This window comes from Shewanella sp. 10N.286.51.B7, from assembly GCF_002873615.1.
Classification (GTDB): Bacteria; Pseudomonadota; Gammaproteobacteria; order Enterobacterales; family Shewanellaceae; genus Shewanella; species Shewanella electrodiphila.
Genome location: NZ_MCUF01000075.1, coordinates 1 through 52,079, shown reverse-complemented (window position 1 = coordinate 52,079; position 52,079 = coordinate 1). Strand labels below are relative to the sequence as shown.

Here is a 52,079-nt window from a genome sequence, read left to right as displayed (position 1 = left end):
CGAAGCGGACTCAAAATGAAGTTTAAAGCTGGATCATTCTCCGTTGGAAATTTTGCTGTTTAAATTTCGCCGGAGCTGCGGGGTGTTCTAAGAGGGAGTCGCAGTTCACTCCCTTTTAGTCTGGTGTGGGCGAAGCGCCACGACTTTGATTTAGACGTTGACCTAGACTTTGATTTAGATGTTTATTCGAATCTAGAAATCAGTAGCTAACGAAAGCTGCTAACAAGTATTGAGGCAAAAACGTGTTTCAAGTAGACCGAGTGAATGTCTAAAAAATTCACCGAATTACTACCTTTAGCAACTAAACCTCTACTACGTTCTCCCCTGATAGTGATAAAATCTCTGCATCAGAATTATCCAGAAACTAGGTATTTATAAACAATGTTTATCCATCATGTTAACGACATCGACTGGCTAGTGATTACAGCTTTTGAAGAACTGAAAACGATGTTTATCGAAGAGGCTGGTGCTATCCCATCTTGCTTCTCTAGTATCAGTGAATTGAGCCTGATTGATCAAGCCAAGCGCACTTATGGATATTTGCCTACACTCAGCGGCGTAATCACCGATACTGGTACATTTCAAAGTCAGGATAACGAAGAAGATTTAAGCCCACAGCTTGCCTGCCTAGTTGAGGGACGTGGTCGGGTGTTTATTTATCACGACGGCTTTGTGGCTTTTGTGGATGACGAACAAACCTTTATTACCCGAATGGACTGAAATTATTCAATAAGCTGAAACTCGCATCCCTAGCAAGAAAAAGAGTAAAAGCGAGTTACAACCTCTAACTTTATACTTCATTTATTTTAGCTCTATTACAGAAAGGCATGGCTCAATCTAATCCATTACCTGCCGCAGCGTTTTATGCAGATACATCCATATTTTCGAGGGTATTAACACATCTACGCTGGGATTAGTGTCTCTTCGATTTAACTGTATTCGCCACTAATAGACACAGAACAAAACCTTTCAGAATCAATTTGAATTGAGGTCATCGAGAAAAGGACGTGAGCTTGGCATGGATGCCAAGTTAGCTTTCGTTAGGCCACGGACGGCCTATCGGAAGCGTTAGGCCTTTTCGGCAACGGCCGAAGCAGGCACACATGAAGTTTGAAGCTGGATCGAACCCCATCGAAAATTATGCGTTTTTCAGCATTTTTCGTCTGGGGCGCTAAGGGTTTCCAAAGGGGCGCAAGCGCTTTGCCCCTTTGGTCTGGTGTGGGCGAAGCGCCACGACTTTGGTTTGTTCAAATAGCAATCAAGGAATAAGGCAAAGCTTATTCCATATGCCAACCGCTATTTAATCACATAGTTAATAACCAAGCCCATCAACAAAAAGCCGCTGAACATTGCTGTTTAGCGGCTTTTAAATGCTTAGCTACAAATTAGCAGCTAACAATCGTTTGCGCCATTTTACGGCGTAGGTAAGCAATTTGCTGCATATGCGGTAAATCTTTCGGGCACGCATCCTGACAACCTAGTAAGGTCATACAACCAAACACGCCATCTTGATTACCTATCACATGATAAAAATCTTCAGCACTACGGGTATCACGGCTGTCCATTTCAAAACGGGCGATTTTCATCATCCCAACCGCGCCAACAAAACTGTCTTTCATTTGCTTAGTTGCACAAGCAGATACACAGACACCGCATTCCACACAACGTTCTAGCTCATACAATTTCGCCGCTTCAGCAGGGTCCATTGGCGTTTCTAAACGATGGATATCAATATCATTCGCATCAGGTTGCAGCCACAATTGTAAACGCTCAGCAAGCTGACGCATAAATTTGCCTGTGTTTACCGATAAATCGCCAATCAATTCAAAACCTGGCAATGGCATCAGTTTAATTTTTCCATCAGGGAAATTAGCCGTTAGCGTGCGACAAGCCAAGGTGGGTTTGCCATTAATCACCATGGCGCAACTGCCACAAATACCCGCGCGGCACACAAAATCAAATTGCAACGATGGATCTTGTTGTTCACGTAACAAGTTCAATGCAATAAACACTGTCATACCTGGGGCTTCGGTGATCTCGTAAGTCACCATTTTTGGTTTGTCGTTAGGGTCTTGCGGATCATAACGAAAAATTTCAAAACTAATCGTACGTGGGCTCGTCATTACTTCTCTCCCGACACAGCAATCGTGTCACTTAATCTTTCATTACGAGGACGTAATGTTTCAGGTAAGTCAAATGGCATAATAGCCGCTTGCTTATCAAAACGATCTGCACCGTCACCCAGCTCTGCAAGAATGTCTGCGATTTGAGTTTCACGTTTTGCAGTATCAGGATGCGCTACGGCATTATCATTACCGTAACCACGATAACCTGGTGGTAATTCCATTTTCATTACATCAAGCTGCTCGTAACTTAACGTCGGCTCCAATGCATTTTCATTAGGCCAAGTTGATAAAGTTCGGTTAAGCCATTCTTTGTCGTTACGTTGTGGGTAATCTTCACGGGCATGGGCTCCGCGACTTTCTGTACGTGCGTTAGCACCGCAGGCAACGGTTAAAGCAACACGTAACATACGCGGTACGCGCAATGCTTCTACTAGCTCAGGGTTGGCATGGCGTTTCTTACACTTAAGACCAATATTCTTGCTGCGCTGCAGTAAGTCTTTTAACTCGGTAATGGCTTTTTCAAGCTCAGTGCCATTACGGAAAATGCCCACGTAATCCATCATAATGCGTTGCATGGCGAGCTTAATTTCAAACACATTTTCAGTGCCGTCGCCTACAAGTAAGTCATCAATTTCAGCTTGTAACTTGCTCATGCTGTTATCAATAACTTGAGTGTTGATTTCTAGGGTGTTTTTTTCACAATAATCGGCCACATATTTTCCGATAATCATCCCACCGACAACGGTCTCAGCCAGTGAATTACCACCTAAGCGGTTAAAACCGTGCATATCCCAACAGGCTGCCTCACCGACACTGAATAAGCCTGCAAGTTGCGGACTTTCACCAGTCGCATTAGTGCGGATACCACCCATAGAATAATGCTGTGTTGGCCTAACTGGGATCCAATCTTTTGCAGGATCAATCCCTAAGAAGTTTTCGCAAATTTCTTTCACTTCACGTAAGTTGGTTTCAACGTGTTTACGGCCAAGCAAGGTTATATCGAGCCATAAATGTGGCCCATAAGGGCTATCAACCCCTTTGCCTTTTCGCATATGTTCGGTCATCCGGCGTGAAACCACATCACGTGAGGCCAGCTCTTTCTTTTCAGGTTCATAATCTGGCATAAAGCGATGACCATCTTTGTCACGCAATAAGCCACCATCACCACGACAGCCCTCTGTGGTTAAAATCCCCACAGGCACAATCGCTGTTGGATGGAACTGCACCGCTTCCATGTTCCCTAACGTCGCAACGCCGGTATCCAATGCCAATGCTTGGCCGATACCTTCACAGATAATTGCGTTAGTAGACACTTCATAAATACGGCCATAGCCGCCAGTTGCAATCGTGGTTGATTTACCAATATAGGCACGTAGCTCACCCGTCACTAAACAGCGTGCAATCACACCATGACAGCGTTTGCCATCATGAATAAGCGATAGTGCTTCAATGCGCTCATGAACTGGAATATCCATCTCAATGGCTTTGTTATCAACGGCATATAACAGTGAATGTCCGGTGCCATCAGCGGTATAACAAGTACGCCACTTTTTAGTGCCACCAAAATCACGGGCGTTAATTAAACCATGAGCTTTTTCTGCTTCAGTAATGGTCACCTTTTCAGCATTCACCACCACTTGGCGATCGCCTGCGGTAATACGCGACCAGGGTACGCCCCAGTTAGCCAGTTCACGCACCGCTTTAGGTGCACAATGGGCAAACATTCTTGCTACGTCTTGATCGCAGCCCCAGTCAGACCCTTTTACGGTATCTTGGAAATGAACATCTTCATCATCGCCCATCCCTTTAACCGTATTACCAAGGCTGGCTTGCATGCCGCCTTGTGCTGCAGCTGAGTGAGAACGCTTAGCGGGAATTAGCGATAGCACGACTGTGTCTAAACCACGCTCTTTTGAAGCAATAGCCACACGTAAACCAGCAAGGCCTGCGCCGACGACTAATGAGTCTGTATATATAATTTTCACGGATACTCCTTAAATACGTTATGAGCCTTGAATGCAATGCACTCTGGTTCATCTACAACTCGTTAGTCTTTAGCTCGGCACAAATGGAGTCACGGGTAACTCCAATGATTGACCGATAAAAATATAAGTAAGCAAACTAGCGATACCAATAATCATCAAGTACACCACCATCACTTTCGCAAGCTTTAACGCAGCCATGCGTTTAGTGGTGATGCCCCATTTAATGGCAACGCGATACAAACCAAACATGGCATGAATGACCACTGCAGGGAGTAGCAATATATAGAGCATCCACACATCTTGGTGATAGACCCGCTCAGCGGATAAATGCGGTCCAATTTCAGGATTAGTGATCATGTCAAACAAGTGCACTGGCGCGAGGAAGAATAAAAGAAAGCCAGTGATCAACTGCCAAAACCAAATTTTAGTATCTTGGTGAGGCATAATCGTCATTTGGCTGCGCAGTGCTCGCCATTGTTGAATTTGGGCAGGGAATCGTCTTAATGCAAACAGAGCATGCACTAATACGACGATTAACATAAATGCCGAGACGAATTTAGTCGTTACAGGAAAACCTTGTCCATTGTCACTGAACATACTGCCTTCAAGAAAATGCGCCACATGATAAAAGGCATCTTTGCTGATCAAAATGCTCGATTCAAAATGCAAATGCATAATAATGAAAAAGCCTAACAACAACCCGGTAGCACTTTGTAATTTATCGGCTCTGGCTGCCCAAATCGGGTTCAAATACCCTTTTGACGAGACGTCATGAATCTTTTGTGTTTGAGTTTGCGATGAAGCAGTCATAGTTTCCATGCCTGTTAATGACACATTTCTGGTAAATTTAGCTTATCAGCTATCCCTATTTCTCCTTGGCCATAAAAATTAAATCGTGATCAAGCTCACTTACCATTGATCGTCTTTTAGAACTTGATCACAATCACAAATTGTTCAAATTTAAGAACTCAAAATTTTGCTTATCTTTCATTAATTTATAGTGACATTCAAACAAAAGTACGAGTTACACTGATTTCGTCATGAATATTAATAGGTTAATCATTAACCAGTCGTTAAAAGTGCTAAAACAAGCCTTTCGATGCAAATATGTAATATTTCACTATCAAATGCTGCTGTTTTAGCCTTCAAGCAGGTACAATACGCGATTAAATTATTCTCATAGGAAAAACTCCATGCCTTGGATTCAACTTCGCATTAGCACTAACAGCGACCACGCCGACGCACTCGGTGATCTTTTAATGGAGCAAGGTTCTGTATCAATTACCTATGAAGATGGTAAAGACACCCCTATTTTTGAGCCTAAGTTAGGTGAAACGCCACTTTGGCAAGACACCATAGTGATTGCATTATTTGATGCTGGCACTGACTTAAGTCCAACAGTGAGTTTTTTAGAAACTCTGCCTTATTTAGGTAAAGGGTTTAAACATAAAATTGAACAAATTGAAGACAAAGACTGGGTTCGCGAATGGATGGATAGCTTTCACCCAATTAAATTCGGCCAACGCTTATGGATATGTCCAAGCTGGCGCGACATTCCTGAGCCAGAGGCAGTCAACGTCATTCTTGATCCTGGTTTAGCTTTCGGTACAGGCACACATGCAACAACGGCCTTATGCCTTGAATGGTTAGACGGTTTAGATCTTTCAGATAAAGAAGTCATCGACTTTGGTTGTGGTTCGGGCATTTTAGCCATCGCCGCCCTTAAACTTGGCGCGAAAACCGTAACGGGTGTTGATATTGACTACCAAGCGATTGATGCATCGACTGCCAACGCTGAACGTAACGGCGTTGCAGATAAGCTAGCTTTATACTTACCAGAAAACCAACCAGAGAATCTGCAAGCCGATATCTTGGTGGCTAACATCCTTGCTGGCCCACTTCGTGAGTTAGCACCACTGATTGCAGAAAAAGTGAAAACTGGCGGAAAATTAGCTTTATCAGGCCTCTTAGAAGAACAAGCAGAAGAAATCTCACAGTTTTATAGCCAATGGTTCATCATGGATGAAGCGGCTCACAAAGAAGACTGGAGTCGCTTGACAGGTACCCGCAAATAACGGTAAAGGCAGCGCATCCCTTATGGCAGCTAGATCTACGCATAAGGGAGCGATGACTACTCTCCAACTAAAAGTCAAGTAAAAAAGTTACATTTAGTTCATTTATTGACCTTTTCAGGAAGGCAAAAAAGGGCTAATATAGCGCCCCTTTGACGAGCAAGGTGAATAACGCAATGCAAATTGGCCCGTATCAACTGAAGAATCAGCTGATTGTGGCACCAATGGCAGGTGTCACCGATCGCGCTTTTAGAAACCTCTGTTTACGCTATGGCGCAGGTCTAGCGGTTTCAGAAATGCTTTCATCGAATCCTGAAGTTTGGGATACCGATAAAAGCCGCCAGCGCATGATGCATTCTGGCGAAGAAGGTATACGTTCAGTACAAATCGCAGGTGCAGATCCTGAATTAATGGCAAACGCAGCTCAGTTCAATGTTGAACAAGGTGCGCATATCATTGATATCAATATGGGTTGCCCAGCGAAAAAGGTGAATAAAAAGCTCGCAGGCTCGGCATTAATGCAAGATCCCCAGCTAGTAAAAGAGATTTTACAAGCTGTAGTTAGTGCAGTTGATGTTCCTGTGACATTAAAAATTCGCACAGGTTGGCAACCTGAACATCGTAATGGTGTTGAAATTGCCCGCATTGCAGAAGATTGTGGTATCGCTTCGCTCGCCGTTCACGGTAGAACGAGACAATGCATGTATAAAGGCTTTGCCGAATACGACACTATTAAAGCAATAAAACAAAATGTCTCACTCCCTGTTGTTGCCAACGGAGATATCGACAGTCCAGAGAAAGCTAAGTTCGTCTTAGATTACACTGGCGCCGATGCTGTAATGGTAGGACGTGGAGCCCAAGGCAGACCGTGGATTTTTAGAGAAATCCACCACTACTTGGAAACAGGTAAAAAATTACCGCCAGTTGAGGCGAGCGAGCAACGAGAAATCATGCTCGAACACCTTAACAAATTGTACGAATTGTACGGCGAATACAAAGGTGTCCGATTTGCCCGAAAGCATATGGGATGGTACCTAAACCAAGAAGAACAGCGACAGTTCCGTGCTGACTTTAATAGGCTTGAAACCGCTGAACAGCAATATTCCCTAGTGGAATGTTACTTTGATGAATTAGTAAATTTTTAATATAAAGAGCAGAATAGAATGTTTGATCAGACAACTACTAACACAGAAGTTCACCAGCTAACCGTAGGTAAGATTGAAACCGCTAACGGTACTATCAAGCCACAACTATTACGTGACGCAGTTAAGCGTGCAGTAACAAACTTCTTCTCTCAGTTAGACGGTCAAGAAGCGTCTGAAGTTTATGAAATGGTTTTAAGTGAAGTTGAAGCACCACTACTAGACATCATCATGCAACACACTCGTGGTAACCAAACACGTGCTGCAAACATGTTAGGTATCAACCGTGGTACTTTACGTAAGAAATTAAAAAAATACGGCATGAACTAAGAATCGACTCTTAGGTTGTTGTATAAAAACGGGTTTTTCGGCGACGAAAAGCCCGTTTTTGCTCATATGTACCCCCATATGTACCCCCGTTGTTTTGTTGCCCCAGTCCTTACCCACCCTCTGCTTCACCAAAATCACCTATAAAAAATGTCATGCGAAAATATTCATAGCATTGGCAGCTTCCACACCTATTTACTAAAACCCTCTAAAATTTAGTTTTTACTTGCAAGCGATTTAAAGTCCTCAAACCAAGCGCAATTAAGCCCTTTGGAAATGAGGAAAGACAAATGAAACATGTAGATCTAGCGATAATGGATACCTGTGCATCAAACGAGTTAGTGTTCGACCGATTGGTCAAAGAAAAAGAAAGACTACTGATAACAACCATCAGTAAGGCGCAAGCATTTCAATTAGAACGTCAAGGGCGATTTCCACAGCGTAGACGAATATCGAACCGCTCAGTTGCTTGGCTACTATCTGAATTACTTGATTGGGTAAAATCGCGTGAAGTTGTCATCAGTCCGACACTGACAGAAGGAGAATAACCATGTCATTAGGATTACAAGCCAACAAGCGCCCTCTAATCAACATCAAACCATTAATCACTATCAATCAGATGTGTGAACGCCTGAGTATCAGCAGAAGCACGCTATATCGTCGAATTAAAGCCAGAAAGATTGCAAGTCCAATTAGAAGAAATCAACGCATCATTGGCTGGCGTACTGAGCAATTCAAGTAATATCACTCTAATATTAAGTCGCTAATTTGCTGGTGGTACTTGCCACCAGCATGATTATTCCAATCATGACACCCTCTTAAAATCCACTAAAACACTAAAACCCTCTAAAATTTCGTTTTCCAATTACCTTATTACAAAATCACTTCCTCAAGCGCAATCAAGCCAATTGAATATGAGGAAAGCCTTATGAGAACAAGCCTATTTCAACCATGTAGTGATGAGTTTAATGAACCTATTATCTTAGAAGAACAACGTCTATTTCTGACCTCTGTCAGTCGGTCACACGCATATCAATTAGAACGATTAGGGCAATTCCCAATGCACATTCAGTTAGGTGCAAATCATATTGGTTGGAAACTAGAAGAAATCCTTGAATGGATTCGCAGTCGCCCTGTTGTGACATTCGAATTACAAGGGGTTGGCAATGACCGTTCATAAAAAACTCAATGGTATTAGCTTGTGCCAGTTGGTCTCATCACAGCATTTACCAGAAGCCGTTTTAGACTGTAATCAAGTTGCAGCACGCCTAGGGAAAAGCCCAAAAACAATACGTAATTGGTTGAGACAGCAAGTTGAATGCCCTAAATCATTTAAAGATAAGAATCAGTGGTACGTCTATTTATCTGACCTCAATAAATGGGAAGAAGAACAGATATAAGCCCTGATCGATTAAAAATAATAAAGGCTAACGCTCATGGGCATCATTTGCCCATTTTTTATGATTTAAGTGACACAAATTGGGCTGTTATAGCCACTTAACGAAATGAATAAATCGAAATTATTTTGGTTAAGCCATTAAAAATAAAGCTTTTACCAAATCGATTAGGTTAATTATTGCTAGGTTATTAAATACTATTATGTCTCAATGCTTTTCCAACGATATGCCATTAGCAGCCAAATGCTATCAAAGTTCAGTAATGCCAAAAACCGTTGATGTTTCTTTAGGGGGTTATGGCTGGAAAGTAATGAGTTTTGCTGAGGGTATTGATAGAAATATTTTAAACAAGATTTATAACTGTTTAACGGCTTACTTAACGTGGCATTCTAAAGTATTTGTGATCCGCTTTGACATATCCTTATACGACTCACCTTCAAATAACAAAACCATCGAGAAGGTTATACGATGTATAACTAGCAAGCAAAAGAAACACTATAAGTCTAAAGTCGCTTATGGATGGGTACGAGAAATAAATAGTACTGATATAAAGTGTCACTATCATGGTTTCATTTTGCTTGATGGCCAGAAAGTAAGACATTCAAAAACGACATTTGATATTGCTATGCATGCTAGAAGCCTTGTCATAGATACTAATATCCATTTCCCTAAAAACTGTGGCTATATGATTCAGCCGAAAGATCTAACCAGCATCCAAGCTGCCCTGTATCGCCTCAGTTACCTAGCAAAAAATGCAACCAAGCATAGCAAACCATTAGGCACTAAAGGTTTTCAATTTAGCCGAATAAAAACTAAGCCAATCAGTGAACTTACAGAATGAACAACGCCAAATAAAATAAGTGTATGTTTCCAACAAAAACAGTTAAAAAATTGTTAACCGTTTCATGTTTTTAGTGATCACTTGAACATTTAGACATTCTTATTGCGGTAACCCCAGTGTTAACTAGCTAACTTTCAAAGACTTAGATTTATTCATCAACGCAAGCTATGATCACTAAGAAGCACAATCCATTAAGTGATCACTTTTTATGATCACTCTTCTATGCAGTTGTAGGTTATAACGCCAATAAAACTAATGAAATTCAATTACACAGGGTTACAATTTTGGTGTTATGACGACTGTAATTACAGTAATATCAAGGTGCTTAATGAACTATCAGTAATAGGGATGTTAATGCTAATTCGATTTAATAAAGGGGCTCTGTTCTAGGTATTACCTAGGAGAGAGACATGAAAAAAGAAGTTCGACTTGTACGTTTTTACGGTATCAATGAAGCTGGATTAGCCGCGATGCCACATAAAGTGTCAGGCAGACAAGTTGCCCGTATTTGCGTTGGTGAGGATATGGGCTGCACTCATTGCTTCCCACATGGGATCGACACAACGAATAGCTACCTGACTAAAGAGCAGCGTAATTGGAAGAAGTATCGTAAAAACCAGTATCGTTAACTCAAGCCTTAAACTAAAACAGCACTCATTTGAGTGCTGTTTTAGTTTATTAGTTAATAGCTCTACGGATTAATACATTCCATGCATTCTTCTTCATTTACAAAGCTATGACGATAACCAATAGCTTTACATTGCTTACAAGCTATCGATATAGGCTTTTTGAATAGAATGTCAGCCCAATCTTCAATCGGGACGCCTTCTTCAATCGCATGTGAGAAAGTCGCCTTCTCACCGTCAATATTACAATGAACCTGAATAGCTCTAGACTGACCTCTATCTGCTAGTTCAATCGTCAGTTCAGGGTCATTACCGTCTCGACGGTACTCTGCTAGCGCCTTTGAATCATCAGAAGTGGAAAGTGAATTCAATACTTCTAAATCACCTAAAAAACTTTTAAGATTTTTATACTCATTAAGCTCAAAATTAAGGTGCTCAAAAAAGTTATCTGTGTCATTTACTCCACCAGCCAATATATTACTGATTATATTTTGACGTTCAATATGTGCAACCCGATGACCTTTTATACTTCTAAATAATGGCAACCCTTGATCTTCAGCAATGATATTTAATACTAAATAGAGATGTGTTGAGCAGCCTAATAGCGTTCCCTGCCGCTGAAATACCGTCATATGATGTAACAAGCCTAGATCAAGCGATAAGACCTTATCAAGGACAACTTTGGGTACTAGAATCCGACTTAAAAACGCTTGCCTCTCATATAAAACGCCAAACTCTATACCCATATCGGTTATCGAAAATTGGATATCAATGACACCATCTTCTAACTTTACAATTTTTAACCTTAGTAGATCATTAATGATTGAAGTTCCTGTTGATTGTTCTCTATACCGCCATCTATCATGGTTGGGAGCAAGTTCATTTATTAACTTATCAACAGATTCAAATTCATATGTTAGGTTTTCAGTAACTTCTTGAAGCTCTGACAATTCATTTTCTAACTCTTTTATACGGCAAAATGGGAAAAGGTAACCAATAGACTTTGGCACCTTTCCTTCAAAATGCTCAGATAGTAGATCATCTAAATCATCACCGTTTTGATTTATATAATCTGTTTGTTGCGCAAACCATTTAACACCTAATTGTGTTTCAGGATCACTATCACGCCATTCATTCAAAGCTTTATCAAAAAGACCAATATCTTCTTCGTAAACATCCGGATTAATATCAGCCTTCAATGATGCTAGTCGGCTCATTGAGTCAAAATCACGCTTGTTATATAAGTGAACTATTAAAGGAGAGCCATTGTGGTCTGTGACAGGGTCATTCCAAAAAATATCTAGATACGGATATAAAAAGCTATATTGATCTTCTATTAGCCATAGACGTGGAGAGAAATAAACGAAGTCATTATAGTTAATGCAAAAATCATATTCCTCACGATTTTCCATTTTAGGCTCATAGCCATCATTTACGTTTATATCAGGATGCAGTAATAACAAATTGAAAATATCACGTAAATCATGTGCTGCAGCGATTGCTAAATAGTTGTCTTCAGAACATTGAGTAAGCCCTTCTAGCCCCATAATTTCGAGTACGAGTTCAGGAGAATCCAGCTCGATAGCCACCTTAATAGGGCGCGTTTCTTCTTCCTCATCCCAAGTACGGGTAAGTATTAATGCAGAACCAGCAAAGTTACCTTCACTATATAGCGCTTCATAATCTGTATTAAAACAGTGCTTTTCATCATCATAATATTGCTGGTAAAGCCGTTCAGCATTTGTTCGTATTGGTTTTAACTGTCGTTCCAGCCAATTTGTCTCGTATGCATACTTTAACCATTCGCTATCTAATAACCGACTACTCAAGCTCATAAATACTCCTTAATAAGCTACTACTGAGGCCTTACGACACATCATTAATCTCTGACCTAAACCAAGCTTATTGTTAGGTTGGTTTATGCCCCTACAAAAGCTTATGCACTTAGTGAAAGCCACTAATAAACGTTTCTGTAAACGCCTTCAATCTTTCAGTAATTCTTGGCAAGATGGTTCTGCGCGATTTAAAGGTCATTTTCTCTGTGGTTAATTGTGCAATATCATCTGACTTCAAGCCGTCCACGTTTAGACCATTTTCAATGCTGCTGATCATCTCGTTGAGCTTATCAGCATCTAGCTTTTCTTCATTAGTGATTTGACTAAGCTCTTTTTGCTTCAGCTCTTCAATATACTCATCAAACTCAGCCCCTTGTACTAAGCCCTGTAAGCTTTTTTCAATGAAGTCTTCAACCAACACACGCTTACTGTAAAGTGTTGGCTCAGAGGCGAGTAGATTAGCGATAACCTGACGCTTCTTCTCCTTCGCTTCACCACTTGGCTCTTCAAGCATGGTTTGTAGAAGATGGCGAATGTAGCCCACATTGACGTTATCACGCTGCAGTAACTCTAACTCGAAGTCGATATCTGCAAGTATCGACGCTTTATCAGCTGGATTGCCTTTAAGCTCACGCGCTAAGTCGCCATACTTAGAGGCGTAATCGACAAACTCTTGTTCAGACATACCAAGCGCTTCAATGTCAAAGTCGCTAAAAGTCTCCAGCTGGTTTTTCAAACGCATCAAAATACGGAACTGTTTGATAAACCCTGCTTGCATGTTTTCGTCTAGCAAGTCATCAACACTTTGTACATCTGGGGCTATCGCCCTTAACGCTTCAAGCGCTTTAGCAAAGTCCTCAGTTAACCCTTCAAGGTCGGGCACTTCAATGTGTTCAATAGGCTGCTTATTTGAGAACAGTGCAAATGCTTGATCGGCCTGTTCTTTCAAATTGCGGTAACACATCACATTACCGTGAGACTTCACTGTGCCGTTTAAACGGTTAGTACGTGAAAAAGCTTGCACCAAGCCGTGATACTTGAGGTTTTTATCTACATAGATGGTGTTGAGGTTAGGCGCATCAAATCCTGTAAGGAACATATTGACCACCAGCAGAATGTCCACCTCACCATTCTTGGTACGGTTGGAGATATCTTTGTAGTAGTTATAAAAGCTATCAGTATCTTGAGTTGAATAGCTGGTGCCAAACTGCTCATTGTAATCACCAATGTAGGTATCGAGCTTGTCGCGGCTGTGTACCTTAGCGTTAGCTTCAGCTAAGCCTTTAATATCAGCCTCACCTTCAAATTCTTCAGCTTCGTTGACGCCATAGCTAAAAATGGTGGCAATATTGAGCTTGTGCTTACCTTCAGCCTTGAGTGCCTTAAAGGTGTCATAGTAGGTGATTAAGTCGGGCACACTCGCCACACACAGCAACGCATTGAACTTATGCTTGGTCTTAAATTGATGAATACCAATGATGTGTTCGCAGACTTGCTTTATACGCTGAGCAGAGCTGAAGAACTCAGCAATATCAATGCTAGTCACATCGGCATCTAAACCTGTCTGTTTGTGTTTAAGCTTGCCGTAATACTCAATTGCAAAAGGCAGTACGTTGTCATCTCGAATTGCATCGACAATCACATAACTGTGCAGGCGTTCACCAAACAAATCTTTGGTGGTTCTCTTCCTGCTTTTTGTTACGCTTTTTGTGGCGTTAAGCTCTTTGCTTTCCACTTTCTTAGTCGTGGCGTTATCGGCAAAAATTGGCGTACCAGTAAAACCAAACAGCTGAGCTTTCTGGAAGAAATCAATAATATTCTGGTGGGTTTCACCAAACTGACTGCGGTGACACTCGTCGAAAATGAACACTACGCGCTCTTGACGCAAGTGTTCAACCTGCCCTTTGAAGCGAGGCTTGGTGATCAGGTTATTGAGCTTTTGAATCGTGGTGATAGTCAGCTTGTTGATGCGGTTTATTTTATTGCTGTAAATCGGTGAACATTCTGCAACTTGCGATAGCACTTCAGTATCATCGGTACTATTAGCGAAAGCTGTTGCCGCTTTCTTTGGTACGGGACGAGTACCAAGGAACTGATTTAATAAGCTCTTAGTATCGCCTGTACTGTCGACACTGCCTCTTAAAAAAGCATCAAACTCTTTAGCGGTTTGGTAGTCGAGGTCTTTACGGTCAACAACAAACACCACTCTATCGACGTTATCTAATCTGGATAATATTTGCGCTGCTTTAAAGCTTGTTAGGGTTTTACCGCTACCAGTGGTATGCCAGATATAGCCATGTTTATCACTGGTCTTAACTTGATTAACAATCGCCTCTACTGCGTAAAATTGATAAGGCCGCAGCACCATCAAGTACTTACCCGTTTCATTCTGCACGATATAACGGCTAAGCATCTTAGTTAGGTGTGCTTGATTTAAAAAGGCATCAGCAAACTGCGGTAGCGCATTAATCTTGTTGTTGTCTATGTCCGTCCAGTGGAAGGTCTGCTTGAATGACAGCTCGCGGTTGTTTGAGAAGTATTTGGTATTAACCCCATTAGATATAACAAACAGCTGTATGTAGTTAAACAGCTTCCCTTCTGCGCCAAAGGTGTGTTTGTCATAGCGCTTGATTTGATTAAACGCCTCAGCCATTTCAACGCCGCGACGTTTAAGCTCTATCTGCACTAACGGCAAGCCATTCACTAACAAGGTAACGTCGTAGCGGTTCTCATACTTACCATGCATGGTGACTTGGTTGGTCACTTGGAAAATATTCTTTGAAGCGTCGGTATTCAACAAAGTGAGATAACTAATGGTGCCATCTTCATGCACCACATCAACCTTACCCTTAAGACGTTTAGACTTGTCGAAGATATTTCCTTTTTCAAGGCTAATGAGCACACTTTCAAATTCACGCATCGTTAGCGTTAGGTTATTCGCCCGTTCAAGCTGCACCTTAAGGTTGGCTTTAAGTGCATCAGCATTGTCAATCGCCACTGATTCAAAGCCACCAGCAGTAAGCTGAGCGATTAAGTCATTTTCAAGTTTTGCTTCTGATTGTGTGCTCATAATTCTTCTTTTTCTAAATCCATTTAGTTAATGCAGCTTTATACAAGGCGACAAACAGACGCACCCTTGGTAGCCTTCGCTATGTGCTCTTTTCAATTTAGAGGTAAGCGAGTAAGTTAACGCAGTAGAACGCTTAATTAGCAATGCTAGACGAACATCTGTTGTAACAAGCCCTTCTTCCACTCTTTGGCTTTTTTAAGCTCCAAGCTGGTAAAGTCTATTTTTTGGTCAAGAGCTATGAGTAAGTCAGCAATTTTAGTTTGCTCATCTAAAGAAGGTATGAAAAGCCTAATATCTTTAATATCTTCTTGCCCTATTGTTGTCATTGTACTTTGCTTACCTCTTGATATTACAGCCTTTCGAAATGAATAGCCTCGTAAGTAGTTTGCAAAGTAGTATGGTGAAATCATGTTTAGCTTAGGACTGAACTTTATTAAATGTCCATCATATGTAACATCATCATCGTTGGATAAGTTCACATTACTATAGGCAATGCCGCTAGGAACGAGGGAAGAGCGAGTAAAGAAAATATCGCCATATTTCACTTGGCTCTTAGAAAATTCTTTTTCGCTTAAATCAAGTAAGGTTAACGTTGAGATATCAATGAAATTACCTGAATACATATCTTTCACATTTATCAATCGATAGCCTTTACCGATTCTCTTAGGGTCATTAAAAACACCATTTGAGAGACCCTGAGCAGCCAATTCAATCAAAGTCTTCTCTTCCCAATCAGGGAACTCGCTGCCATCGTCAGCTTTGAATCGTAGCGTGGGTGGCGTGAAGGTAGGCTGCCCGTCTTGCTCTTGCGTACTTTGCTGCCAGTGGCCATTGAACAACTGCTGCATCACCCCGCGTTTGTATTCGGTCAGTTTGGCTTTTTTCTCTGACAGCAGTCCAATTTTCTCATCGACCTTTGATAAGAAAGAAGCGATTTTTTGTTGTTCTGGAATAGTTGGTAAAGCCAGTTTCAAACGGTAAAAGTCACCATGATTTAAGTCAGGGATCGTAGATGTACCCGCATATTTCAAGATCGTTGATTCAGTTGATGGCAACCTCAAAAATTCAACCAAAAAGTGCTTATCTACATCATTTGAATAATCAATTTTAAAGAAGTTGTTATGGAATACCCCTGCAATATCCGTGACGACTTGACCAGTGTTGCCAGTTCTAGTCATTAGAATGTCACGTTCTTCGCAAACTACCCTATCTGAAGGGTTTTCTATGTAATATTTTGTAGTAGAGTTAGGGCGTAAAAACTCATTGGTGATATAAAAGTATCGCCCTTCTTTAGGCTCTGTATGTCTATCAGAAATAGGTATTTGTAGCCCTTGGTTGATCTTAGATATTTCTTTCATGGACGAGGGCGTCCAGCAATCACTAAACTCACCAAACCTCAACTTCGGAACATTCTTCTCAGTTGATACTTGAGAATTGGCAGTGGATAGCATTTCGTTTTCAACTTTCAACTTTCCACTCTCCACTACTCTTTACCCAGCTCTTCGCCCAAAACAAAAGGCGCTTTAATATTTAGCTGCTTACAGAACTCAGCAATACCCGCATCCACGGTACTCATCTTAGTTTCAAGATTGCTTAAATCACTTGCCACAGCATCTAGATCTACCGCTTCTTCCTCTTCAAAGGTATCTACATAGCGAGGGATGTTGAGGTTGTAGTCGTTCTCGGCAATTTCAGACAGCTCGGCCACATGCGAATATTTATCTGCTTTTTCTGGCTCAAGCTGTTCACGTTTGCTATATGCCTCAATGATACGGTCAACATCGCTATCACGTAGGTGGTTTTGCGCTTTGCCTTTCTCGAAGTGGTTAGAGGCATCGATAAACAACACACTCTTTGCTCTTTTTGGCTCAAGGCTGTCGCGATTTTTCTTGAACACTAATATACAAGTTGGAATGCCCGTACCGAAGAAGATGCCCGCAGGTAAGCCGATGACGGCATCGAGGTAGTTCTTTTTGTCGATAAGATGTGTACGAATATGACCTTCCGCCGCGCCACGGAAAAGAATGCCGTGGGGTACAACGACCGCTAACGTACCCGTGTCGTTTAACTGATGCACCATGTGCAGTACAAAGGCAAAATCAGCTTTGCCTTTAGGTGCAAGTTTGCCGTAATCGCTAAAACGGTCATCATTTAAGTACAGGTCACTCGCGCTCCAGTTGGCAGAGAACGGCGGGTTGGCAACAACTGCATCAAAACGTTTATCCAAGTGCATTGGATGCTCTAGGGTGTCGTCGTTTTTAATATCGAACTTATCGTAGCGCACACCGTGCATTAGCATGTTCATACGGGCAAGGTTAAAGGTACTTGGGTTTTGCTCTTGTCCGTAAAACTCAAGGTTGGTGCCAGACACTTCTTTAGCGACACGCAGTAGCAATGAGCCTGAACCACAGGTTGGATCATAAACTGATTTAACGTTTCCGTTAGCACCATCATCTAACGTGACTAGCTTAGCTAGGATTTTACTGACTTGCTGAGGGGTATAGAACTCACCCGCTTTTTTACCCGCACCAGAGGCAAATTGACCAATAAGGTATTCGTAGGCGTCACCCAGTAGGTCTATTTCGCTGTTATCAATCTGAAAGTCGATGTTCTCTAGGTGAACTAATACTTGGCAAATAAGCTTGTTACGGACGTCTGGGTTCTTACCTAGCTTGCTTGAGTTAAGGTCTAACTCTTCAAACAAGCCGTTGAAGTCATCAGCTGAATCGGCAGCTGTAGTAGATTGCTCAATATCGTTAAGCACACGACTTAGCTCATCAAGAATGAAGTCAGATTTCTCACCACGTTTAGCGAGGCTTGCGAATAGCTGCTTAGGGGCAATAAAGTAGCCAAGGTTCTCGATACACTCATCACGCAGCTCGTTTATCAGTTCATCATCTGCTTGCGTAAACATAATGCCATCTTCCACCAGCAACTTGTCACAATAGCGATTTAGTTTATCTGAAAGGTACTTGTAGAATATTAGCCCTAAGATGTAATCACGAAAATCGTCGGCAGACATATTGCCACGTAGAGTGTTAGCTATATTCCAAAGCTGTTTCTTTAACTCTTCTTGGTGTTGGCGAACCATGGTTTCTCTCTATGCACCCGAATCTAAATAGGGGTGTTATCAATCAATAATTGACTCGATTATACACAGAATATATATCGCTAATCATCGCCAGATCAAAAAGATACAAATATTTGGTATTCAACGGTTTTGAAAGAGGTAACATCAAATCAGCAATATTTTTTATTTTAATATTTATTGATTTAATTTAACTAGATACGTGCTTATAGCCACAATCAAGGATAGGTAAGATGAAGTCAGACTATAACCCGACAATAAGATCACTGATTCAGCAAAAGGCAATACGATTTACTGGCGATAACGAGCGACTTAAGCATTTTTTAAAAGAATACTTTGATGACGTTTCGAGGGGTAACTGTAAACCTTCATTTGAAGTATCTGACACTCCAATACCTATAGGCTGGGATTACGGCGAGACATATGACCTCACTGATTATATCAACCTGCCCATCACAAAAACGTTGCTTTATACCATCGAATTGCAAGCTGACTTGTTTAGCATTACTGCACATATTCATTCTACTGATGGTATCAATCATCAACCAATCTACGCTAAAAAGAATCCAAACTTAGACTATATACGCCCTACTTATCACGCAATGTATCGCCACCTTGATAACTCTAATGCTTTCTTCATTTGCCAGCATTGTAATAAGCTGGTGGCCACGTCTGAGCGTGCTGTTGATGGTCAGCCAATTTGTATTAATAACTGCTGCAAAACGACCTATAAGCAGGATTTTGATGCCACATGTGTCGATAGGATAACCAGCACTGGTAATATTGTTAATGTGTATAAAGACGAGGATAAGATTAAGTTTTATGTTGCATCAACCTATTGGGGCAGCCCATATCAATCGTGCCGTTTTGACCGTGTAATAAAGGTCTTACCGCTAGGTACCACGTTGGATGAAGTAAGGACATGGAGAAAGAAGCTTGAAAAAAGGCAGCCCTATCCAGCCCCCTGTTTTCATTGTGGCAAAGTAATTAATGAGGGTGAAGGTGAAAGCTTGAGTGATTTTGTTAAGCATAAAACCAAAAGTAAAGTGTGCCATGGCTGTATGTCTGAGCACTATGAGGTGGTTTTTTAAATAACTTTTTATGACTAGCTAAGGGGCTTTATAAGCTTCATTATTGCTAACATGTGTACAAAACACAGTTTTATAAATATGACGCTAAGAACATGTCTAGAAAGGCCTGTTTTATAAACATGACGCTATGGCTTTATGGCCACCAGCAGTTAAAACCTATGAGGGCTCTGGGCTAAATTGGACTAGTTTGGTGTATTAGTGCTTCAAGCTAGTCACACTACCTGAGTCATAATCAACTAGTCTTAGCCATTGCAATCTCTACAACATTATCAATTGGGTTAACTAAGCGCTCTAACCAATCACACCACATGTCTAGGGCTTTAGTTGATTTGTTAATATATCGGCTGTAATTATAATGGCCTTCTGAATCAGCAATAGCATGCCCCACTATCACCTCGACCACACGGTACTCAACATCTAAATCGTTTAATTGAGTAGAGAAGGTTCGCCTTAAGTCATGCAAAGTCCATTTTTCGTTATGATTTAATCGCTTATAGATTCTACTACCTGAACCACTTACGCTACAGTCAGTTCTCAGCTCACCTAATAGATAACCTGTTTTAGCATTGCGTTTTAATAATGATTTAATCAGTGGCATAACTTGTGAGGGAATTGGCCTCATTATCTTTGTACCATTTTTACTGTGCTCTTTAGGTACCGTCCAAAGCTGATGATCTAAGTCCCATTCATCAACTGTTGAACGCCTTACTTCCTGCGTGCGAGCGCCAAATATAATGAGTAGTAGAGAAAGGTGACGCATATAAAATGAACCTTTCTTTTGATTAATTGATAACAACAAATCACGTAACTCGGATTTTGATAATATCCTATCCTTCTTCTGTGCTTTTTTACCGACACAACTAACCTCTAAATCTTCAAGTGCATGGCTCACTGCATACTGTCTGACACGGCAAAACTTAAGTGCTTGCTTACAGATTTGTAGTACCGTTCCTGTAGCAACAACTGCTGGTTTCTGCCCTTCATCAGTGCCATGAGTTATACGGTCAAAACAGGCTAACCAATGTCTCATATCGGTTTTTTCTAATTCAAAGTCCCCAATATATTGATAAATATGTTTCTTCAATTGCGGCCTAATCTTTTCGAAATTTTTACGATTAAAACGAGCATATTTTTCAATCCAATATTCTAACGCTTCTTCAACGGTCACTGGTGTAAACGATTTATCAAAAGCCATAGCTCTAGCAACCTTTGGATCACGACCATTCGCTAACCATGCTCGGCATTCTTGTGTATGCTCTCTTGCTTGTTTAAGGCTCAAATCAGGATAAGAGCCTAAGTCGAAGCGTTTATTCTTACCTTTAATCTTATAGCGAAACTGAAACTTGATATGACCTGTTTTAGATATACGGACGCCAAGCCCTTTGCCATCCGTAAATTCTTGCATTACAGTTTGAGCCCTGCCGTTGCTGGCTCGCAATTTAGTCTCATGAAGCATAGCTGTCTTTTATTTTTAATGGGTATTACTGCGCCCAAAGGGTTAAAGTTACCCCTCAAGCTAATCATACAAATCAAGACAAACCAATACCCACCAGCACGCTAAAAACCTCTACATTGTGGATAAGTCATAAAATATAAATACAAACATAAACCTATGAAAACTAATGAGAACAGCTTTCTGTTAACTCTGTCTCATAATACAAAAGTTGCGAATTTGTGTAGGCTAAGGCTACGCTTAAGAAAACGATAGTTTTACGGCTTCAGATAGAGCCGTATGAGAATAAACCCGCTACATTAACGTAGTTTTAAATACTATCCATGCCTAGCGGTACCAATCAATACTACATTATCACTTGGGTTTAATAGCAACTCTAACCATTCACACCACATATCTAGTGCCACCAGCTTTTCAGGTAAATATTGGCTACGATTATAAACCGCCATCACCCCGCCTAATGAATGCCCTAACATTTGCTCTACCACATAGGGGGCAACCCCTAAGTCATTTAACTTGGTAGTGAAAGTTCTACGTAAGTCATGTAACGACCATGATTCTTTATGCTTTAAGCGCTTATAGATTAAACACCCTGATCCACTTACTGTTTCGCAGGATTTTAGCTCGCCAAGTAAATAACCTGTGTGACCATGGCGCTTATAAAGAAATTCAATAATTGGTTTAACCTTGGATGGTATGGGGCGAATAATGAGTTTATCTGTTTTGCTATGCGTTTTAGGTACCGTCCATAGACCACGCTCTAAATCCCATTCATCAAACGTTGATAGTCTTAACTCTTGTGTACGCGCACCGAATATAAGCAGTAGCTTACATAAATAGCGTAAATAAAATGTCCCCTTTTGATTCTGAATGGAGTTTAGTAAATCGTATACCTCTACGTCTGTAAGCACCCTATCTTTTGGTTTTTGTTTTTTGCCAACATCAGATGCAATTAAATCATCAAGTTCACGACTAATGGCATAACGCCTTACACGGCAAAAGCGTAAAGCTTGCTTAGTACTTTGTAAGATTTGGCCTGCTGCTACAGGTGCTGGTTTTCGCTTACCTTTGATGCCACGCCTAATACGATCGAAGCATTCAATCCAGTGTCTAGTTTCAGTTTGCTCTAAAGGGAAGTGACCTATAAACGGATAGATATGCCGCTGGTACTGAATAATGATTCTTTCTACATTAACGCGGTTTTCTCTGGCGTAATTTTCAATCCAGTATTCCAGCGCTTCCTCAACGGTTACAGGGGTTAAGGTTTTTTCTCGGCTCATGCTACGTTTTAACTTAGGGTCATGACCTTCAGCTAACCACGAACGACATTGCTCAGTTATATCTCTGGCCACCCTAAGTGATAAGTCAGGGTAAAAGCCTAAATCAACTCTTTTACTTCTTCCGTTAATTTTATATCTAAACTGAAAACGCACCTTACCTTGCATTGAAATTCGTACGCCTAAACCTTTCCCATCAGTCAATGTGACTGATGCAGTTTGAGGTTTATTATTTAGGCCACGTAAGGTGGTTTCATACAGCATCAATTAGGCTCAATTTAATGGGTTAAAGGCTCAATTCCATGACCCCCATATGTACCCCCATCTAACCATAGGAACTGATACTAACCAATACCAATGAGAACAACTACCGCTCGTTAGCTATTGATAAATAAGAATTTATAATATCAAACCAAGCTCTGTGAAAACCAATGAAAACAGCAGGAAGCAATTTACGGTATGAACTAAGAAGTAATTCTTAATTTGTTGTATTAAAAAGGCTTTCCAGAAATGGAAAGCCTTTTTTGTTATTACTGTTTGAACTTGATACTCAGAAGCCATTAAAGCTCCCTCGAACTCTGTAATGCGTATGAAGATAATTATTTTTGTATTCGAAAGCCATAAAACTACATCGTTAAGCCTAAAAATTTTGTCTAACTATTCAGAAATCACATCTACCATGGATAAATATCAATTAAAAAAACATGTCGCAACTTACGCATAAATGATAACGTTTTTCATCAATTCTGATAACGCACAATCTTGATAAAACCCACAGATAAACATCTTTAACCTTACTGCCAGTCTTGGCAAATTTAATAATGATAGATTTCTAAGATGTGTCTATGTCTTGGTGTAATAGTTATGCCAATGGACAATGACTAAAGATGGTAACTAACAATAAGATGCTGTTTTATCCCCTGGGAAAATACGCTATGCAAGGTTTGCACGTAAGTCATAAGTATTGTACATTTCAATAACAACAATAGGTTAGTTACTATTGTTCGATATTTACAATGGAATGTAATTCATAAGGAAATCATGAAAAAATTTACCCTTACTTTGTTCGCTGCCGCTGCTCTTAGCGCCTGCGGTGGTTCAGACTCTGCTTCAGAAACTCCCGACCCGACACCTACTCCTTCACCAACTGCGATTTCAGATACAGGACTTGCTCAGAATAATCTAGCGGTAACGCTCGATGTGCTGGCTAATGACACTGATCATAGCGGCAATGGTTTAACGATTACATCAACTTCAGATTTAGAATTCGGAAATGTTGAAATAGTCAATAACCAACTTGTTTTCACACCTGAAGAAGATACTACAGGCACTGTAACCTTTAATTATCAAGTTAGCGATGGCACCAACAAAGCGAATGCTGACGTTACAGTAACCGTTAATCATACCCTAACCCTTTCAGGTCAGATAACTGACAGCCCCATTGCCAATGCCGAAGTCGTGGTCACCTTAGATGGCATAGACCACACAGCAACTGCTGATAGCGAAGGTTACTACTCGCTCCCATTAACCATCAATAACCTTGATGAAATAATTAAAATACAAGCGTTCGGCTCCGCTGAAAAAAACCAACAAAATGTTGAGCTGATCTCAATTGTTGGTCAAACAGGTACATTGCTGCAAAGGGTTGATGAACAACGCAAGATTACTGCTGAACAGGCTAAATCGCTTAATGCTACCCACTTATCAACAGCAACTTACTTGATTGCTAAAGACCGCAATAACAATGAAGAGTTTGAATCTGCAGAGCAATTTGAACAGGCTTTGGCAGGGGTATCAGCACAGAATCTACTTGAAACTGCGGGATTCATAAAACTGTTAGTTGATAATAGTGAATTTGAAATTCCCGAGGGGAAAACAGTAGTCACACTGCTTAATGACGAAGAACTTGATACCTTGCAGTTGATTAATCAGTATCTAACAAATAATGAACTGATTGATGAAAACGGCAATCCGAGTGAAGCCTACGAAGAAGCGCTGGAAGAGGCAATTAAACAAACCTTAGCCGATCCAAAGGTTGTTGATAGCTTTACCAAAGAGATGTTTACTGACAAATCAATGAGCTGGCTAGTAGGAGCGCAACCAGGTTGGCTAGAGTTCCGCGGCGACAGTATTATCTTTAATGGCAATGGTTCAGGGACTGTATATTTGGAGTCATACACTGTAAGCAACGAATTACCTGAACCTGAGGGATTTGATTGGTCTATTAACGATGGAAAGGCAATGATTGAGTACACTGACAGAAGTTATGTTTCATACACCTCTGTTTCCTACCCTTACTACCAGTTGGAAGAGGATTATGGATTTTCATCCGACGTCGTCGAAGCATTTATTGCTGCGTACGAAAGTGGATATTATGAAAGTCAAATTCCGCTAACTTACCGTACCCAAAGCGACAGTATTACTTTACTTCAAACCAATGAGATGTCTTATCAAGTTAATGTTGATTCTACTATAGAATTAACGATTGAAATGCCTGAGTGGGTCGACTGGAGTGAAGATAATCCCAAAGCAGTGATTACTGAGTCATCACAACAAGTTCTTCACCATAATTACAAAAGTGCATTTGCAGGTAAAGCGCTTGAAGATTTCAATGGTAAGTGGGTACTACCTATTGAAAGCGACTACCTCGCTCAACCTGAATTCAGCGAATCAACCGGTGAATACGAGTCAAACGTGAAAACTGCAATCAAAGCAGATGTCATTACGATCAACAATGGCCAAGCTCAGAGTCAAATCGGGGAAAAGAGCTTTACCGTCAGTTTGGAAAATGATGTTCTTAAACTAACGATTGGTGATACACACTTTGAATATACTCCATACGCTTCACAAGGTGATGAGCACTTGGTCTTAGTGGAAAAATATCAAAATAATGCATTCCAGTATTCAACTTCCCAACGTATGGCTAAGTATACCGCTGGTGACTTTGTGGTAGGGAGTAAACTTGTGACAGAATTACCTAAAATGTCACTGTCGAACATCAATGCCTACTTACCTTCATACTGGAATGGTAATCAAATGACTGTAGGTGGAGTATGGGGACGCCTATTTAGAGCTGATGGCACTTTTAATCATGGCATCTCAGGAGTGGAACCTGGTTATTGGAGCAATGAACAGCAAAAAGTAACTGATATACCTATGTTTGATATAGGTTACCTAGAGGGAACATGGACGAGCGTTGGTAATAAAGTTGACCTGCATATTTCACAAGATTATATTTTGAGAACACGCCATCGCGAATGGGAAGTCGTTTCTGTGGACTCTGAATCTGGTCGTATGGTCGTGTTTGAATACTCAAATTGGCATCTAGATATGGATGGGGACGGTGTTCTAGAAGATGCCGAACGGTACACTATCATTCCTCCGAGAATCAACTATGTTTCTACTATTGATCTAAGCGATTGGGAAGATGCTTGGAAAAACTCTCAAGATTTAGGCTCCATGCAAACCAACGCTACAACACCGGCACTTAACTCTAAATCAATTGCATCAAAGGTGAGTAGCTTAGGTAAACAGTCCGTCAACAAACTGTTTGTGGAACCAAGTAACTAATAAAATAATTAATCATGTAACACTTTAAAGCAAAAAATAATAAATCCGTAAGCTTGCCAAGGCTGCGGATTTATTATTTTGATAAATAGCCTTTTTGTTATTCAAATCCGTTTTACCATCTCAATTTGCTACTCAAACTTAAATCGATATCGCTTTAATACTAAATTCTCTATCACCCAATACACACCGGATAATGACAATAGCAACATCATTAATCCAAACACCCAACTAAAGGGGTTATTGAAACTGCCTTGGTGCAGGTAATCCATAAAGTGCAGCTTAAACATCAAATCAGCTAAATCAGTGTGATCATTTTTATGGCCAACCAATCGACCATTGACACCATTAATGTAGATTCGGGTATTCAAATCATCACTAATGCTGACTTGCCACAATGGGTTACATTCTTTGGGCCACTCTTTAAAACTTGTAGATAATTGCCTGTGACTCTTTATCTCGCCTGCTCCAGTATAGCTTTGCAAAGCGATTGATTCAGCCAAGTCGGCATCAATAAGGACTTCTTTGCCGCTATAAGCATCGACCAATACTTGCTGTTGGCAATCGTGTTGATATCGCTGTACTTGCTCATCTAGTAAATACATAGGCTGGTTATTAAGCACAATTGTACTAACCTGCTCCATCGGTTTAAATCGCTCAAGAATAGATGATAATGGCTCTAGATCATGACTACTAAACGCAGTTAAATCTAGCGGCGCTATACTGCGATAATAATGAGTGCCTTTCAGATCTTCACTTGGGGTGATATTGAAATAAATACCTGTTCCTAGCCAGATTAATAATTGAATGCCAACAACAGTCCCCAGCCAATAGTGACAAAACCTTAGCCAATGTTTTATTTTTTTGATTGTCATTAGCAATACCTCTTGCGGCGCTGCCAAACCAATACGCCACCAGCAAATACAGCGATAAAAGAAGCGATGGCAGTATAAAATAGTAATTGATTATCAATGGATTCACCGTCGTCATAATCCATGATGTGCCACTTCCAAAATAAATCAAACAAGCGCCAATACTCATGTCTTCTTGTCACGACTTCGCCAGTTTGCGCTGAAATATATAACGTCGATTGGCCGATATCATCAAAGACCACTCGCCATACGGGTAAGTGCCGTGCAGCTAACTCTGAAGGTAATTGCTCCAGTGGGGTTTTATCGTTAAGCAAACCAATAAATTGAATTTTTGCAGTTGGAGATATTGATTGCTGATGTTGAAAGGATTGCGATATCTGCTCTGCCTGCGACTTTGAAATAGCTGCAAGTCGTTGGCCTGATACGGCATCAATTAACAGGGATTGGTCAGTGAGCTTCACTTGGTAAACCAACTGTGTGTTGAGCATCGTTAAGGTGATTTTTCTCGCTTCTGGAAATGATTGATATACTTTTGCGATGGGGTATTTGACCGCTGAAGCGCTGATTTTGTCTGCTCGCTCCATCGCAATGTGGTCGCTACGAATGAAGCCGATATCCATTAGTACAAAATAGCTACCAGTGAGACCCCAAATGAAGATCGGAATGGCCAATAGCAACATCAACCAACGATGAACAAACTGCGCTGACGATACCTTTTTTAGCGTTTTTCTAGAGTTCAAATTCGAATGTTACCTGTATTTCTTATTATTAGTGGTGGTTCTACTCGCAAGACTTTAAGCATAAGCAAATGCTAAGTTACCCTAAACATTTGCTTATTCACAATAGTTACATTACCCATTTCAACGCAAGATAATAACGTCGCCCCATTAAATCATAGGTCATCGTGTTGGTGTTTCCGTCTGTGTAACTTTGATGATATGGCGCTTGTTTATCAAATAGATTATCGATACCAGCCGTGAACCCTAAACTACGGGTTAATTGGTAATAAAGCTGTGTATTATGATAGGTCACAGCGTCTACAGAATCACCAATATCACCTGCAGCGGCGTATTGATCATCCGCCTCGCCAATATATTGAATGTTATAGCCAAAGCGCCAATCATCTTTAGCAATATCAAAATACAAATTTGAACGCCACTTGGTATAACTGCCGTCATAGCCAATGGTGCCAGCCCGCTCTTCTACTGGTGCTCCTTCATAAGTTTGCAGGTTATATTCATCTAAATAACTGACTTCAAACGAGGTGTTTGTGGTGAACTCACCAAAATCCTTTTGATAGAACATAGCTAAATCGACACCTGATACTTCTTCTGTTGCTGCATTTCCTAATTGGGTTTGCAAATAGGTAATTTCACCGGTTTGCTCGTCGCGAATAAAGTGCTCATCGTTGCAAAAAGGGTGGCTCATATTGGCACTGTCATAACAGGCAGCAAGTTTACTTGAGCCATTGACTGAGTTAATTGCGTTTTCAATTTTTATGTCATAGTAATCAAGCGTGACATTCAGCCCCTCGATAAAACTCACATCCCACACAACACCGACAGTGAATGTGTCAGCCTCTTCAGGTTGTAAATCTGCGTTACCACCACGGTCAGTTAATATAGTGCCTTCATGGTTAAAATCCATCGATACGCCTGCAGCTTGGCAATTGGCAAAACGATTAGAGCTTGGGTCAAGTTGGCTCCAGTCGCTACAAGGATCTGTGGTGTTCATTGAACCTTGGCTAATGCCGCCAAACAGCTCTGGAATATTAGGTACTCTAAACGCAGTCGATTTGGTCGTACGAAGGGTGAGCTGGTCATTCAGCATCCACTGTAAACCAAGCTTATAGTTAGTATCACTGCCAAACGTATCAAAATGCGAGTAACGCACAGCTGCGGTTAAATCAACGGCTTTAGCCAGAGGCTTATCTGCTAACAGCGGAATATAAGCTTCTAAATAAACTTCATCAGCGGTGTATTCTCCAGTAATAGGGTCTTGTTGGCTGGTATTTGCTTCACCAATTATTGCTAAAGGATCAGGGTTACTCCAGCCCTTTTCTTTTCGATGCTCAATACCTGTGGCAAAACTCATAGTACCTGCAGGAAGTTGCCATAAGTCACCCGTTAAATTGGCAGTTAGACTTAATTGCTCATTCCCCCCATCACTCATCATATCGAATAAGAAGTAATCGAGCATTTCAGGGGTTAGTGAGCCCTCTCCCCAAAAATCAGCACAAGGTATATTCGGATCAACACTGCAATTATCGTAATCAGTTGCCTCGCCTAAGCGAGTGTTGTTAATCACATTGGTGACTTCAAATGAGCCACGATTACTGCCGTAATTAACTGCGGCATCCCATTGCCAACCATTGTCTAAACCCCCTTGTAAACCGGCTACAACTCGCCATGTATCTGTTTCAATATTAAATTCACGAGGCGCTTCAGCTAAACGGCGGCTGTTAAGTAAAAAATCATTCTCAGTGGGGTTAGACTCGTGCCAGCTTGGTATTGTAATACCACTGACAGTTTGCGGAGTTGCGGGCAGTGTAGAACTGCGATGGGTATACATCGCCTCTGTAAATAGCTGCACATTGTCAGTTAAGTCGTACTCGCCTGAGGCAAAGACATTAAAACGCTCATTTGGCTGCACCGCATTAAAGTATTCAAAATAGTTGTCTCTATCGCTACTAGTATATTCATCACTACCATTAGGTAATAATTTCACTTCATCACCGATTGAATTACCATTTTCATCCAAGAAATAACCGCGACCTCCTGGCAATGCAGTGCTGCCGCTACAGACTAATTCACCGTCGACTTCAGTTAATGGACATGGGGCGCGGCTGGTCATTTCTACCGCGTCAGTTTTATCATAACTTAACGCAATATATCCGCTGCCTCGCTCACCAACTTTCCCCACTGCTAAATCAAATTGATATTGCTCGCCATCACCTTGTTCAGTCATGCCCGTTCTTGCTTGAAACTCAACACCATCAATTTGGTCTTTAGTAATAATGTTAACCACACCTGCGACAGCGTCGGCGCCATAAACAGCAGAAGCACCATCTTTTAATACTTCAATACGCTCAATGACGCTGACAGGAATAGTATTTAAGTCCACTGACGAGTTAGCACCCGTACCGCTGTTTACCATTCGTCTGCCATTAAGCAGTACTAGAGTTCGGTTTACCCCAAGACCTCGAAGGTTCACTTGAGTTGAGCCATAACCGCCATCAGTCCAATAAGCATTAGTTTGATTACCGGCAAACCCTGCAGAAGCAGACATTCTTTGCAATACTGCATCCACTGACGTAGCGCCCATTTGGGCAATATCATCAGCGGTGAAAACTGCCATTGGTGCGGTTGAGGTGATTTCTTCTCTTTTTATCCGACTGCCAGTAATGCTAATTTTTTCCATCGATTTCAAATAAGGTGAGTGGCTTGCTGCAATGGACTCGGTCGCCATACTGTTAACTTCAATATCGTTCGCTTCGATATCAGATGAGGCAACAGAAATAAATGAACATAACGTCGCAGAAACCAATAAAGCGACTTTAGAAAAAGAAAATCTCACTGAATTCACCATGACAACCTTTAGTAGTATGCAAAATAGTTAACGTAATCACACAATTATTTAGCCGTTCAACGTGCTAAACAACTTACAATTGTCATACTGCGACACTGTGTCACACCCCAGTAAAAGCCCAGAATACAAAGCGAGCAAAATATACATCCCGTACCTTCACTATCAATTTTGATGAAATGAAATAAACGGTCTGAATGACAAAATGATTAACTCATCAATAAATTGTTGTACTCTAAAGCCAATAATCCCCTTCGGATATTTCGATGAAACAAATACTCGCTCTATTTTTAGCATCACAAGTGGCTTGCTTTACTTCTGCAGTGTCAGCAGGCACTTTACACGACGCGTCGCTCGCTAAATTACCTGAGCCATTGAGCAATAATGCCATTGCAAAAGTCAGTACTACGCAGGGTCAATACTTGCTGAGTTTTACCGGGCTAGCTCAAGGTAAGGGCTACCAAGATGTGCACAATAAAGCCTGGGCACTAAATTTAACTAAAGCAGAAGCTCAATGGCAACCCATTAAAGCCGTACCATTTGTTGCACCACTTGCTGGTCGTTTAGCGTCTATTGCAGTTGGTCTTGAAGATAAAGCCTATATTTTTGGCGGTTATACTGTTGCCGAAAACCATGAAGAAATCAGCACTGTAGATAACTACCAATTTGATATATTTAATAATCAATACCAACGTATTGCAGATATGCCAGTGGCTGTGGATGACACTGCAGCGAGTGTATATCAGCAGCGTTATATCTATTTGTTTGGCGGCTGGCATAACGATGGCAATGTTAACTTAGTCCAAGTTTACGACACCAAAACTAACACTTGGGATCAAGCTAGCCCTATTCCTGCTCCAGCAGTATTTGGTCAAGCCGTTGCAATGGTAAATAATAAAATCGTCTTGTGTGATGGGGTAAAAGTGCAGGCTAATATTGGTCAACGTCGAAGCTATCAATCATCACCTGTGTGTTTGTACGGTGAAGTTAATCCTCAAAATCATTTAAGGATCAGTTGGCAATTATTGCCTCATTATTCTATTGCCACGCCAACAAATCAAAGCAGAACGACACCATTAGCTACCGCTCACTATCGTATGGCGGCGACTGGCATTAATAATACCGCTGATGGACAAGCCGTATTTATGGCTGGCAGCAACAACCCATATAATTACAGTGGTATCGGTTATAACGGTAGTCCTAGCGAGCCACACAACTTGCAATACACCTTTGATTTTAAAACGATGCAATGGCTTGCGCCTATTCCGCTTGATGTTCCTAGCATGGATCATCGAGGGTTAATTTGCCACCAAGACCAATTACTGAGAGTGGGCGGTATGCTTAAGCAACAACAGGTTAGCGATCAAATCCTCTCAAGTGGATTAACGGGTAATCAAACTTGTACTCTGTAAGGAGTATAGAGTCTTATGTAATGTGATCTAGCTAACAATAAAACATCGATTTGATTGCCTCAATTAAAGATACATTTAAAATGCATGTATAAATTAAATGTATCTTTTGGAATCACTATGACATCTACTGACCTTGAGCAATTAAGCACTTTATCAATACCCGCTTTGATTGATCACCTTGAATCGACTCATCACCAGTATGTTCGTGAAACTGCGCCACTGTTAGTTGAGTACTCGCAAAAAATGGTACAAGCCCACGGCGAAGATCATGCTGAAATTAAACCATTAGCCACGCTAATCGGTGCACTAATCGCTGATTTAATGCCGCATTTAATGAAAGAAGAACAAATATTGTTTCCTGCAATGCGAAGACTGGCAGCAGGCGAAGAAGTGAATGGCTGTTTTGGTCATATTGGGAATCCAATTAATGCCATGGAGCACGAGCATGATCATGCTGGCACAGTTCTGCAGCAGTTAAGAGAGCTCACCAATAATTACCAAATCCCTGAAGGCGTTTGTAGCACATGGCAAAAATGCTACCGCACTTTGGCCGAGTTTGATGCGGACTTACAAGCTCATATTCATACTGAAAATGTATTATTGTTTCCAAAAGCGCTAGCTATTTAACTCTCATCATCTCTGATGAGTTGATAAAAACAAACCTATTTGATTCATCAAGTCCTTGGCTCTTGCTTCCCCCAGCAGAGCCATTTTTATGTCTTGAGGTTATTCATCTATAAGCATAAACAAGCCCTGCTAAGTGCTTGTAATAATAAAAACTACTCGAACAATGCAGGACTAGCTCTTAATTTAAAGTTCAGTTCACGCTAGCATTTTGTGACTCACTTTTTGTCCACTTTCGCCCTTGATGCGCCATACGATATAAAATAGGTAGCACAAACAGCGTCAACATTGTCGATGAGATAATGCCACCAATCACTACAGTAGCAATAGGTCGTTGTACTTCAGCACCTGTACCAATGTTTAGCGCCATGGGAACAAAGCCAAGCCCTGCCACTAATGCCGTCATTAATACAGGACGTAACCTAATCAATGCCCCGTCAATAATGGCATTCAGTAACTCGCCTTTCTCTTGATATAACTGCCGAATAAAGCTCAACAGCACTAAGCCATTAAGCACCGCCACACCAGATAATGCGATGAATCCAACACCAGCAGAAATAGATAACGGCATGTCTCTTAACCATAACGAAATAACACCACCTGTTAACGCAAGTGGGATCCCGGTAAAGACAATGGCAGCATCTCTTACCGAATTAAACGCCATAACTAACAAGCCTAAAATAAGCGCCAGCGTCAGAGGCACCACTATCAATAAACGTTGACTGGCTGATTCTAGTTGCTCAAATGTGCCACCATATTCCAACCAATAACCAGCCGGCAAATCCACTTGCTGACTAATTTGTTGTTTTGCTTCAGTGACGAATGAGCCTAAGTCACTACCACGCACGTTAGCTGTTACGACAATACGGCGTTTACCGTTCTCACGGCTGATTTGATTTGGAGATGGGGCGATATCTAATGTCGCTACTTCAGATAAAGGCACATACTGCCCCGATGGCAGTACAATAGGTAACGCTTGTAAATTCTCTACATCTTTACGAATATTTTCAGGTAAACGCTGAACAATCTTAAAGCGACGATCACCTTCAAAAATAAGCCCTGCCTCTTCACCACCGATGGCCGTTGCGACAAAATCTTGCAGCTCACTGACCGTTAAACCATAGCGAGCTAACGCCATGCGATCAGGTTGAATTGACAACATTGGTAAACCCGTCACTTGCTCAACTTGAAGATCCGATGCGCCTTCAATTTGCTCTAACACTTCATGAATGGCATTCGCCGAGGTTAATAATTGCTGTAAATCATCGCCAACCACCTTAATGCCTAAGTCAGCACGTACACCCGAAATGAGTTCGTTAAAACGCATTTCAATTGGCTGCGTCAGTTCAAAGTTATTACCAGGTTGACCAGAAACAGCATCGACAATATCGGCGGCAAGCGCATCATGGCTCATTTTCGGATTTGGCCATTCATTACGAGGTTTAAGCATAATGAAAGTATCAGCAATATTCGGCGGCATAGGGTCGTTCGCCACCTCTGGGGTTCCTATTTTAGAAAATACATTGAGTACTTGGGGGAAGTGTTTAATTCTATCCTCAAGCATCATTTGCATATCTACAGATTGCTCTAAACCTGTACCTGGAATGCGAATCGCCTGCAGCAAAATATCTTCTTCATTAAGCTGTGGAATAAACTCTGACCCCAGCGTAGTGGCTAACCAAATTGACAATGCCACCAAACCCACAGCTGCACTCAACACTAACCAGCGAAACTTCATCGCTACAATCAACAATGGTTTATACAAAGATTTACTTAAGGTAATAACCCGGCTTTCTTTTTCGCTAATCTTACCTGTCATAAACAAAGCAACAGCGGCAGGAACAAGCGTTAACGACAGCACTAACGCTGCTAAAAGTGCCATCACAACGGTGGCAGCCATTGGGTGGAACATCTTACCTTCAACACCCGTAAGGCTGAATAGTGGAATATAAACGACGGTAATGATCAATACGCCAAATAAGCTTGGGCGAATAACTTCATTAGTGGCCTCATACACCAATTGTAAACGTTGTTTACGTGGCAAAATATGCCCGCCACTTTGTCCCTGTGCTTGGCCTAATCGGCGAATGGCATTTTCGACAATAATCACCGCACCATCGACAATCAAGCCAAAATCCAATGCCCCTAAGCTCATCAGGTTTGCAGATACGCCAGCTTGCACCATACCTGTCATTGTCGCTAACATTGCCAGCGGAATGACCGCAGCAGTGATGAGAGCTGCTCTTGCGTTGCCCAACAAAATGAATAGCACCACAATAACTAACAATGCACCTTCAACGAGATTTTTCTGAACTGTATATACCGCTTTATCAACCAAAGTCGTGCGATCGTATACGGCCTCAACTTTAATCCCATCAGGTAATGACGCTTTAACGTCCTCAAGTCTTTCGGCCACAGCTAATGATACTTGCCGTGAATTCTCGCCCACCAGCATCATTGCACTGCCTAATACGGTTTCTTTTCCGTCTCGAGTGGCGGCACCAGTTCTTAACGCCTTACCAATGCCAACCTCTGCCACATCACTCATTAAGATTGGTGCGTTATCAATACGCTTAACAACAACCTGTTTAATATCGCTAATGGTTTTAAGCTGCCCGGCTGAACGAACTGTCAATTGCTGGCCATCACGCTCAATATAACCTGCACCACGATTGCTGTTATTGCTTTGCAGCGCCATTTTGATATCGACAAAGGAAATCCCATAGGTCAACATTTTCAATGGTTGAGGCGTGATGTGATATTCCTTATCAAAGCCCCCTATGGTGTTTATTTCAGTCACTCCTTTCACTTGAGCTAATTGCGGTTTAATAATCCAGTCTTGGATTTCTCTTAGCGCTGTAGCATCGAAATCACTTCCATCAGCTTGTTGAGCATTCGACTTCGCTTCGATGGTGTACATAAAGATTTCGCCCAGACCAGTAGAAATAGGCCCCATTTCAGGCTCAATTCCAGCAGGTAAAGCCCCTTTTATGCCATTTAAACGCTCGCTAATTAGATTACGAGCAAAATAAAGGTCGGTGCCTTCATCAAATACGACTGTCACCTGCGATAATCCATATCGCGACAATGAACGAGTGTTAGACAAATTTGGAATACCCATCAGGGCATTTTCAATTGGATAGGTAATCCGTTGTTCGGTTTCTTGTGGTGAATAACCTGCAGCACGCGTGCTTATTTGCACTTGTACATTGGTAATATCTGGCACGGCATCAATCGGTAATTTCTGATAACTCCAAAGCCCAACAGCAACCAGCAATAAAGCTAGAAACATCATCATCCAGCGTCGATTAATCGCAAGACGTAAAACTGATTCAATCATATTTCGTCTCCTTTAATGAACGTGGGCAGCACTAGATTTTTCAAGATCCGCTTTAAGAAGAAAGCTCTTCTCAACGGCATATTCTTCACCTATAGAGATGCCAGATAACACCTCTGTTAGCTGGCTATCACTCTGGCCTAACTCAACAACGCGCTTTTCAAACCCTTCCTCATTACGGACAAACACCACTTGTTGTTCCTCCATAACCTGAACAGCGCGATTATCAATAACCATCGCCACAGGTTGCTGACTCAAAGTTAATTCACCTGACAACAAAGCGCCCACAGCCCATTGCCCTTGCTTATTGTCTAGTGGCGCACGAGCTAAGGTATAAGCTTGATTATTCGTTGAGTTGAGAAGATGTTTTATTGTTGAATTTACTTGCTGTTTATTCGCACTCGCAGTGTCTGACCCAATAACAAGGTGTTGACCAACTGACACTGAGGTTAATTGTCCAGGGAAGATCTGATACTCAACCCACAACTCACTGTCATCCATGATGCTAAGCAGCATATTATCTGTGGCGAGCTCGCCCACATTGGCATTTCTGGTGACTACGACACCCGATATCGGCGCTGTTATTGAGTAATGCTTTAAGCTTGCATTAGACTCAACTTTGGCAATCACTTGCCCTGCTTTAACGCTGTCACCTACTGTAAAATTAAACTCGGTGATGAGTCCTGAAAATCTAGCTTTCACTAAGCTTATAGCCGTTTCTGGCACTACTGTTCGCCCATACAAGGTTACTGTTTTTTTGATATCACCGGGCTGCACTTTTTGAGTGACGATCCCAGAAACAGATATTTGCTCCGCACTGATATGCACTTGGCCTTCTTCATGTTCATCGTGACCATGCTCGTCATGCCCGTGCTCATCATATTTATGATCATTATGTGCTTGTTCATCTGAATGATTTTCTGAGTGACTATCTGAATGATTTTCTGAGTGACTATCTGAATGGTTTTCTGAGTGACTATCTGAATGTTCGTTTTTATGTTCATCATGACCGAGAGTATTCTGTGTTTGCTCATTAGCGTGATGTTCAGAATGCACATCTTGATGATCATGAACGCCTGATGCATAAGCTGGAACAGCAAACATAAAGACTGCCGCCACAGCAATATGAACCACAGAAAGGTTATTGAATGTTCTTAAGTTCATTTGGGGAATCCTTGGAAATCTTTAAAAAAGGTATGTTGAGAGGCGGGAAGAGGTTCAGCAATTAATTGCTCTATGTCCACGCCATAACGCAATGCAGAAGCAGCAGCCTCAATTAATGCTCGACGAGAAAAGAGTAATTCCTCTCTTGCAGTTAAGTAATCAAGGTAGCTATATAGTTCTTGCTCATAAGCCGTTTGCGTATCTTCTAGAGCCAAAGTTAGTGTTGGAATAATACTAGATTGCAAACGATTGACCGTGACAATGGCTTGCTGCCTATTGGCATAAGCACGATATAATTGTGCATACAATTCTCGTAAGGCAATCTCTCTATTAATCAGCACTTCATCTTTTGCTGCTTGAGCCGAAATGACAGCGCCCGTATTTCGTTCACCACTGAACAAGGGCACACTGAACCCTGCCGAAAATGCCATATCGTTGGTTTGCTGCATTTGTTTTACGCCAACCGACCAACTGACATCAGTACTCGATTGCGATTGAACAAAACGTAATTCGGCTTCTTTTAGCTGAGCTTGAGTTAAATAAGCTTCGATTGCTGGGCTATATTTCACCTTTTCAAATAAAGGTGCTAATGCAACATCGTCGGTGAACTCAAATAAGCTGCCTTCAATGGTTTCATAGTTAACCTGAGTTTCTCCCCACATCATACTGAGTGCTAATTTTGCGTAATCAAGTTGATGTAAATGGGTTTCTGCAATCAGCCTGGTATTATAAACAGCCGCCTGTGCTCTTTTAACTTCAGCATCAGGAGTCACCCCCGCTTTAGCGCGTTGCTGCACCACCAATAACGTTTCTTCTGCAAGGCTCAATGCATCACCTGCAAGCTGCAACTTAGATTGCGCAGCTAACACATCAATATAGCGTCGTGTAGTTGTCGCAAGTATGCCAAGCCCTGCAATCTTTTGCTCAGCATCCAGTAACGCACGTTTTCTATTCACAATGCCTATGCGAGCATCTGATTTATCGCCAAGCTCTATTATCGATGATAACGACACTGTCGTTTCTGCACTATCAACAGCTTGAAAATCGCCAGAGCCAGCAATATTTTCAAGTTCTACGCCTAATTCGAACCCAGGCGAAAGCGCTTGTGTTTGCGCCTCACCTTCAAGCGCAAGTTGTCTGAATTGAAAAATTTTCAAAGAAGGATGCTGTAATTGAACACGTTCAATTACAGTCAGTAGCGTCAATGATTCTGAAGCGGAGATCGAGCCAGTCGCGTATGAACTGGCAGAAACTAGCGCTGTTGTCCCTAATAAACAGCAAGCTATTTTTCTTAATAGAAAAGTACACCGTTTCGGGATGGTTATATTGTAAAACATCTGAGAATTAGCCTCGATTCAATACAAAAGATAAAACCTGCTGGCAATATGATTGATTAGAAAACACAGCAAGTTTTAGCAAATTCCGTAAAAAATTTGCTCATTTAAAAATGATTTTTGATTTAACGATTAAGCTTGGGGAGGGCGCAAAAAACTAAAGTAAGGAGCTTCTACTGCGTTGGAATTAAAGGTAAAAGCCAGGTAATCCGAATAGATATTGTCATGATGTGCCATTGTGACTGGATGCATTAGCGTCATACAACAAGAACAGCAGTTACTGCTGCATTCAGCACAGTCATCGTCAGCATGACTGTCGGCAAGAAAAATATCATCACAAAGCTCGTCGTTCGCTAGCGAGTGTTCATCAACAAAGGTTGTGTCTACTGAAGAGACATCATTGATTACTGTGGTGAAAAGTTCGACATTAACAGCGCAATCTTTATGCTCAAGAGCACAGTTGTCGGCCATCGCAACAACAGACTGCATCGCAAAAATCAGAATCAACAACAAGCGCGCCAGCATAGCTGGAAACGTGATCATTGTGATTTTTACATCGCGATAAAAGCCTAACATTAATTCTTAGCTGCACCCTTTTTAGTGAACACATAATTAAATAAATAGACCAACTAATAACATGTGTATCGCGCAAGTCTATGCAAAACCCCTTTAAAACACTACTGAGATTATTTGCAAATTGCATAGACTGGACTTAAAAAACTAAAAACCTCGTTGAACGCACAATTTTATTCGATTAATCGGCGGATTTCTTGCAGCTGCTCAATTTCAAGATGCGGTAAAATATGTTGCGCCCTACCACCTTCATCAGTTTGAAGATTAAGCCAAAGACTTTGACAGCCTGCGTGTCTTGCGCCTAATACATCACTTATAGGATGATCGCCTATGTGCAATAGTTCATTGGTTTGGATATCTAAATGCTGACAACTAAGATCAAATAAATCGCTATAGGGTTTCATTCTTACCCCGTGTCCAGGATGAACCACAAACTCTAAGGCATCATTAAGCCCAACACGGCGAGCGTCGACATTACCATTAGTAATGCCAATTAATGGATACTGTTTGCCTAAGTCTGACAGTAAATTGAGAACACCATCATCAACGGTAAAGTCACTGCGATGAAAACAAAAACACTCTAAGCCTTGTTGCGCGCCTTGGCTTGCTTCAATTTCTGAATAATCCCATTGGATCAAAGCCTGCCTGAGGACTTCATAGCGCGCAGCTGTGGTGTCATGGGCCAGCTCACCATGCACAGCAATAACCTGTGCTTTTAGCTCACGCCATTGGGTTATTCCCCAGTTCGTCGGGGTGTTAAATTGCTCTTGCATAAATAGTGATAACGCAGATTCGGCTTTAATAATATGCGGTGCGTTATGGTACAAGGTATCGTCTAAATCAAAACTGATCGCCTTAAAAGGCCGCAGTCGTAAATATTGTTTCATTATTTCCCCTTGGCTTTTTTCGCTCTAGGATGAGCGCCATCGTAGACTTTTGCCAAGTGCTGAAAATCGAGACTGGTATAGATTTGCGTTGTGGATAAGTTAGCGTGTCCCAATAATTCTTGCACCGCTCTTAAATCTGCACTTGATTCAAGCATATGCGTTGCGAAGGAATGTCGCAATTTATGAGGGTGAACTTTTGCAGATAAAGCTTGCTCTTGGCCCCATTTATTCATTCTGAGCTGAATACTGCGATGAGATAAACGTTTGCCTTGCTGACTGACAAATAAGGCATCCCCCGCTTCGGCTTTAGCTAAATCAGCACGACACTCACACCAATTATTTATTGCCTGTATCGCCATTTTGCCAATAGGCACAACTCGCTGTTTACTGCCCTTACCCATCACTTTGACTTCATTTTGACTGAAATCGATATCTGCCACATCTAAACTCGCAAGCTCAGCTAAACGCAAACCGCTGGAATAAAATAACTCCATAATGGCTTTGTCACGCTTACTGAGTGGATCATCAGCATCAATATCTAACAAGTGCGTCACGGCATCTAAATCCATATTCTTAGGCAGTGGCTTTGCTTGCTTTGGTGCATTGAGTGTTTTTGCTGGGTTGGTTTTAATGGCTTGTTCACGGACTAAAAAATCAAAAAATTGCTTTAAAGACGATAAACATAACGATAATGAACGTGGGCTAAGTCCTTGTCGGTGAAGCTTAGACAGCACGGCTTGCAATTGATCGCGGTTAACCGTTAGCCAGCCTTCATTACATTCATCGAGTGAAGCGCCTTTAGGCTGCGAAAATATGATTTCAGCAGCGCGATGAATTTCATAAAGATAATTTCGTACGGTATGCGGCGAAAGCTGCCTTTCAGAATGAAGGTAGCGTTCAAATGCGGCTAGCCAACTGAGTTGACCCATGACACTGCCTCCAGTCATTGCTTAACAGAGCGTTGAGCGAGTCGGTTGCCAATTAGAATTTTGGCAACATATGATCCAATAGGTCTCTAATTTGTTGGAAAAAGAGATGATCCATATCAGGATGAAAATGGGCGGCATCAGCAGACGCTACGCCAAAAATAACTTGACCATTTTCATCTGATAATTTGGTCAGTGCTACCGAGCCCACCTCAGTGCCAAATAATCGTTTCGATTCAGATTGCGTTAAACGACCAAAGTAATAACCTTGCTGAATTCGTTGACGCCAAATCTTCGCCAATTCGCTGTCGATATCATGCACGGTTATCAGCCTTACGTGGGTAAAACCAAACTCGGCCTTTAACTTTCCAGATAAAACTTGTCTGAGCTGGCCTAAATCTTCACACTTTAAGATCTGCATCGATAAATCGCTATTAAAGCGAAATATCTTTTCATTCTCTGTGGCGATTTTCATTAAAGAAGTAATTTCTTCTTCAAGTTGAGTCACCCGTTCACGCAGCATTTCTTGACGACGCTCAACTAAGGACACCGAACCACGCTCATGATGAGAGAGTCTCATTGCCAACAATAATTCAGGATATCGATTGAAAAAATCAGGGTTATCCAGCAGGTATTCGCGGATCATTAACTCATCAATCGGTAAATCTTCCATTACTACATCAGTGCCTAAAGCTGCCGCCGATTGGGCATCTTCTGCTAATAATTTTTTGGTGTTAAATGCGTCGCTCATAACTGGATTTGTCCATCAAATACGTGTTCAGCTGGCCCAGTCATCCATAATGGTTTTCCTTCACCTTCCCAATTAATGGTTAGGCGGCCGCCAGGTAAATCCACTTTTACCTGTCTGTCTAATTTATTTTGTAATATGCCAACTGCAACTGCTGCGCAAGCACCTGTGCCACAAGCGAGTGTTTCCGCTGCGCCGCGCTCATAGACTCTTAATTTTATATGGCCACGATCCACAACCTGCATAAAGCCCACATTCACTCCCTTAGGGAAGCGTTCATGCTTAGTCAGCATTGGACCAATTTCTTCGACCTCTGCAGTGTCAACGTCATCCACATCAAGTATACAATGCGGATTGCCCATTGAAATAGCACCACACAAAAACGTTTGTTTAGGGGTTTGCAATAAATAGGTTTTTTCAGGACGTTTGGCGCGAAAGGGAATTTTCCCCGGCTCTGTCACAGGTACACCCATATTCACGGTCACAGTACCATCACGCTCAAGTCGTAACGTCATTTTGCCTGAGCTAGTGCTGACGCGAATTTTATACTTGTTGATTAAGCCTTTATTACGCACGAAACGCGCAAAGCAACGTGCACCATTGCCACATTGCTCTACTTCACCGCCATCGGCATTAAAAATTCGATAATGGAAATCTAAATCTGGGTCGTAAGGAGGCTCAACTAACAATAGCTGATCAAAACCAATACCGAAATTTCGGTCAGCTAAACGGCGAATTTGATCTGGCGAAAAAAACACATTCTGTGTTACGCCATCAACCACCATAAAATCATTACCCAGTCCATGCATCTTGGTGAATTGGATCAAAAGAGTTTCCCTTATCGAACTAAAAAATAAACCTAATAAAATCAGTTAACCTTATTAAGGCGCTAAATGCTATTAAAGGCTGTGAATACCGTTAAGGCAGTAAATGCTCACCTTGCCACAATTGCTCAAGCTTTTCACGCTCACGGATCACTTGGTTTTGATCTTTATCGACCATGACCTCTGCCGCTCTTGGACGTGAATTATAATTTGATGCCATTACAAAACCATAAGCACCGCTTGAACGCACCGCTAATAAGTCACCCGCTTGTACATTGAGCTGACGGTTTTTACCTAAAAAGTCACCGGTTTCGCACACTGGACCTACAACGTCATAGTCAAAACTCGGTGCATCAGTTAATTGTACCGGAATGATATTTTGCCATGCACTGTAAAGCGCTGGGCGGATTAAATCATTCATTGCACCGTCAACAATCGCAAAACGCTTATCGCTGTTTTCTTTCAGTGACAACACTTCAGTGACAAAAATACCTGCATTGGCTGCAATCGCACGGCCTGGTTCAAAAATTAATTTAAGTGGACGGTCGCCTAAACGCTCAAGTAACGCAGCGGCATACACATCTGGATGTGGCGGCGTTTCATCATCATAAGGGACACCTAAGCCACCACCAACATCAAAATGATGAATTTCAATACCATTGGCAGCTAAACGATCAATTAAGGCTAGCATTCGGTCCATGGCATCTAAAAATGGCTGCATTTCAGTTAACTGTGAACCAATATGACAATCCACGCCTTTAACGGCTAAGTTCGGTAACGCATGTGCACGAGCAAAAACCTGCTCAGCTTCGTCCATCGCAATACCAAATTTGTTCTCTTTAAGGCCGGTAGAAATATAAGGATGTGTGCCTGCATCAACATCAGGATTAACCCTCAGTGAAATAGGGGCCACTTTTCCTAGCTTTCCTGCTACCTCATTTAATAATTCAAGTTCAGCGCTTGATTCAACATTGAAACAATAAATACCGGTATTCAGTGCTTGTTCCATTTCAGCTGTTGTTTTGCCCACACCTGAAAACACCACTTTTTTAGGGTCGCCGCCAGCGGCAATAACACGTGCAAGTTCACCACCTGAGACAATATCAAAACCACTGCCTAAACGTGCAAGTACATTTAATACTGCCAGATTCGAGTTTGCTTTAACCGCATAACAGACAAGGTGTGGGTGATCGGCTACTGCATTATCAAATGCATTCCAATGACGCTCTAACGTCGCACGTGAATAAATATATAACGGCGTGCCGTGGGTACGGGCAAGTTCAGCAACAGAACAGTCTTCAGCAAAAAGTTGATCCTGTTGATAATTAAAATAATCCAAAATGCGCTTCCTTTAAAATTGTTCTATTTTTGTGTCGACTCTTGAGACTGCTCTTGAGTTTGTTGTTGGGTTTGTTCACTAGTCGGCTCTTGCGATTTTCGCTCTTCCTGATTGGTTTCAACTTCAGGAGATTTGTATAACGGGCCTTTTTGTCCGCAGCCAATAATCGATAGGCTAGCAAGCATTACTAATAAAAACAGTCTCATTTTTCTCAACATCTATGCATATGGGGAGTTATAGCCTTATAATCGCATTCATAACCTAGGAAGTACAAGGATAGAAATACATGGCTATGACAGATACAGAATTTCATCAGTTGGCAGATGAGATGTTCGGCAAGATTGAAAACGCCATCGAAGCGGCTATTGATGAACAAGATGCCGATGTCGATATCTTCGCAAGCGGTAATGTATTGCAGTTAGAATTTGAAGATGGTTCGCAAATTGTCATCAACAAGCAAGAGCCTTTACATGAGTTATGGATAGCTAGCCGCACTGGTGGTTACCATTTCGCGTTTGTTGACGGCAAATGGTTTGATGAACGTAACAATAGTGAGTTCATGCCTTTTGTTATCGACGCGATTACAAAACAAAGCGGCATTGCGCTATCTATTTAACACCATCGACTTGATGATGCTAAATAAGAATGAATTGAGCTTAAATATCTGAGCTCAATTCGTTCATTGCAATACCAAAAGGTACGACATTCAATTCACCGTCAATCCGTTCCAATTTAAAAAATTGCGGCATATTAAAATAGTGCAGTGATGACTCATCTCGCTCAAAAGCAAAGCTGTGACTTTCTTTTTCAACTAATTCTTTCATCGACATATCATCAAATATTTGATGTTTTAATTGATTGAGTTCATCAATGATAAACACATCAAGCGCATCCGGTCGTTGCCTTAAAAAATACTGCTTCGCTCCTTTAGAAATATAAAGTTTAATTACACTAGGGATACTGCGGTAAGGATCTTTTTTTAATACTGCCACTGGCGCCGTCAACTCAGGCTTTTTAAATCGCTCTACTTTTATTGGCGCGGCTTTGACGTCATCGCCTTTGAGTTCCTTATATACCATCCCCATTGAATTGAAGAATAACCCAAAGCGTTTATGTGATAACTGTATTGGGTGCATCAAGGCTGAGGACTCTCTTGCTTCATGACAATATTTTACACACAGAGTAAATACTGCCAATAACGCATCGTTGATTTGTTTTTTTAATCGTTCTGCGCAATTAACCACTTGAATATCAACTTGCTCAGGTGTGCCTTTTAAGCCTAAAGCGATAAACGCTAGGGCTTCTAGTAAACCTTGTTCGCCTTTAAAACGATGACATTGCCATTCGCCCCAGCTATTGAGGCAAATTAAATCAATCGTAGACAGCATGTTTTGTTGCTTTTTACCTAAGGAAAACACATTGCCATTCATATAATCGATCATGATTTCTTGGCCTTGCCATTTTAATGTGGGATCGCCATCCACATTGGCAACGACAATGACTTTTTTGTAAAAATACGGCTGGCACAATTCGGCTTTGGAAACTTTATTGGTTGTCGCTAATAAAGGCACTAAGCGACTGGCCAGGTCGGTTAACGCACTCGAGCGGTGCTTTTTACGGCCATACTCTTGCCATTGTGTGTCGGCTGCAGAAATCCCATTCATCGCTGACCAAGCAATCAATGCTGTGGGCGTATCTGCTTTGATAATAGATGACTCTCCAAGTAGCTGACCTGACTTTAATGGTTGTCGATAAAGGTAATAGCGCGACTCTTTGAGGCTATGAATAATGGTCATATTCGGTTCAAACACCGAACGACTCCATAGCTTGTTTAAAGGCAATAATTGATGCTCGTCATCACTAAAGTAAGTATGGAGTTTACGCGCCAGCATGCCGAGTTCTTCAACTCTAAAGCGATCACTCAATGCTTGTTTTGAGGCAAACTCTAAAAGGGTGCGATAACTGATTAATAGCAGTTCATTGAGCTGTTTGTTAAACCACTTTAATTGACCTGAATGCCAATGTTGGCTGTTGTCTAAGGTTTCTAATAAACTTGGTGGCCAGTTCCAGTCATTAACTAATTGCTGCATTTTATTGCGTCGCCAATCATTGCCGACACACGCATTGGTTAAATTCACACCACATTTAAGATAAAAGCAACGTCGGACAATTTCTAAACGCCTGATATCACGCTTAGCTAATAAGTAGCTTTCAATACGTTGGTATAAAATAAGGTAAGCGTCATTAGATTCAGAAAAATCACCTTGCTCACATTGTTGCCAAATTTGCGCAGTAATGAAATGAGACTCTGGATAATCAGCAGCATACGTTTCTAACAACAATACTTTAAGCAGCGCTTTATGGGGTTTGTTTAAGCCTTTATACAATTGCCATAAGGACGCACCAAAATACTCAGTTGCTGGCATGGATTGCACGTCGCCTAAAAATAATACCGATTCATCTTGATTAGAGTTAGGCCACCATCCAACGGTTTTTCCCGCCAAACGTATGTGGGAGCGATAAAATTCTTCTAACAATAACCAATGCTGGGTACTGCCGCTATGTTCTTCACCTAACGAGCTATAACAGTTTTCAAAGGCACTGCACTCGCGAAATTGTAATGGGTGAACCAGATAAAAGTTAACTTCAAAGTCTAAAGAGGCAAACCATTGAGTCAATGCTGTGGTTTTCTCGGTAATTAAGGTTAAATCTGCATTGCTCAAGTTGGCCTTATACACTAGCCATACATCAACATCACTTTTAGGATTTTGACCAAAACTTGCCGTGCTGCCCATGGCATAAACGCCTTCAAAAGAACAAGGTTCTGCGGCGTTTGAAGTCAGTTTAGGCAAGTTAAAAACATCACATGCCGAAAGTGATTTTGTAGAATCCTGGTACTGATTGATACCGAATGGCGTTAATGCTGAATTGCCACCAGGCAATTGCGGGTGATGATGCTGAATAAGGTAAGCAATGAGATCAAACAGGTTTTGCTGTTTTGGTGACAACAGAGATTGAGCTCGTTCATAGCGAACGAGATTAAGTTGGTTGGCAATTTCAGCTGAGCGAGGCACTTTTTCTATCAAGGCTTCCATCCTTGTACTATCACCTTACGACTTATTCACACACACATTTAAGTAAATACTTGCTTAAATTAGGGATAAATTCATTAGCAATAACTTGTTCATGGTATCACTTTTATTTAAATACGCCAGTAAATGAGATCTACGTCACAAAAAAAAGATGTGCATAGTTCAAACAATCGCTATCGGTTTGTTACATAAGCCCACAGGCAATGTTAGCATTGTCGCAATTAAGTCTATCGATGGAACTCTCTAGCATGTCTCAAAATGTTATTCGTATCGCTACTCGTAAAAGTCCACTGGCTATGTGGCAAGCTGAATTCGTTAAAGCTGAACTTGAACGTATTCATTCAGGTTTAACGGTTGAACTTTTGCCAATGAGCACTAAAGGAGACGTTATTTTAGATACGCCTCTTGCTAAAGTGGGTGGTAAAGGTTTATTTGTTAAAGAGCTTGAAGTTGCCATGCTTGAAGATCGCGCAGATATCGCTGTGCATTCGATGAAAGATGTGCCAGTAGATTTCCCTGAAGGGTTAGGTTTACAAGTTATTTGTGAACGTGAAGATCCACGTGATGCATTCGTATCTAATACCTACAAAACAATTGCAGAATTACCGCAAGGTGCTGTAGTAGGTACTTCTAGTTTACGTCGTCAATGCCAAATTCGCGCTGCCCGCCCAGATCTTGTTATCAAAGACTTACGCGGCAATGTAGGTACACGTTTAGCTAAACTAGACAGTGGCGATTACGATGCCATTATCCTTGCAGCAGCTGGACTTATTCGTCTTAAATTAGATGAACGTATTGCTAGCTTTATTTCTGCAGAAGATTCACTACCAGCTAACGGTCAAGGTGCTGTAGGTATTGAATGCCGTATGAATGACGAACGTGTTAAAGCACTACTTGCTCCACTTGAGCATTTAGAAACTCGTTACCGCGTACTTGCTGAACGTGCTATGAACACTCGCCTTGAAGGTGGTTGTCAGGTGCCAATCGGTGCTTATGCTGAAATCGAAGGTGATACCTTAAGCTTACGTGGCTTAGTGGGTAACCCTGATGGTAGTCAAGTCATTGAAGGCGCTGTATCTGGACCTAAAACTGATGCTGTTGCACTAGGTGAAGCACTAGCTGAAGATTTACTAAGCCGTGGCGCAAAAACTATTTTAGACGCTGTTTACAACAAGTAATCAGGCAAAGTCAAAATATGAAAGTCTTGCTAACGCGCCCTGAAGGGCGCAATCAAGCGATGGCTGAACAGCTTAAAAATAAAGGCGTCGATTTTATTGTCACGCCTTTATTAGCTGTTGCTGCAACACTCTCCCCTATTGAAACCCAACAACTCTCTCAAGCTGACAGTATTATTTTTATCAGCACCAATGCAGTTCATTTTGCCGCTCAATCACTTAAAAGTCAGTTTCCAAATTGCCGCTACTACGCTGTCGGTCAAGCGACTGCTGATGCATTAATCCAATACAATATTCAAGCTGAAGTCGCCCCTGAAAACAGCCAAGATAGTGAAGGATTACTCTCACTTTCGTCACTTGCTGAGATCCAACATCAGCGAATTATCATCGTCAGAGGGGTTGGTGGTAGAGAAACCATTGCAGAAAAATTAACCTTAAGACAAGCTAAAGTTAACTATTGGGAAGTTTACCAAAGAGTTATGCCAAAGCTTGATGCACAAAGCGTTTGCAGCCACTGGCAGGCAGCCCAAATAGACACAATTGTGGTCACCAGCGGCGAAGTCCTTGTTAATCTAATTAATCTTGTGCCAAAAGAGTTATTTGCATGGTTGCAATCATGTCATATCATAGTCCCAAGTCACCGAGTGGAACAAAGGGCAAAAACAGCAGGACTTTGTCACGTCACTAATGCTAATGGCGCGAATACTCAAGCTGTTTTACAAGCGTTATCTCTTTAATCATTAAAGCAAAGTCTGTTATTTGCGATCTTGTTTAATCCTGCCAGACTTGTACCCTATCACTCAATATTTATGTCGCGCAGTAAATGGTCGCACTAGTAAATAGCCACACTAGGCACTCAAGGACAGCTCATGGAAAACAATAAGCAAGACTCAAGTCAATTAAATACCAAGGATTCAACCGCTGAATCAGTGAATAATGAGGCTGAGTCTTCGACTGAACTTGAAACCAGTACCACTCCAAGTACTAAGCAAACGGCTCAATCAACTCCCCCCTCATCAACTAAGATCGTCGATACTGAAAGTCATAGTGACGATGCAGCATCTACTTCAAATAGAAAAAGTTCGTGGTGGGTAAGATTGAGCATTTTATTATGCCTCATCATTGCACTCGCTGGCATTGGCATTAGTTACCTGTTGCTCGTTGAACTTGAAAGCCAAAAAATTGAACTGCAAACTCAAAATCAACAGACTCAAGCTATCAGCAATGAAGTGACTGAAGCCCTAATAGAGCCCAAGAGACGTATCGCTGAGTTAGAAATACAGCAGCAAAATGATAGCTTGGCTTACCAGCAGCAAAATCAACTGGCTAAATCACATCAACAATTACAAGAGCGTGTGGCCACTATTGCTCAACGCAATCCAAACCATTGGATGGCATCGGAAGCTGAATACTTAGTCCGTATGGCGGGAAGAAAGCTATGGCTTGAAAATGACCCTAAAACAGCGGTCAGCCTATTAAGTTCTGCGGATGACCGTATTGAAGCAATGAAAGACCCTGCACTGCTACCTATACGCCGAGCTCTTGCCCACGACTTAGCCAAAACCAATGCGATTAAAACCACAGATGTAGCCGGTACTATCTATACTATCGATAGCATTTTAATCCAGCTGGATAGCTTGCCGTTAAACCGCGCTAAAGCGCAGTCAGCAGAAGACTTGGCAGAGCAGCATGTAATGACGGATTCGTTAGATGATTGGCAAAGTAACCTTGCTAAAACCTGGCACTCAGTCACCGATGGGTTCATTACTATTCGTAAACGCACCACAGATTTAGAGCCGTTACTGGCGCCAGATCAACAATGGTACTTAATTGAGAATATTCGCAATAAACTCTTACAGGCGCAACTTGCTTTATACCAGCATGATGAAGTGAACTACCGACAATCAATTGGGTTCGCTCGAACTTGGATTCAACAATATTTTGATTTAGAAGAAACCAAAACTCAAGAAGCAATGACAGCGTTAGATGCGTTAATCACTGTCAAAATTGAGCAAGTTAAACATACCAATTTTGAGTCAACTCGATTGTTACAACAACTGATTACCTTTGGCTCATTGGTTCCAACTGAGGAACCGCAGTTATGATTAAAGTTCTGGCCTATGTCATCATCATTTTAATTGGTTTTTGTATTAGTCCGTTTATTATCGGAAATACAGGTTACGTATACATTGCTGCTGGTGAATATCAAATTGAAACCAGTTTAGTATTTGGCCTACTGGGCTTAGTATTGTTTTACTGCGCATTACAGTTAGTAGAATGGCTGATTATTTTCTTACTTAATGTGGTCATTAATAGCCGGTATTTACCTGAAAGATGGCGCAGAGAAGCAGCTAAAAAATATACCCTTCAAGGCGCACTCGCACTGGCTGAAGAAGATTGGCCGAACGCAGAAAAAGCCATGGCAAAAGGTGCAGCAAAAGGCGAACTACCAGCTTTAAATCTTTTTGCTGCCGCAAGAGCTGCTCATCATCAGCTTAATACTGACGCCCGTGATAAATATTTAGCCGAGGCCGCAAAAGATCCATTAACTAAAACAGCGGTCAACACCTCGAAAACGCGCTACTTAATTCAACAAGGGAATCTCGCCGAAGCTAGAGCAGAGCTCGATTCATTAAACCCAACAAGTAAAAGTAAAACACCAGTATTGAAGCTAGCGCTAGACCTTTATCAGTTGCAACAAGACTGGCAAGCCTTAAAAATTCTATTACCCGCTATTCGCAAACGCCAAATAGTGTCAGAACAACAATGTACTGATGTTGAGCAGTTAACCAATACAGCATTGTTAAATGCGGCAACAGAAGCCAACGAACAAGAATTAGAGAAGAGTTGGCATTGGTTGAGTAAAGCAGAAAGAAACCAAGCTAAATTGATTGCGATATACGCTCGCGGTCTATGCCAATACGATAGAAAAAAAGATGCTTTAAAGCTCATCACTAAGAGTCTTAAAGCAGAACCTGATCCTGCATTACTGTCTGTATTACCTTTAATCCTTGATTCAGAAGATGAAGATATTAGAAAGTTATTGCTGCGTTTTGAGCAAACACACGAACATGATGCTGAATATCAAATATGTATGGCTAAATTAGCTCAGCAAAAACGCGATACTAAATCAGCTAAAAAACATTGGTTACAGGTTTGCGAGATCGTCCCAAAACGTGAAAATTGGTTAGCACTCGCTCAAATTCAAGAGCAGCTTGGCGAAAATACAGCTGCATTACAAAGCTATCGCAAAGCAGCTAATTCTACTGAATAATATTCAGCAAACCGAATATTTAACTAAACAAAAAACCTGTCATTGGCAGGTTTTTTTATATTTATATCGATCTAAACCCTCGTTTGAATCGTATAAATTCTCCTCTAATTCAGCAAATTGTTCTCTTCATACTTTATTATTAAATCTGTAACAATTTCGACTAATTACTCAGTAATGTTGATTTAACAAGTAAAAATTAATTTTAATATCTTTTCATTACCTTAGCGGTAATTCCACCGAGGTCAAAAAATTGACCACCGGTACATATAACGCTAAAATTGTTATATTGCGGTTAATGTTTCTCGCTGATTTTATAACGACAAATATAGCAATGTGATTTTTTATGCAGCAAATGTAAATACATTGCTAAATAGGGTTTTGGAGTTAAATATGAGTTCTGTTGTAACGAATAAAAATGGTGTTTTGAGTTCAGCTAATGGTGATATCTCGCTTACCATCAATGACCAAACAAAAAGTATTCTTCCTGGGGAAGCAATTCCTGCTGGAGCAGAACTCCATTTTGCAGATGGCTTGGCATTCGTAGTCACGTTTGATGACGGCACTATTTTAAATGGTGATGACGTCAATACAGAGCAAACCGATACTAGTACAACAGATGATTCAGTAGCTCAATTTTCAACGGATATGAGTCCTGAAGAACTCGCTGAGATTGAAGCCCTACAAGCACTTATTCTTTCAGGTGAAGACCCAACCGAAGAATTACCAGAAACAGCTGCTGGCGAATCATTAGGAAACCAAGGCGGAAGCGACTTTGCTTCACTAAATCGTGATGCTTCAGAAACATTAGCCAATGCAGGTTTTAATACAGTAACTGTTGCACAAACTACATTCCCTACAGAACAGACATTAGCTGATGATAGTTTTTCAGTAAACGTCGCCGATGACGGTCAAATCACCGTTGATTTGGTGATTGATGAAAATAACCTAGGCGACATTTCGGGGACTTCACAAGATATCCCAGCTGGCGGTACAGTCACGCTAACCCTTACCGATAG

At 41.3% G+C, this 52,079-nt stretch carries 42 protein-coding genes and 1 pseudogene; 20 read left to right on the top strand and 23 right to left on the bottom strand.

Features of this window, described 5'->3' with window-relative positions:
- The first annotated feature begins 381 nt into the window (after nt 1-381).
- Nucleotides 382-720 carry a cytosolic protein gene (locus BCU84_RS18545; RefSeq protein WP_102529539.1) on the top strand — a complete coding sequence of 113 codons (339 nt, stop codon included), beginning with the start codon at nt 382-384 and terminating at the stop codon, nt 718-720.
- A 665-nt stretch (nt 721-1,385) separates the two neighbouring features.
- Here BCU84_RS18545 and BCU84_RS18540 read toward each other — a convergent pair.
- The 3 genes from BCU84_RS18540 to BCU84_RS18530 all read right to left on the bottom strand — a co-directional run bounded on the left by BCU84_RS18540 (nt 1,386) and on the right by BCU84_RS18530 (nt 4,921).
- Nucleotides 1,386-2,123, bottom strand: coding sequence for a fumarate reductase iron-sulfur subunit (locus tag BCU84_RS18540; protein WP_102529538.1), 738 nt, complete (start codon nt 2,121-2,123; stop codon nt 1,386-1,388).
- On the bottom strand, nt 2,123-4,111 hold the full coding sequence (locus BCU84_RS18535; RefSeq protein ID WP_102529537.1) for a fumarate reductase flavoprotein subunit: 1,989 nt from the start codon (nt 4,109-4,111) through the stop codon (nt 2,123-2,125). The genes BCU84_RS18540 and BCU84_RS18535 overlap by 1 nt, the downstream gene beginning before the upstream one ends.
- A 69-nt stretch (nt 4,112-4,180) precedes the next feature.
- Complete coding sequence (locus tag BCU84_RS18530) at nt 4,181-4,921, bottom strand: fumarate reductase cytochrome b subunit (RefSeq protein WP_102529536.1); 741 nt, start codon at nt 4,919-4,921, stop codon at nt 4,181-4,183.
- Nucleotides 4,922-5,304: 383 nt separating this feature from the next.
- Between BCU84_RS18530 and prmA the strand changes: the two genes are divergently transcribed.
- The 9 genes from prmA to BCU84_RS18485 all read left to right on the top strand — a co-directional run bounded on the left by prmA (nt 5,305) and on the right by BCU84_RS18485 (nt 10,519).
- A complete protein-coding gene (gene prmA, locus BCU84_RS18525) occupies nt 5,305-6,186 on the top strand; it encodes a 50S ribosomal protein L11 methyltransferase (RefSeq protein ID WP_102529535.1) in 882 nt (293 codons plus the stop codon).
- Between the two features lie 173 nt (nt 6,187-6,359).
- Entirely contained in the window at nt 6,360-7,328 is a 969-nt protein-coding gene (gene dusB / locus BCU84_RS18520) for a tRNA dihydrouridine synthase DusB (protein WP_102529534.1), read from the top strand.
- Between the two features lie 18 nt (nt 7,329-7,346).
- Complete coding sequence (gene fis, locus BCU84_RS18515) at nt 7,347-7,655, top strand: DNA-binding transcriptional regulator Fis (protein WP_055023591.1); 309 nt, start codon at nt 7,347-7,349, stop codon at nt 7,653-7,655.
- A gap of 287 nt (nt 7,656-7,942) precedes the next feature.
- Entirely contained in the window at nt 7,943-8,200 is a 258-nt protein-coding gene (locus tag BCU84_RS18510) for an AlpA family phage regulatory protein (RefSeq protein ID WP_241906487.1), read from the top strand.
- Nucleotides 8,201-8,202: 2 nt separating this feature from the next.
- Nucleotides 8,203-8,394: a helix-turn-helix domain-containing protein gene (locus BCU84_RS18505; RefSeq protein WP_102529533.1), complete on the top strand. Its 192-nt coding sequence runs from the start codon at nt 8,203-8,205 to the stop codon at nt 8,392-8,394.
- A 186-nt stretch (nt 8,395-8,580) separates the two neighbouring features.
- Nucleotides 8,581-8,832, top strand: a complete 252-nt coding sequence (locus tag BCU84_RS18500; protein WP_102529532.1) for an AlpA family phage regulatory protein — start codon at nt 8,581-8,583, stop codon at nt 8,830-8,832.
- Nucleotides 8,819-9,052, top strand: a complete 234-nt coding sequence (locus tag BCU84_RS18495; RefSeq protein WP_102529531.1) for a helix-turn-helix domain-containing protein — start codon at nt 8,819-8,821, stop codon at nt 9,050-9,052. The genes BCU84_RS18500 and BCU84_RS18495 overlap by 14 nt, the downstream gene beginning before the upstream one ends.
- 259 nt (nt 9,053-9,311) lie before the next feature.
- Entirely contained in the window at nt 9,312-9,890 is a 579-nt protein-coding gene (locus tag BCU84_RS18490) for an inovirus-type Gp2 protein (RefSeq protein ID WP_157936245.1), read from the top strand.
- Nucleotides 9,891-10,300: 410 nt separating this feature from the next.
- Complete coding sequence (locus tag BCU84_RS18485; RefSeq protein WP_102529529.1) at nt 10,301-10,519, top strand: phosphate ABC transporter substrate-binding protein; 219 nt, start codon at nt 10,301-10,303, stop codon at nt 10,517-10,519.
- A 62-nt stretch (nt 10,520-10,581) separates the two neighbouring features.
- Here BCU84_RS18485 and BCU84_RS18480 read toward each other — a convergent pair whose 3' ends face one another.
- From BCU84_RS18480 to BCU84_RS18465, 4 genes are all read right to left on the bottom strand, one after another.
- Complete coding sequence (locus tag BCU84_RS18480; RefSeq protein WP_102529528.1) at nt 10,582-12,351, bottom strand: hypothetical protein; 1,770 nt, start codon at nt 12,349-12,351, stop codon at nt 10,582-10,584.
- Between the two features lie 109 nt (nt 12,352-12,460).
- Nucleotides 12,461-15,421, bottom strand: a complete 2,961-nt coding sequence (locus BCU84_RS18475; RefSeq protein ID WP_102529527.1) for a type I restriction endonuclease subunit R — start codon at nt 15,419-15,421, stop codon at nt 12,461-12,463.
- 146 nt (nt 15,422-15,567) lie between these two features.
- Nucleotides 15,568-16,890 (bottom strand): restriction endonuclease subunit S, encoded by a 1,323-nt coding sequence (locus BCU84_RS18470; RefSeq protein WP_133146659.1) that lies wholly within the window; start codon nt 16,888-16,890, stop codon nt 15,568-15,570.
- A gap of 14 nt (nt 16,891-16,904) precedes the next feature.
- Entirely contained in the window at nt 16,905-18,512 is a 1,608-nt protein-coding gene (locus BCU84_RS18465; RefSeq protein WP_102529525.1) for a type I restriction-modification system subunit M, read from the bottom strand.
- 230 nt (nt 18,513-18,742) lie between these two features.
- Between BCU84_RS18465 and BCU84_RS18460 the strand changes: the two genes are divergently transcribed.
- Nucleotides 18,743-19,600, top strand: coding sequence for a hypothetical protein (locus tag BCU84_RS18460; protein WP_102529524.1), 858 nt, complete (start codon nt 18,743-18,745; stop codon nt 19,598-19,600).
- Nucleotides 19,601-19,832: 232 nt separating this feature from the next.
- On the opposite strand, the gene BCU84_RS18455 is transcribed toward BCU84_RS18460, so the two are convergent.
- On the bottom strand, nt 19,833-21,056 hold the full coding sequence (locus BCU84_RS18455) for a site-specific integrase (RefSeq protein WP_102529523.1): 1,224 nt from the start codon (nt 21,054-21,056) through the stop codon (nt 19,833-19,835).
- 314 nt (nt 21,057-21,370) lie between these two features.
- Nucleotides 21,371-22,594, bottom strand: coding sequence for a site-specific integrase (locus tag BCU84_RS18450; protein ID WP_102529522.1), 1,224 nt, complete (start codon nt 22,592-22,594; stop codon nt 21,371-21,373).
- 777 nt (nt 22,595-23,371) lie between these two features.
- Here BCU84_RS18450 and BCU84_RS18445 point away from each other — a divergent pair.
- Entirely contained in the window at nt 23,372-25,900 is a 2,529-nt protein-coding gene (locus BCU84_RS18445; RefSeq protein ID WP_102529521.1) for a cadherin-like domain-containing protein, read from the top strand.
- A gap of 128 nt (nt 25,901-26,028) precedes the next feature.
- Here BCU84_RS18445 and BCU84_RS18440 read toward each other — a convergent pair whose 3' ends face one another.
- The 3 genes from BCU84_RS18440 to BCU84_RS18430 all read right to left on the bottom strand — a co-directional run bounded on the left by BCU84_RS18440 (nt 26,029) and on the right by BCU84_RS18430 (nt 30,345).
- Nucleotides 26,029-26,772 carry a peptidase gene (locus BCU84_RS18440; RefSeq protein WP_102529520.1) on the bottom strand — a complete coding sequence of 248 codons (744 nt, stop codon included), beginning with the start codon at nt 26,770-26,772 and terminating at the stop codon, nt 26,029-26,031.
- Nucleotides 26,772-27,509, bottom strand: a complete 738-nt coding sequence (locus BCU84_RS18435; protein ID WP_241906486.1) for a PepSY domain-containing protein — start codon at nt 27,507-27,509, stop codon at nt 26,772-26,774. The genes BCU84_RS18440 and BCU84_RS18435 overlap by 1 nt, the downstream gene beginning before the upstream one ends.
- 106 nt (nt 27,510-27,615) lie before the next feature.
- Nucleotides 27,616-30,345: a TonB-dependent receptor gene (locus BCU84_RS18430; protein ID WP_241906485.1), complete on the bottom strand. Its 2,730-nt coding sequence runs from the start codon at nt 30,343-30,345 to the stop codon at nt 27,616-27,618.
- Between the two features lie 275 nt (nt 30,346-30,620).
- Here BCU84_RS18430 and BCU84_RS18425 point away from each other — a divergent pair, with 275 nt between their 5' ends.
- Both BCU84_RS18425 and BCU84_RS18420 read left to right on the top strand, forming a co-directional pair.
- Nucleotides 30,621-31,766: a kelch repeat-containing protein gene (locus BCU84_RS18425; protein ID WP_102529518.1), complete on the top strand. Its 1,146-nt coding sequence runs from the start codon at nt 30,621-30,623 to the stop codon at nt 31,764-31,766.
- Nucleotides 31,767-31,901: 135 nt separating this feature from the next.
- A pseudogene (locus BCU84_RS18420) lies at nt 31,902-32,393 on the top strand (hemerythrin domain-containing protein); the annotation flags it as partial.
- Nucleotides 32,394-32,583: 190 nt separating this feature from the next.
- On the opposite strand, the gene BCU84_RS18415 reads toward BCU84_RS18420, so the two are convergent.
- The 10 genes from BCU84_RS18415 to BCU84_RS18370 all read right to left on the bottom strand — a co-directional run bounded on the left by BCU84_RS18415 (nt 32,584) and on the right by BCU84_RS18370 (nt 43,740).
- Nucleotides 32,584-35,730, bottom strand: a complete 3,147-nt coding sequence (locus BCU84_RS18415; protein ID WP_102529516.1) for a CusA/CzcA family heavy metal efflux RND transporter — start codon at nt 35,728-35,730, stop codon at nt 32,584-32,586.
- A 12-nt stretch (nt 35,731-35,742) separates the two neighbouring features.
- Nucleotides 35,743-36,891: an efflux RND transporter periplasmic adaptor subunit gene (locus tag BCU84_RS18410; protein ID WP_102529515.1), complete on the bottom strand. Its 1,149-nt coding sequence runs from the start codon at nt 36,889-36,891 to the stop codon at nt 35,743-35,745.
- A complete protein-coding gene (locus BCU84_RS18405; RefSeq protein ID WP_102529514.1) occupies nt 36,888-38,228 on the bottom strand; it encodes a TolC family protein in 1,341 nt (446 codons plus the stop codon). Before BCU84_RS18405 ends, BCU84_RS18410 begins: the two co-directional genes overlap by 4 nt.
- Before the next feature lie 129 nt (nt 38,229-38,357).
- Nucleotides 38,358-38,768 carry a hypothetical protein gene (locus tag BCU84_RS18400; protein WP_241906484.1) on the bottom strand — a complete coding sequence of 137 codons (411 nt, stop codon included), beginning with the start codon at nt 38,766-38,768 and terminating at the stop codon, nt 38,358-38,360.
- A gap of 203 nt (nt 38,769-38,971) precedes the next feature.
- Complete coding sequence (locus tag BCU84_RS18395; RefSeq protein ID WP_102529512.1) at nt 38,972-39,685, bottom strand: HAD-IA family hydrolase; 714 nt, start codon at nt 39,683-39,685, stop codon at nt 38,972-38,974.
- On the bottom strand, nt 39,685-40,614 hold the full coding sequence (gene xerC, locus BCU84_RS18390; protein WP_102529511.1) for a tyrosine recombinase XerC: 930 nt from the start codon (nt 40,612-40,614) through the stop codon (nt 39,685-39,687). The genes BCU84_RS18395 and xerC overlap by 1 nt, the downstream gene beginning before the upstream one ends.
- Nucleotides 40,615-40,666: 52 nt before the next feature.
- Nucleotides 40,667-41,284, bottom strand: a complete 618-nt coding sequence (locus tag BCU84_RS18385) for a DUF484 family protein (RefSeq protein ID WP_102529540.1) — start codon at nt 41,282-41,284, stop codon at nt 40,667-40,669.
- Nucleotides 41,285-41,358: 74 nt separating this feature from the next.
- Nucleotides 41,359-42,186, bottom strand: a complete 828-nt coding sequence (gene dapF, locus BCU84_RS18380) for a diaminopimelate epimerase (protein ID WP_102529510.1) — start codon at nt 42,184-42,186, stop codon at nt 41,359-41,361.
- Between the two features lie 91 nt (nt 42,187-42,277).
- Entirely contained in the window at nt 42,278-43,522 is a 1,245-nt protein-coding gene (lysA, locus tag BCU84_RS18375) for a diaminopimelate decarboxylase (protein WP_102529509.1), read from the bottom strand.
- Between the two features lie 23 nt (nt 43,523-43,545).
- On the bottom strand, nt 43,546-43,740 hold the full coding sequence (locus BCU84_RS18370) for a lipoprotein (protein ID WP_102529508.1): 195 nt from the start codon (nt 43,738-43,740) through the stop codon (nt 43,546-43,548).
- 68 nt (nt 43,741-43,808) lie between these two features.
- Here BCU84_RS18370 and cyaY point away from each other — a divergent pair, with 68 nt between their 5' ends.
- On the top strand, nt 43,809-44,138 hold the full coding sequence (gene cyaY, locus BCU84_RS18365) for an iron donor protein CyaY (protein WP_102529507.1): 330 nt from the start codon (nt 43,809-43,811) through the stop codon (nt 44,136-44,138).
- A 40-nt stretch (nt 44,139-44,178) separates the two neighbouring features.
- Here cyaY and BCU84_RS18360 read toward each other — a convergent pair whose 3' ends face one another.
- Entirely contained in the window at nt 44,179-46,617 is a 2,439-nt protein-coding gene (locus BCU84_RS18360) for a class I adenylate cyclase (protein ID WP_102529506.1), read from the bottom strand.
- A gap of 245 nt (nt 46,618-46,862) precedes the next feature.
- Here BCU84_RS18360 and hemC point away from each other — a divergent pair, with 245 nt between their 5' ends.
- The 5 genes from hemC to BCU84_RS18335 form a co-directional block, all read left to right on the top strand.
- Nucleotides 46,863-47,792, top strand: coding sequence for a hydroxymethylbilane synthase (gene hemC / locus BCU84_RS18355; protein ID WP_102529505.1), 930 nt, complete (start codon nt 46,863-46,865; stop codon nt 47,790-47,792).
- A 17-nt stretch (nt 47,793-47,809) separates the two neighbouring features.
- A complete protein-coding gene (locus BCU84_RS18350; RefSeq protein ID WP_102529504.1) occupies nt 47,810-48,526 on the top strand; it encodes a uroporphyrinogen-III synthase in 717 nt (238 codons plus the stop codon).
- Between the two features lie 132 nt (nt 48,527-48,658).
- Entirely contained in the window at nt 48,659-49,894 is a 1,236-nt protein-coding gene (locus BCU84_RS18345) for a uroporphyrinogen-III C-methyltransferase (RefSeq protein ID WP_102529503.1), read from the top strand.
- Entirely contained in the window at nt 49,891-51,063 is a 1,173-nt protein-coding gene (locus BCU84_RS18340; protein WP_102529502.1) for a heme biosynthesis HemY N-terminal domain-containing protein, read from the top strand. Before BCU84_RS18345 ends, BCU84_RS18340 begins: the two co-directional genes overlap by 4 nt.
- 390 nt (nt 51,064-51,453) lie before the next feature.
- The coding region (locus tag BCU84_RS18335; protein ID WP_133146658.1) for a retention module-containing protein at nt 51,454-52,079 on the top strand (626 nt) is incomplete at its 3' end.

Excerpts from the sequence above, each read along its gene's own strand:
- BCU84_RS18545 (WP_102529539.1), top strand. The coding sequence starts at position 382 with ATGTTTATCCATCATGTTAACGACATCGACTGGCTAGTGATTACAGCT.
- BCU84_RS18350 (WP_102529504.1), top strand. The coding sequence starts at position 47,810 with ATGAAAGTCTTGCTAACGCGCCCTGAAGGGCGCAATCAAGCGATGGCT.
- BCU84_RS18345 (WP_102529503.1), top strand. The coding sequence starts at position 48,659 with ATGGAAAACAATAAGCAAGACTCAAGTCAATTAAATACCAAGGATTCA.
- BCU84_RS18480 (WP_102529528.1), bottom strand. The coding sequence starts at position 12,351 with ATGAGCTTGAGTAGTCGGTTATTAGATAGCGAATGGTTAAAGTATGCA.
- BCU84_RS18340 (WP_102529502.1), top strand. The coding sequence starts at position 49,891 with ATGATTAAAGTTCTGGCCTATGTCATCATCATTTTAATTGGTTTTTGT.
- BCU84_RS18530 (WP_102529536.1), bottom strand. The coding sequence starts at position 4,921 with ATGACTGCTTCATCGCAAACTCAAACACAAAAGATTCATGACGTCTCG.
- BCU84_RS18405 (WP_102529514.1), bottom strand. The coding sequence starts at position 38,228 with ATGTTTTACAATATAACCATCCCGAAACGGTGTACTTTTCTATTAAGA.
- BCU84_RS18500 (WP_102529532.1), top strand. The coding sequence starts at position 8,581 with ATGAGAACAAGCCTATTTCAACCATGTAGTGATGAGTTTAATGAACCT.
- BCU84_RS18460 (WP_102529524.1), top strand. The coding sequence starts at position 18,743 with ATGAAGTCAGACTATAACCCGACAATAAGATCACTGATTCAGCAAAAG.
- BCU84_RS18455 (WP_102529523.1), bottom strand. The coding sequence starts at position 21,056 with ATGCTTCATGAGACTAAATTGCGAGCCAGCAACGGCAGGGCTCAAACT.
- BCU84_RS18360 (WP_102529506.1), bottom strand. The coding sequence starts at position 46,617 with ATGGAAGCCTTGATAGAAAAAGTGCCTCGCTCAGCTGAAATTGCCAAC.
- BCU84_RS18425 (WP_102529518.1), top strand. The coding sequence starts at position 30,621 with ATGAAACAAATACTCGCTCTATTTTTAGCATCACAAGTGGCTTGCTTT.
- BCU84_RS18495 (WP_102529531.1), top strand. The coding sequence starts at position 8,819 with ATGACCGTTCATAAAAAACTCAATGGTATTAGCTTGTGCCAGTTGGTC.
- BCU84_RS18510 (WP_241906487.1), top strand. The coding sequence starts at position 7,943 with ATGAAACATGTAGATCTAGCGATAATGGATACCTGTGCATCAAACGAG.
- cyaY (WP_102529507.1), top strand. The coding sequence starts at position 43,809 with ATGGCTATGACAGATACAGAATTTCATCAGTTGGCAGATGAGATGTTC.
- BCU84_RS18540 (WP_102529538.1), bottom strand. The coding sequence starts at position 2,123 with ATGACGAGCCCACGTACGATTAGTTTTGAAATTTTTCGTTATGATCCG.
- BCU84_RS18485 (WP_102529529.1), top strand. The coding sequence starts at position 10,301 with ATGAAAAAAGAAGTTCGACTTGTACGTTTTTACGGTATCAATGAAGCT.
- BCU84_RS18385 (WP_102529540.1), bottom strand. The coding sequence starts at position 41,284 with ATGGAAGATTTACCGATTGATGAGTTAATGATCCGCGAATACCTGCTG.
- BCU84_RS18475 (WP_102529527.1), bottom strand. The coding sequence starts at position 15,421 with ATGAGCACACAATCAGAAGCAAAACTTGAAAATGACTTAATCGCTCAG.
- BCU84_RS18450 (WP_102529522.1), bottom strand. The coding sequence starts at position 22,594 with ATGCTGTATGAAACCACCTTACGTGGCCTAAATAATAAACCTCAAACT.
- prmA (WP_102529535.1), top strand. The coding sequence starts at position 5,305 with ATGCCTTGGATTCAACTTCGCATTAGCACTAACAGCGACCACGCCGAC.
- hemC (WP_102529505.1), top strand. The coding sequence starts at position 46,863 with ATGTCTCAAAATGTTATTCGTATCGCTACTCGTAAAAGTCCACTGGCT.
- fis (WP_055023591.1), top strand. The coding sequence starts at position 7,347 with ATGTTTGATCAGACAACTACTAACACAGAAGTTCACCAGCTAACCGTA.
- xerC (WP_102529511.1), bottom strand. The coding sequence starts at position 40,614 with ATGGGTCAACTCAGTTGGCTAGCCGCATTTGAACGCTACCTTCATTCT.
- BCU84_RS18370 (WP_102529508.1), bottom strand. The coding sequence starts at position 43,740 with ATGTTGAGAAAAATGAGACTGTTTTTATTAGTAATGCTTGCTAGCCTA.
- dusB (WP_102529534.1), top strand. The coding sequence starts at position 6,360 with ATGCAAATTGGCCCGTATCAACTGAAGAATCAGCTGATTGTGGCACCA.
- BCU84_RS18415 (WP_102529516.1), bottom strand. The coding sequence starts at position 35,730 with ATGATTGAATCAGTTTTACGTCTTGCGATTAATCGACGCTGGATGATG.
- BCU84_RS18490 (WP_157936245.1), top strand. The coding sequence starts at position 9,312 with ATGCCAAAAACCGTTGATGTTTCTTTAGGGGGTTATGGCTGGAAAGTA.
- BCU84_RS18395 (WP_102529512.1), bottom strand. The coding sequence starts at position 39,685 with ATGAAACAATATTTACGACTGCGGCCTTTTAAGGCGATCAGTTTTGAT.
- BCU84_RS18410 (WP_102529515.1), bottom strand. The coding sequence starts at position 36,891 with ATGAACTTAAGAACATTCAATAACCTTTCTGTGGTTCATATTGCTGTG.
- BCU84_RS18505 (WP_102529533.1), top strand. The coding sequence starts at position 8,203 with ATGTCATTAGGATTACAAGCCAACAAGCGCCCTCTAATCAACATCAAA.
- BCU84_RS18440 (WP_102529520.1), bottom strand. The coding sequence starts at position 26,772 with ATGACAATCAAAAAAATAAAACATTGGCTAAGGTTTTGTCACTATTGG.
- BCU84_RS18465 (WP_102529525.1), bottom strand. The coding sequence starts at position 18,512 with ATGGTTCGCCAACACCAAGAAGAGTTAAAGAAACAGCTTTGGAATATA.
- BCU84_RS18445 (WP_102529521.1), top strand. The coding sequence starts at position 23,372 with ATGAAAAAATTTACCCTTACTTTGTTCGCTGCCGCTGCTCTTAGCGCC.
- BCU84_RS18400 (WP_241906484.1), bottom strand. The coding sequence starts at position 38,768 with ATGATCACGTTTCCAGCTATGCTGGCGCGCTTGTTGTTGATTCTGATT.